This is a genomic window from Geobacter pickeringii (assembly GCF_000817955.1).
GTDB classification, from domain to species: domain Bacteria; phylum Desulfobacterota; class Desulfuromonadia; order Geobacterales; family Geobacteraceae; genus Geobacter; species Geobacter pickeringii.
Genome location: NZ_CP009788.1, coordinates 3365627 through 3421654, shown reverse-complemented (window position 1 = coordinate 3421654; position 56028 = coordinate 3365627). Strand labels below are relative to the sequence as shown.

At 64.0% G+C, this 56028-nt stretch carries 56 protein-coding genes and 1 tRNA gene (2 of these 57 only partly in view); 29 read left to right on the top strand and 28 right to left on the bottom strand.

Features of this window, described 5'->3' with window-relative positions:
• On the top strand, positions 1-84 hold the final stretch of the coding sequence (locus GPICK_RS15565) for a transglycosylase domain-containing protein (protein ID WP_039744758.1). 873 nt of this gene lie to the left of the window's left edge; 84 of the gene's 957 nt are visible here — the last part of the coding sequence; the start codon falls outside the window, past its left edge; it ends in the stop codon at positions 82-84.
• A gap of 63 nt (positions 85-147) precedes the next feature.
• Here GPICK_RS15565 and GPICK_RS15560 read toward each other — a convergent pair whose 3' ends face one another.
• Complete coding sequence (locus GPICK_RS15560; RefSeq protein ID WP_039744756.1) at positions 148-1152, bottom strand: hypothetical protein; 1005 nt, start codon at positions 1150-1152, stop codon at positions 148-150.
• 188 nt (positions 1153-1340) lie between these two features.
• Here GPICK_RS15560 and GPICK_RS15555 point away from each other — a divergent pair, with 188 nt between their 5' ends.
• The 10 genes from GPICK_RS15555 to GPICK_RS15510 all read left to right on the top strand — a co-directional run bounded on the left by GPICK_RS15555 (position 1341) and on the right by GPICK_RS15510 (position 11336).
• Entirely contained in the window at positions 1341-2990 is a 1650-nt protein-coding gene (locus GPICK_RS15555) for an ATPase, T2SS/T4P/T4SS family (RefSeq protein ID WP_039744754.1), read from the top strand.
• A 13-nt stretch (positions 2991-3003) separates the two neighbouring features.
• Positions 3004-4074 carry a type IV pilus twitching motility protein PilT gene (locus tag GPICK_RS15550; protein ID WP_039744753.1) on the top strand — a complete coding sequence of 357 codons (1071 nt, stop codon included), beginning with the start codon at positions 3004-3006 and terminating at the stop codon, positions 4072-4074.
• Positions 4075-4174: 100 nt separating this feature from the next.
• A tRNA-Pro gene (locus tag GPICK_RS15545) sits at positions 4175-4251 on the top strand.
• A 176-nt stretch (positions 4252-4427) separates the two neighbouring features.
• Positions 4428-5861 (top strand): UbiD family decarboxylase, encoded by a 1434-nt coding sequence (locus tag GPICK_RS15540; protein ID WP_144400109.1) that lies wholly within the window; start codon positions 4428-4430, stop codon positions 5859-5861.
• A complete protein-coding gene (locus tag GPICK_RS15535) occupies positions 5858-6388 on the top strand; it encodes a hypothetical protein (RefSeq protein WP_039744750.1) in 531 nt (176 codons plus the stop codon). The genes GPICK_RS15540 and GPICK_RS15535 overlap by 4 nt, the downstream gene beginning before the upstream one ends.
• On the top strand, positions 6378-7274 hold the full coding sequence (locus GPICK_RS15530; protein ID WP_039744748.1) for a 4-hydroxybenzoate octaprenyltransferase: 897 nt from the start codon (positions 6378-6380) through the stop codon (positions 7272-7274). Before GPICK_RS15535 ends, GPICK_RS15530 begins: the two co-directional genes overlap by 11 nt.
• Positions 7271-7879, top strand: a complete 609-nt coding sequence (locus tag GPICK_RS15525; RefSeq protein ID WP_039744746.1) for a UbiX family flavin prenyltransferase — start codon at positions 7271-7273, stop codon at positions 7877-7879. The genes GPICK_RS15530 and GPICK_RS15525 overlap by 4 nt, the downstream gene beginning before the upstream one ends.
• Positions 7876-8958: an aminofutalosine synthase MqnE gene (mqnE, locus tag GPICK_RS15520; RefSeq protein WP_039744744.1), complete on the top strand. Its 1083-nt coding sequence runs from the start codon at positions 7876-7878 to the stop codon at positions 8956-8958. Before GPICK_RS15525 ends, mqnE begins: the two co-directional genes overlap by 4 nt.
• Positions 8958-10022 (top strand): cyclic dehypoxanthinyl futalosine synthase, encoded by a 1065-nt coding sequence (gene mqnC, locus GPICK_RS15515; protein ID WP_039744743.1) that lies wholly within the window; start codon positions 8958-8960, stop codon positions 10020-10022. The genes mqnE and mqnC overlap by 1 nt, the downstream gene beginning before the upstream one ends.
• Positions 10023-10190: 168 nt before the next feature.
• Entirely contained in the window at positions 10191-11336 is a 1146-nt protein-coding gene (locus tag GPICK_RS15510) for a ribonuclease D (RefSeq protein WP_039744741.1), read from the top strand.
• A gap of 15 nt (positions 11337-11351) precedes the next feature.
• On the opposite strand, the gene GPICK_RS15505 is transcribed toward GPICK_RS15510, so the two are convergent.
• From GPICK_RS15505 to prmA, 3 genes are read right to left on the bottom strand one after another with little or no spacing between them, the layout of a single operon-like run.
• The gene (locus GPICK_RS15505) at positions 11352-12158 is read right to left on the bottom strand and encodes a hypothetical protein (RefSeq protein ID WP_039744738.1); all 807 of its coding nucleotides are present in this window, start codon (positions 12156-12158) and stop codon (positions 11352-11354) included.
• Between the two features lie 44 nt (positions 12159-12202).
• Positions 12203-12964, bottom strand: coding sequence for a 16S rRNA (uracil(1498)-N(3))-methyltransferase (locus GPICK_RS15500; protein ID WP_039744736.1), 762 nt, complete (start codon positions 12962-12964; stop codon positions 12203-12205).
• A gap of 1 nt (position 12965) precedes the next feature.
• Positions 12966-13886 (bottom strand): 50S ribosomal protein L11 methyltransferase, encoded by a 921-nt coding sequence (gene prmA, locus GPICK_RS15495; protein WP_039744734.1) that lies wholly within the window; start codon positions 13884-13886, stop codon positions 12966-12968.
• A 135-nt stretch (positions 13887-14021) separates the two neighbouring features.
• On the opposite strand from prmA, the gene GPICK_RS15490 reads away from it, so the two are divergent.
• From GPICK_RS15490 to GPICK_RS15460, 7 genes are all read left to right on the top strand, one after another.
• Complete coding sequence (locus GPICK_RS15490) at positions 14022-15203, top strand: M20 family metallopeptidase (RefSeq protein WP_236685590.1); 1182 nt, start codon at positions 14022-14024, stop codon at positions 15201-15203.
• Positions 15204-15294: 91 nt separating this feature from the next.
• Positions 15295-16092 (top strand): pyruvate, water dikinase regulatory protein, encoded by a 798-nt coding sequence (locus tag GPICK_RS15485; protein WP_039744730.1) that lies wholly within the window; start codon positions 15295-15297, stop codon positions 16090-16092.
• 59 nt (positions 16093-16151) lie between these two features.
• Positions 16152-16826, top strand: coding sequence for a response regulator (locus tag GPICK_RS15480; RefSeq protein WP_039744728.1), 675 nt, complete (start codon positions 16152-16154; stop codon positions 16824-16826).
• Positions 16827-16829: 3 nt separating this feature from the next.
• Complete coding sequence (locus tag GPICK_RS15475) at positions 16830-18242, top strand: ATP-binding protein (protein ID WP_039744726.1); 1413 nt, start codon at positions 16830-16832, stop codon at positions 18240-18242.
• Positions 18243-18247: 5 nt separating this feature from the next.
• Entirely contained in the window at positions 18248-18970 is a 723-nt protein-coding gene (gene mqnB, locus GPICK_RS15470) for a futalosine hydrolase (RefSeq protein WP_039744725.1), read from the top strand.
• Positions 18967-19824: a 1,4-dihydroxy-6-naphthoate synthase gene (locus GPICK_RS15465; protein WP_039744723.1), complete on the top strand. Its 858-nt coding sequence runs from the start codon at positions 18967-18969 to the stop codon at positions 19822-19824. Before mqnB ends, GPICK_RS15465 begins: the two co-directional genes overlap by 4 nt.
• A 102-nt stretch (positions 19825-19926) precedes the next feature.
• Positions 19927-20376 carry a septal ring lytic transglycosylase RlpA family protein gene (locus GPICK_RS15460; protein WP_039744722.1) on the top strand — a complete coding sequence of 150 codons (450 nt, stop codon included), beginning with the start codon at positions 19927-19929 and terminating at the stop codon, positions 20374-20376.
• Between the two features lie 78 nt (positions 20377-20454).
• Here the strand turns inward: GPICK_RS15460 and GPICK_RS15455 are convergent, their stop codons facing one another.
• The 16 genes from GPICK_RS15455 to GPICK_RS15380 all read right to left on the bottom strand — a co-directional run bounded on the left by GPICK_RS15455 (position 20455) and on the right by GPICK_RS15380 (position 35776).
• Positions 20455-22992, bottom strand: coding sequence for an MMPL family transporter (locus tag GPICK_RS15455; protein WP_039744720.1), 2538 nt, complete (start codon positions 22990-22992; stop codon positions 20455-20457).
• Between the two features lie 6 nt (positions 22993-22998).
• Complete coding sequence (locus tag GPICK_RS15450) at positions 22999-23694, bottom strand: outer membrane lipoprotein LolB (protein WP_039744719.1); 696 nt, start codon at positions 23692-23694, stop codon at positions 22999-23001.
• Positions 23695-23700: 6 nt separating this feature from the next.
• Complete coding sequence (locus GPICK_RS15445; RefSeq protein ID WP_039744717.1) at positions 23701-24324, bottom strand: LolA family protein; 624 nt, start codon at positions 24322-24324, stop codon at positions 23701-23703.
• Positions 24321-24725, bottom strand: coding sequence for a 3-hydroxyacyl-ACP dehydratase FabZ family protein (locus GPICK_RS15440; protein WP_236685589.1), 405 nt, complete (start codon positions 24723-24725; stop codon positions 24321-24323). The genes GPICK_RS15445 and GPICK_RS15440 overlap by 4 nt, the downstream gene beginning before the upstream one ends.
• Positions 24703-25740 carry a beta-ketoacyl synthase N-terminal-like domain-containing protein gene (locus tag GPICK_RS15435; RefSeq protein WP_039744716.1) on the bottom strand — a complete coding sequence of 346 codons (1038 nt, stop codon included), beginning with the start codon at positions 25738-25740 and terminating at the stop codon, positions 24703-24705. The genes GPICK_RS15440 and GPICK_RS15435 overlap by 23 nt, the downstream gene beginning before the upstream one ends.
• On the bottom strand, positions 25737-26942 hold the full coding sequence (locus GPICK_RS15430) for a beta-ketoacyl-[acyl-carrier-protein] synthase family protein (RefSeq protein WP_039744713.1): 1206 nt from the start codon (positions 26940-26942) through the stop codon (positions 25737-25739). Before GPICK_RS15430 ends, GPICK_RS15435 begins: the two co-directional genes overlap by 4 nt.
• A gap of 92 nt (positions 26943-27034) precedes the next feature.
• Positions 27035-27775, bottom strand: coding sequence for a 3-oxoacyl-ACP reductase family protein (locus GPICK_RS15425; RefSeq protein WP_039744711.1), 741 nt, complete (start codon positions 27773-27775; stop codon positions 27035-27037).
• 14 nt (positions 27776-27789) lie between these two features.
• Positions 27790-29178 carry a lipid biosynthesis B12-binding/radical SAM protein gene (locus GPICK_RS15420; protein ID WP_039744709.1) on the bottom strand — a complete coding sequence of 463 codons (1389 nt, stop codon included), beginning with the start codon at positions 29176-29178 and terminating at the stop codon, positions 27790-27792.
• A 1-nt stretch (position 29179) separates the two neighbouring features.
• The gene (locus GPICK_RS15415; RefSeq protein WP_039744706.1) at positions 29180-29599 is read right to left on the bottom strand and encodes an acyl-CoA thioesterase; all 420 of its coding nucleotides are present in this window, start codon (positions 29597-29599) and stop codon (positions 29180-29182) included.
• Between the two features lies 1 nt (position 29600).
• Complete coding sequence (locus GPICK_RS15410) at positions 29601-30443, bottom strand: ACP S-malonyltransferase (protein WP_039744705.1); 843 nt, start codon at positions 30441-30443, stop codon at positions 29601-29603.
• A complete protein-coding gene (locus GPICK_RS15405; RefSeq protein WP_039744702.1) occupies positions 30440-31738 on the bottom strand; it encodes a B12-binding domain-containing radical SAM protein in 1299 nt (432 codons plus the stop codon). The genes GPICK_RS15410 and GPICK_RS15405 overlap by 4 nt, the downstream gene beginning before the upstream one ends.
• Positions 31735-31992 (bottom strand): phosphopantetheine-binding protein, encoded by a 258-nt coding sequence (locus tag GPICK_RS15400; protein ID WP_039744700.1) that lies wholly within the window; start codon positions 31990-31992, stop codon positions 31735-31737. Before GPICK_RS15400 ends, GPICK_RS15405 begins: the two co-directional genes overlap by 4 nt.
• A gap of 6 nt (positions 31993-31998) precedes the next feature.
• Positions 31999-32898, bottom strand: a complete 900-nt coding sequence (locus tag GPICK_RS15395; RefSeq protein WP_039744699.1) for a lysophospholipid acyltransferase family protein — start codon at positions 32896-32898, stop codon at positions 31999-32001.
• Positions 32899-32907: 9 nt separating this feature from the next.
• Entirely contained in the window at positions 32908-34287 is a 1380-nt protein-coding gene (locus GPICK_RS15390; RefSeq protein WP_039744697.1) for a radical SAM protein, read from the bottom strand.
• An 11-nt stretch (positions 34288-34298) separates the two neighbouring features.
• Positions 34299-34961, bottom strand: a complete 663-nt coding sequence (locus tag GPICK_RS15385; RefSeq protein ID WP_039744694.1) for a glycosyltransferase family 2 protein — start codon at positions 34959-34961, stop codon at positions 34299-34301.
• Positions 34946-35776, bottom strand: a complete 831-nt coding sequence (locus GPICK_RS15380) for a polysaccharide deacetylase family protein (protein WP_039744692.1) — start codon at positions 35774-35776, stop codon at positions 34946-34948. The genes GPICK_RS15385 and GPICK_RS15380 overlap by 16 nt, the downstream gene beginning before the upstream one ends.
• A gap of 188 nt (positions 35777-35964) precedes the next feature.
• Here GPICK_RS15380 and GPICK_RS15375 point away from each other — a divergent pair, with 188 nt between their 5' ends.
• The gene (locus GPICK_RS15375) at positions 35965-37425 is read left to right on the top strand and encodes a B12-binding domain-containing radical SAM protein (RefSeq protein ID WP_039744690.1); all 1461 of its coding nucleotides are present in this window, start codon (positions 35965-35967) and stop codon (positions 37423-37425) included.
• The gene (locus tag GPICK_RS15370) at positions 37425-38711 is read left to right on the top strand and encodes a B12-binding domain-containing radical SAM protein (RefSeq protein WP_039744687.1); all 1287 of its coding nucleotides are present in this window, start codon (positions 37425-37427) and stop codon (positions 38709-38711) included. Before GPICK_RS15375 ends, GPICK_RS15370 begins: the two co-directional genes overlap by 1 nt.
• 78 nt (positions 38712-38789) lie before the next feature.
• Here GPICK_RS15370 and glmS read toward each other — a convergent pair whose 3' ends face one another.
• On the bottom strand, positions 38790-40619 hold the full coding sequence (gene glmS, locus GPICK_RS15365) for a glutamine--fructose-6-phosphate transaminase (isomerizing) (protein ID WP_039744686.1): 1830 nt from the start codon (positions 40617-40619) through the stop codon (positions 38790-38792).
• A 69-nt stretch (positions 40620-40688) separates the two neighbouring features.
• Entirely contained in the window at positions 40689-42119 is a 1431-nt protein-coding gene (glmU, locus tag GPICK_RS15360) for a bifunctional UDP-N-acetylglucosamine diphosphorylase/glucosamine-1-phosphate N-acetyltransferase GlmU (RefSeq protein WP_039744684.1), read from the bottom strand.
• 157 nt (positions 42120-42276) lie between these two features.
• On the opposite strand from glmU, the gene GPICK_RS15355 reads away from it, so the two are divergent.
• From GPICK_RS15355 to GPICK_RS15345, 3 genes are all read left to right on the top strand, one after another.
• Positions 42277-42837, top strand: coding sequence for an MXAN_5187 C-terminal domain-containing protein (locus GPICK_RS15355; protein ID WP_039744683.1), 561 nt, complete (start codon positions 42277-42279; stop codon positions 42835-42837).
• Positions 42838-42864: 27 nt separating this feature from the next.
• Positions 42865-44736 carry a B12-binding domain-containing radical SAM protein gene (locus GPICK_RS15350; RefSeq protein WP_039744680.1) on the top strand — a complete coding sequence of 624 codons (1872 nt, stop codon included), beginning with the start codon at positions 42865-42867 and terminating at the stop codon, positions 44734-44736.
• Positions 44737-45047: 311 nt separating this feature from the next.
• Positions 45048-46925 (top strand): cytochrome c3 family protein, encoded by a 1878-nt coding sequence (locus GPICK_RS15345; RefSeq protein WP_039744678.1) that lies wholly within the window; start codon positions 45048-45050, stop codon positions 46923-46925.
• A gap of 19 nt (positions 46926-46944) precedes the next feature.
• Here the strand turns inward: GPICK_RS15345 and GPICK_RS15340 are convergent.
• The 6 genes from GPICK_RS15340 to hemL all read right to left on the bottom strand — a co-directional run bounded on the left by GPICK_RS15340 (position 46945) and on the right by hemL (position 51757).
• A protein-coding gene (locus GPICK_RS15340; RefSeq protein WP_144400011.1) for an IS3 family transposase occupies positions 46945-48104 on the bottom strand; the annotation gives its coding sequence in 2 pieces (ribosomal slippage) (positions 46945-47843 and positions 47843-48104; 1161 coding nt in all).
• Positions 48105-48748: 644 nt separating this feature from the next.
• A complete protein-coding gene (atpE, locus tag GPICK_RS15330) occupies positions 48749-49024 on the bottom strand; it encodes an ATP synthase F0 subunit C (protein ID WP_039744675.1) in 276 nt (91 codons plus the stop codon).
• A 54-nt stretch (positions 49025-49078) separates the two neighbouring features.
• Entirely contained in the window at positions 49079-49768 is a 690-nt protein-coding gene (locus GPICK_RS15325; protein ID WP_039744673.1) for a F0F1 ATP synthase subunit A, read from the bottom strand.
• Positions 49769-49772: 4 nt separating this feature from the next.
• Positions 49773-50156: an ATP synthase subunit I gene (locus GPICK_RS15320; protein WP_039744670.1), complete on the bottom strand. Its 384-nt coding sequence runs from the start codon at positions 50154-50156 to the stop codon at positions 49773-49775.
• Positions 50131-50376: an AtpZ/AtpI family protein gene (locus GPICK_RS17140; protein ID WP_084201455.1), complete on the bottom strand. Its 246-nt coding sequence runs from the start codon at positions 50374-50376 to the stop codon at positions 50131-50133. Before GPICK_RS17140 ends, GPICK_RS15320 begins: the two co-directional genes overlap by 26 nt.
• Before the next feature lie 97 nt (positions 50377-50473).
• Positions 50474-51757 (bottom strand): glutamate-1-semialdehyde 2,1-aminomutase, encoded by a 1284-nt coding sequence (hemL, locus tag GPICK_RS15315; RefSeq protein WP_039744669.1) that lies wholly within the window; start codon positions 51755-51757, stop codon positions 50474-50476.
• Positions 51758-52097: 340 nt separating this feature from the next.
• On the opposite strand from hemL, the gene GPICK_RS15310 reads away from it, so the two are divergent.
• The 6 genes in view from GPICK_RS15310 to nuoF are tightly spaced (at most 39 nt apart) and all read left to right on the top strand, a layout consistent with a single transcriptional unit that may run on beyond the window.
• Positions 52098-52427 carry an NADH-quinone oxidoreductase subunit A gene (locus GPICK_RS15310; protein ID WP_269078665.1) on the top strand — a complete coding sequence of 110 codons (330 nt, stop codon included), beginning with the start codon at positions 52098-52100 and terminating at the stop codon, positions 52425-52427.
• Entirely contained in the window at positions 52418-52933 is a 516-nt protein-coding gene (locus tag GPICK_RS15305) for an NADH-quinone oxidoreductase subunit B (protein WP_039744665.1), read from the top strand. The genes GPICK_RS15310 and GPICK_RS15305 overlap by 10 nt, the downstream gene beginning before the upstream one ends.
• 35 nt (positions 52934-52968) lie before the next feature.
• Positions 52969-53454 (top strand): NADH-quinone oxidoreductase subunit C, encoded by a 486-nt coding sequence (locus tag GPICK_RS15300; RefSeq protein WP_039745860.1) that lies wholly within the window; start codon positions 52969-52971, stop codon positions 53452-53454.
• Between the two features lie 39 nt (positions 53455-53493).
• Positions 53494-54666: an NADH dehydrogenase (quinone) subunit D gene (gene nuoD / locus GPICK_RS15295; RefSeq protein WP_039744664.1), complete on the top strand. Its 1173-nt coding sequence runs from the start codon at positions 53494-53496 to the stop codon at positions 54664-54666.
• 29 nt (positions 54667-54695) lie between these two features.
• Positions 54696-55202, top strand: coding sequence for an NADH-quinone oxidoreductase subunit NuoE (gene nuoE / locus GPICK_RS15290; RefSeq protein WP_039745859.1), 507 nt, complete (start codon positions 54696-54698; stop codon positions 55200-55202).
• Between the two features lie 36 nt (positions 55203-55238).
• Positions 55239-56028: the 5' portion of an NADH-quinone oxidoreductase subunit NuoF gene (nuoF, locus tag GPICK_RS15285; protein WP_039744662.1), read on the top strand. The gene runs 992 nt beyond the window's last position; the window shows 790 of its 1782 coding nt (coding positions 1-790); its start codon is at positions 55239-55241; the stop codon falls past the right edge of the window.

Genomic DNA, 56028 nt, shown 5'->3' with positions numbered 1-56028 from the left:
GCTCCGGAAGGAGCGCCTGGCGGAGACGGGCAGGGAGGCACCGCCTCGGTGGGTGGCGGCACTCAGGAGATGGAGAAGAAATGATGAGAGGGCGGGACCTGTTCCCGCCCTCTCGCGTTTGCGGCGTGCTCCGATCAGGCGGGGCCGTCAGATCCTGAAGGGTTCGATCTCGGGGTCGGCAAAATCGTTGGAGACGCTGAGGTGCCGTTCAGCGCCGTCCACCACCACCTTGACGGCACACGGCTGGCCCGGTTCGGCCTTGGTATACCGGAGGAGGATCTTTGCTGCGGCGTCAAGCAGCTCATCGGTGACGGTGCCCATGAGAACCCCGAGGGGGCTCCCGCCGTCGAGCCAGCGGAAGGCCGCCTCCCCGGCCTGCAGGCTGTGGGAAAGGAGCTCGTTCTCCGCTTCGTTCCGGCCGATGAGGGCCTTGGTCCGGGGGCCGACGCGGAAATGGCGGCCGACCTTGAGGAGGCGGAAGTCGCGCAGGTTGAGCTGGTCCGAGTGGGCGAACACATCCTTGACCTTGGAGACAAAGGAAACTTCGGTCAGGAGGCACCCCCCCGCCGGGCAAGGGTAGTTCTTCACGTCGAGTTCGTCGGCAAGCTGCATCTGCTCCTTGCGAGAGCGCCCCTGAATGGCGAGGAGCTGCTCGCGGTCGACCCATCCCTCGCGCTCCGGCAGGGTCGGTTCGAAATGCTTGGCCGAGAGGGGGCGAAGGAGAAGTCCTTCCAGCCCGCTTTCCCGCTCGATCACCCGGAGGGTGTCGCGGCGCTGGCTCATGGGACGCTGACCGAGAACCTCCCCCGTGATGACGAAGTCGGCACCGCTTGCGGCCAGGTACTCCTTGGCCTTTCTGAGCAGGAATATCCGGCAGTCGACGCAGGGATTCATCGCCTTGCCGTAGCCGTGCCTCGGGTTGCGGACCACTTCGAGATAGTCCACCCCCTTGTTCATGATCTTGATTGGAATGCCGAATTCCTCGGCGACGCGGACCGCTTCGGACTTGCAGCCGGCGCTCTTGGCCGTGCAGGTACAGAATGGCGAGGTGAAATTGAGGGCCTCAACCTCGATCCCCTGCTCAAGCATGACCTTGACCGCAAGGGTGGAGTCGAGACCTCCCGAGAGGAGGGCGAGTGCTTTTCGTTTCATGGTCGCTCCTGGGGCGCCATCGCGGACGACGGAAGGCAAAAGACGGGACGGTCTTCGCGACAGGGCCGGATTTTTGCATCAGGCTAGCACAGCGCCAGCGGGAATGTAAAGGGTGGCGCAGGGGTAACTGGCGAAAAAGAGCTCAAGAACGGACCGATCCGGCCGATGGTACAAAAGGGAGGAACGCAATGGAAAGCATCGTCAAGGAAGGGTCCCTCGGCTCCATTCTCTTCAAGTGCCAGATCATCAGCGAAGACGACATCCGGGCGGCCCTGGAGGAGCAGGTCCAGACGGGAAGCCGCTTCGGCGAGGCGCTCGTCAGGCTCGGCATCGTGACCCAGGAGGATATCGACTGGGCGCTCTCCAACCAACTCAATATTCCGTACGTACGCCTCAAGCCGACCATGGTCGACAGGGGGGCCGTGGCGTTCGTCCCGGCGGCCCTGGCCCGCCAGTACAACCTGATGCCGCTCATCTGCGCCGGTGGCGAGCTCAGCATCGCCATTGCCGACCCCCTCAACAATGCCGCCATCGCCGCGGTCGAGAAGGCCACCGGCTGCACGGTCTCCATCTCGGTGGGGCTCATCCGCGAGATTCGCGAGATGCAAGAGCTGTTCTACGGCCCCTCCGAGGTGGCGGAGAGTCTCGGCTTTACCTCGGCAAATTTCCCCTCCGCTGCCCTTGAGGCGATCAACCGCGACCTCGGCGGGGCGAAACTCGTCGATTACCTCCTCCTCTTCATTGTCCAGCAGAAGCTGTCGTCTCTGTCCCTCCAGCCCGTTGGCGACGCCGTGATCATTGCCGCCCGGCGTGGCGGCCAGACGCGGGAAGTGGGGAGGCTCGCCCCCACCCACTACCCCGAGGTGATCCTGCGGGTGCGCAAACTCGCCCGGATTGTCGGCGCCGGTGAGTTTGCCGTCCGGGGCGAGCTCAGCTTTGCGTGGAAAGGAAAGACCATCGCCTTCCAGGTGGCGCTCCTGCGGGGGGAGGGGGGAGACCACCTCACCCTCCGGATGCACATCGCGACCCAGTTCCCGGCCACGGTGGCCGATCTCGGGCTTTCCGCGGAAAAGATGGCGACCTTCGAGACGCTGGCCGCCGCGGAACGGGGGATGGTCCTCGTCGGTGTCCGGGAGCCGGACCTGCGCAGTCGGATGATCGATCTCTATCTTCAGGAGCACGAAACGGCAGCGAAGACTGTTATCGTGCTCGGCGGGGGGGCGGGGCAGGGCGAAAAGCGGTTCCCGCGCGTGCCGCTCTCCCCCGATACGGACCTTGGGGAGGTGGTAACGGCGGTACTTGAACACGATCCCGATATCATCGTCCTGGAAGACGCCACCGACGAACGCTCCTTTTCCGCTCTGTGCAAGGCGGCGATCCGTGGCAAGCTTGTGGTGGCCGGTATGGCGTTCGGCGATACCGCTCCCCTGCTGAAGCAGCTCCTGTACTTCCGTGACCGGCACTACCTCGCGCCGGGCCAGCTGCGGGGAGTGATCGTCGCCAAGGGGATCCGTACCCTCTGCCCCGACTGCCGGAGAAGCGAACCGTGTACCCCCGAGGAGGCACGGATGCTCCGCCTTGGCGAGGGGGGGAGCTGCTGCCGGGCGGCAGGGTGTCCGGCGTGCGACCAGACGGGCCACGGCGAAAAACGGTACCTCGTGGATCTGCTGACAATCGACGAGGGTGCCCGCGGACACCTTGAGGGGGCCGCCACGGCGGACGAATTCCTCGACTACGCAAAGACCCGCGGATGGCGGGGGCTGGCGGAAGAGGGGCGGGAGCTCCTCACTGCCGGCGACCTCTCCCCAGAGGAGTTCGCGGCATCCATTCTCACCTGACGGAGACGTATCCATGGCACGCATAGACGCACTCTTCAAAATGCTCAAGGAGCAGGGAGCATCGGACCTGCACCTCTCCTCCGGGGCCCCCCCGATCTTCCGACTCCACGGGGAGATGGCCCGCCAGAACTTCAAGCCCCTCACCCACGAGGAGCTGACGTCGATCCTCTACGAGATCCTGGACGAGAAGCAGAAGGAGACCTTCGAGACGAGGCACGACCTGGACTTCGCCTACGCCATCCCGGGGCTTGCCCGTTTCCGGGGCAACTACCTGATGACCCACCGGGGGGTCGCCGCGGTCTTCCGGATCATCCCGAGCAAGATCCTGTCGGCCGACGATCTGGGGCTTCCGGATGGGGTCCGGAAGATGACCCAGTTCAAGAAGGGGCTGGTGCTGGTCACCGGGCCCACGGGGTCGGGGAAGTCGACGACCCTGGCCGCGATGATCGATCTCATCAATGCCACCCGCAAGGAGCATATCCTCACGCTGGAGGACCCCCTGGAGTTCATCCACGAGAACAAGATGTCGCTCCTCAACCAGCGTCAGATCGGGGAGCACTCCGACAGTTTCACCAACGCCCTGCGGGCGGCATTGCGGGAAGACCCCGACGTGATCCTCGTCGGTGAGATGCGGGATCTGGAAACCATCAGCCTCGCCATGAGCGCCGCCGAAACCGGACACCTCGTTTTCGGGACCCTGCACACCAACTCGGCGGCCAAGACCATTGACCGGATCATCGACGTCTTCCCCAAAGACGCCCAGGAGCAGACCCGCACCATGCTCTCCGAGTCCCTCAAGGGGGTCGTCTGTCAGCAGCTTCTCCGGACTGCCGACGGCAAGGGGCGTTGTGCGGCGCTGGAGATCATGCTCGGTACGCCGGCCATCGGCAACCTGATCCGGGAGGGTAAGACCTTCCAGATACCTTCCATCATCCAGACCGCCAAGAAGGACGGGATGCAGTTGATGGACCAGCACCTGCTCGACCTCCTCAAGATGAAGAAGATCGCGCCGGAGGAGGCGTACCGCTGTGCCCAGGACAAGAAGCAGTTCGAACAGTATCTGCCGGAAAAACCGGCGCAATAGCCGCTGTAGCGGCGGTGCCGCGCCGCCGGCTCTTTCGCGGCGGGTCGAAAAATAGCTTGCGCGGTCGGGACCTCCGTGGTATATACGAAGTTCTCTGTGTCGGGGCGTAGCGCAGCCTGGTAGCGCACCTGCTTCGGGAGCAGGGGGTCGGAGGTTCAAATCCTCTCGCCCCGACCAGCTTTAGACGCTGTACGTGAGGAGGCCACCCAGACGGGTGGCCTTTTTTTTGTTCGTTCTGCGACGCTTCCGGTGCTGGTTCGGGTGGTGGCCGTGCCGAGAAAATGGTTGTCACCGTCAGGGCGAAATGCTAGGTATCAGAGAGTTGCGGCTGAATGGGGAATGGGGGCGGCACCATGTTTCGCAGCCTGCACGAGTTTCTCGAAGAGCTCGAACGCCTGGGCGAACTGCACCGGGTGGGGAGCGAGGTCGATCCGCGGCTTGAGATCGCTGCCGTCACTGACCGGGTGTGCAAATCGGCCGACGGCGGAAAGGCGCTTCTCTTCGAAAAGGTGCGGGGTGGCGAGATTCCGGTGGCCACCAATCTCTTCGGTTCGCCCCGGCGGATGGCGGCGGCCTTGGGACTCTCGGCCCTCGAAGAGCTGACGGCGCGGATGGAGGAGCTTCTCGGGCCGGCTGCGGGAGATGGGGATTCCGATCCTCTGGCGGCATCTCATGTCGCCGATGCGCTGCGGCGGTATCTACCGGTGCCGGTGACCGCGGCCCCCTGCCAGGAAATTGTCGAAACGGCTCCCGAACTCTCCCGTTATCCCTTTCTCACTTCCTGGCCCGGCGACGGTCATCCCCACGGTGACGGTCGCTTCATCACCCTGCCGCTGGTTATCACCCGCGATCCGGACACCGGCTGCGCCAACTGCGGCATGTACCGGGTCTGGATCGCCGGGGAGCGCAATGCCGGCATCCGCTGGTATGTTGGGACGGGGGGGAATCGCCACGAACGGAAATACCGTGAGCGTGGCGAACCGATGCCGGTGGCGGTAGCCGTCGGAGGGGATCCGGCCCTTGCCCTGGCCGCCATGCTCCCCTTGCCGGATGGGGTTGACGAGATGCAGTTCGCCGGCTGGCTTCGCGGGGCGCCGCTGGAGATGGTCCGGTGCCGGACGAGCGAGCTGCTGGTGCCGGCCGGTGCCGAGCTTGTCATCGAGGGGTGCGTAGAGCCGGGGGAGACGATCCTGGATGGCGCCTTCGGCAATCACACCGGATTCTACGTCCCCGCCGCCCCCGTGCCGCATCTTCGGGTTTCGTGCGTGACCCGGCGTAGGGCGTGCGTTTACCCGGCCACGGTGGTGGGGCCTCCTCCCATGGAGGACTGCCACCTGGCGCAGGCGGCGGCCCAGCTTCTTCTTCCGCTCTTCCGCCGTCGCTGGTCCGATATCGTCGACATCTCCTTTCCCGCGGAGTGGATCTTCCACGGCGGCGCCATCGTCTCGATCAGAGGGGGGGCGGCGGCCCGGGCCAAAGAACTGATGGAAGAGCTGTGGGCGTCGGAGCTGATGGGGGGGGCGCGGCTCATCGTCGTGGTGGATGAGGATGCGGATGTCCGGGACCTGTCGCACGTCGCCTGGCGAATCGCGAATCTCCCCGACTGGCGGCGCGATCTGGTGATCTCCGGGCGGGAGCGGGGGACGCCACTTTTCCCCTGGCTCGGGAGCCGGCTCGGAATCGACGCCACCCGCAGTGGCGGCGGGGGAACAAGGCCGCCGGAGCTGGCAATGGACGCGGAGATACGTCGAATGGTAGATCAACGCTGGGGGGAATACGGTTTTTGAACTCACGCCGCATTTTCTGCTATTGGGGGCTCCTGCTGGGGGTGATGCTCCTGTCCGGATGTTACCACCTGCGCCTGGAGGCGACCCCGCTCGATGCGCCACGGTTCGAGGTTTCGCGGCCACCGGCCGACGTCTATGCCACTGTGAAATACCTCCTGGCCCGGGACCGGTACGAGTTCGAGCAGGACGACGCGAAGGAGCGGGTCCTCCTGACCGGTTTCCGTCACTTCTCCACCCGCGCGGGGGGGCTCACCCTGCCGGCGGGGGGACGGCTCTACTTCCAGCGGCTGAAGATCACGGTGCGGGAGGTCGAAGGGGGGAGCGAGGTGACGGTGGAGTCGGCGGATCTGGAGATCCGTTCGAGCTACGCCTACGACGAGGGAGGGAAGGTCAATTACTTCAAGAAGCGCTACCCCTACGAGCACTATCCCGGCATGTTCGACCTCGATGTCGTCAACAGGGAGCTGAACAGCGTGGGAAGGGATCTGGAAACCGCGCTGCGCACGGGAGTGAGAAATGGTCAGTGATGAGCGGATGGAGACAGGAATGGTGAAGAAGGTAGCCGTCTTTCTGGAGATGATCAAATTCTCCCATACGGTTTTTGCGCTGCCGTTCGCGTTCACCGGCGCGATCCTGGCCGCCCGGGGGCTTCCGACGGCGGCCCAGGCGTTCTGGATCCTGATGGCGATGGTGGGGGCCCGGACCGCTGCCATGGGGCTGAACCGCTTCATCGATGCGGAGATCGACGCCCGCAACCCCCGCACCGCCGGCCGCGCCATTCCGGCGGGACTCATCGGCAAGGGGACCGTTGCCGTTTTCATCGCCGCCTCGATCGCTCTGATGCTCTACGCTGCCCACCGCCTGAACCCCCTCTGCCTCTCTCTGGCGCCGGTGGCGCTCTTCTTTCTCGTGCTCTACTCCTACTGCAAGCGGTTCACCGCGCTTGCCCACGTGGTCCTCGGCATCTGCCTCGCCGCCGCCCCCCTCGGGGCGTGGATTGCCATCCGGGGAAGCGTCGGGGTGCCGGCCGTGCTTGTCGGCCTTGCGGTCCTCTTCTGGGTCGCCGGGTTCGACATCCTCTACGCCCTCCAGGACCTGGAGTTCGACCGGGCGAGCGGCCTCCATTCCATTCCGGTGCGGCTCGGCGTGAACGGTTCCCTCTGGACCGCCCGCCTCTTCCACGGGGTGATGGTCCTGCTCCTGGCGGCTCTCGCCCCCGTTGCCGGTCTCGGGGGATGGTTCGTGGCCGGCTTTGCGCTGTGCGTCGCGATGCTCTTCTACGAGCACTGGCTGCTGCGCAGTGGCGATCTCTCCCGACTCGACGCTGCGTTCTTCAACATGAACGGCTACATCAGCATCACCCTCTTCGTTGCCACCCTCGTCGACGTGCTGGCGGGGAGGGGGGGCGCATGAGCGGGAGGCACGTGGTTCTTGCCCTGACGGGGGCATCGGGCGCGGCCTACGGCCTGCGGCTCGGCGGGGAACTGCTGCGAGGGGGACACCGGGTCACCTTTCTGGTGAGCCGGCCGGGATTCGCCGTCTTGCGCGAGGAGTGCGGCCTCTCCTGGGAGGGGGATCCCCCCGCCGTTGCCGAGCACCTGGCCGCCTATTACGGGGAGACCGCCGGGACGCTGCACTATTATGCCGATGACGATCTGCTGGCCCCCATTGCCAGCGGGTCCCGCGCCCCCGACGCCATGGTGGTCTCTCCCTGTTCCATGGGGAGCCTTGCCCGGATCGCCGCCGGCCTTTCCGGCACCCTCATCGAGCGGTGTGCCGACGTGGCGCTCAAGGAGGGGCGGCCCCTCGTCCTCGTCCCCCGGGAGACGCCGCTTTCGCCGATCCACCTGGAGAACATGCTGAAGCTCGCCCGGCTCGGGGTCCGCATCGTCCCGGCCATGCCCGCCTTCTACCAGAAACCCGCGACGGTGGATGATCTCGTGGCGTTCGTGGCCGGCAAGGTCCTCGATACCCTCGGCATCCCCCACACGCTCTTCACACGCTGGGGTGAACCATGATAACGCTTGCTGCCATCACCGAGAAGGTCATGTCGGGTGAACGGATCACCGACGACGAGGCCCTCTTCCTCTTCGACTCCCACGACCTCATCGCCTTGGGGGAACTGGCCTCCGCCGTCAACCGCCGCCGCAACGGCGACCGGGTCTTTTTCAACGTCAACCGGCACATCAACCACACGAACATCTGTGTGAACCGCTGCGCCTTCTGCGCCTTTTCCCGCACCGCCGACGAGCCGGGAGCGTACCTCTACGATCTGGAGGAGGTCCGCAACCGGGCGATGGAGGCCCGTGCCCAGGGGGCCACGGAGATCCACATCGTTGGCGGCCTCCACCCGGACCTGCCGTTCGAATTCTACCTCGAACTGCTCCGGACCGTGAAGTCGGTCTCCCCCGATCTCCACGTGAAGGCCTTCACCGCCGTGGAGATCGACTACCTCGCCCGCATCGCGGGACTCTCCCTTGCCGAGACCCTGCGGGAGCTGAAGGGGGCCGGACTCGGCTCCCTCCCCGGCGGCGGGGCGGAGATCCTCGGGGATGCGGTGCGGCGCAGGCTCTGCCCCGAGAAGATCTCCGGCGAGCGGTGGCTCGCCGTCATGGAGGAGGTCCATCGGGCGGGGCTCAAGTCCAACGCCACCATGCTTTTCGGCCACATCGAGAGCTACGCCGACCGCGTCGACCACATGCGACAACTCCGGGAGCTTCAGGACCGGACCGGCGGGTTCCAGGTCTTCATCCCCCTTGCCTTCCAGAAGGAGAATAATCCCCTCGGCCATCTGAAGCGACCCGGCTCCGGGGGGGTCGACGCCCTGAAGACCCTGGCCGTGGCCCGCATCTACCTCGACAACTTCGCCAACATCAAGGCCTACTGGGTCATGCTGGGGGTGAAGATCGCCCAGGCGGCCCTCGCCTTCGGGGTGAACGACCTAGACGGCACCGTGGTGGAGGAGAAGATCGGCCACGACGCCGGCGCCGCCACCCCCCAGACCATGGGGCGCGACGAGATTGCCGCCCTCATCCGCACGGCCGGCCGGGTGCCGGTGGAGCGGGATACCCTCTACAACGAACTGCGGACCTACTGATGACGACGCATGCACTGAAAAAGAGCGAGCGGGGCGAGCCCCTCACTCGTGGAGAAGCGCTGGAGCTTCTGACCAACGGCGATCTCCTGGCCCTCGGGCGGGTTGCCGACGGCATCCGCCGCCGGATGCATCCGGAGGAGCTGGTTACCTTCGTGGTGGACCGCAACGTGAACTACACCAACGTCTGCGACTCCAAATGCAGATTCTGCGCGTTCTACCGCGACCTCGATGCCCCGGACGCCTATTTCCTCGACGAGGAGACGATCTACGCCAAGATCGCCGAACTGGTGGAGCGGGGGGGGACCCAACTCCTGATGCAGGGGGGGCTCCACCCCCAGCTCGGCATCGAGTGGTTCGAGGCGCTCTTTCGCGGGATCAGGGGGCGGTTCCCCCGGGTGCAGAACCACTCCCTCTCGCCGGCGGAGATCACCCAGATCGCCGCGATCTCGAAGCTCGCCATCCCCGAGGCGATCCGGCGCCTGCGGGAGGCGGGGCTCGATTCGATCCCCGGCGGCGGGGCCGAGATCCTCGTTGACAGCGTGCGGCAGGCGATATCCCCCAAGAAGATCGGCTGGGAAGGGTGGGCCGCGGTGATGCGGGAGGCGGCGCGGCAGGGGATGCCGACCACCGCCACCATGATGTTCGGCAGCACGGAGCGCCCCGAGGATATCGTCGAGCACCTCTTCCGGGTCCGGGAGCTCCAGGCCGCCGGCGGCTCCTTCACCGCCTTCATCCCCTGGACCTACCAGCCGGGGAACACCGAGCTCGGCGGCCGGAGCGCCACCGGCGTCGAGTACCTGAAGGTGCTGGCCCTTTCCCGGATCGTCCTCGACAACATCCCCAACATCCAGGCGAGCTGGGTGACCCAGGGGGCTGCCATGGCCCAGGTGGCGCTCTTCTTCGGTGCCAACGACCTGGGGGGGACCATGCTGGAGGAGAACGTGGTCGCCGCCGCCGGCTGCACCTTCCGGATGAGCCTCGAAGAGATGGTGGAACTGATCCGCGACGCCGGCTTCCGGGCGGCCCAGCGGACTACCCTCTATGAGATAATCCGGGAGTTCTAGCGGCTCGCGTCCGCTTGAACGTCATCTTCGCCTCGGCCTCAATCGCGCCATCCCCGACGTTGCGTTGCTACGCCTGCGGTGCCGCTCAATTGGCCACGGCAAGCCTGGCGCAGATCCGAACACGATGAACCATCTGCAGATATTCACACCCTACGACTGGAGAGTTCCTTGCCTGACACCCCTGTTTCACCCGATATCATCACCTCCGCCGAGGGGGTAGGCCGCCTCGCCGAACGTCTCGGGGGAGAGCCCATCGTCGCCTGCGACCTGGAGGCCGACTCCATGCACCACTACCAGGAGAAGGTCTGCCTCCTCCAGTTCGCGGTGCCGGGGTATGCCGCCATCGTCGACCCCCTCGCCACCCCCGACCTGGCACCGCTGGCCCCCCTCTTCGCCGATGGCTCACGGCGCAAGGTCTTCCACGGCGCCGATTACGATATCCGGTCACTGCACCGCGATTTCGGCATCGAGGTGAACAACCTCTTCGATACCATGATCGCGTGCCAGTATCTGGGGGAACGGGAATTCGGGCTGGCGGCGGCGCTGCGCAAGCGCTTCGGGGTGGAGCTCGACAAGCAGTACCAGCGGGCCGACTGGAGCCGCCGTCCCCTCAGCGCGGGGATGATCGAGTACGCCGTGAAGGATACGACGCTCCTCATCGACCTCTATCGCCAGCTTGAGGGTGAGTTGCGGGAGCGGGGACGGCTGCCGTGGGTGGAGGAGGAATGTGTGCTTCTCACCGGGGTGCGGATGACGCAGCGCGGCGACGATCCGCTGTTTCTTCGTTTCAAAGGGGCATCGCGGCTGGACCGCCGGACCCTGGCGGTGCTGGAGGAGGTCCTTCGCTTCCGTGACCGGCGTGCCCGGCAGGCCGACGTCCCGCCGTTCAAGATCCTCGGCACCGACACGGTGCGGGAGCTGGCCGAGAAGCGCCCCCGGTCGGCAGCGGAGCTCGTGGGGATCACGGGGATTACGGAGAAGGTGGCGGCGCGCCACGGCGAAGGGATTCTGCGGTCGGTGGAGAAGGGGATGACGGTTCCGGAGCGGAACCTGCCGGTCTTTCCCCGGGAGGAGCGCCGGCGGTTGAGCGGCCCCGAGGAGCAGCGGCTGAAGGCGCTGAAAGGGTGGCGCGAGGAGGAGGCGGCCCGGCTCGGGATCGACATGGGGTACCTGGCCAACAACGCCCTGCTGGAGCAGCTGGCCGTCGCCGCCCCCCGCTCGGTCGGGGAGCTTGCCGCCAGCGGCTCTCTGCGGGAGTGGCAGATGCGGGAATTCGGGCCGGGGATCCTGGCGGCCCTCGCTCCCCGCCGGTAACCATTTTCCCCGAAGTTACTTCTGTTCGTCCGGCTCCCCGAAGAGGGATTCGAACTCGTCTCCGGAAAACGTATCAAGCTCGACCTTTGGTCCCGCAGCGGGAGCAGGCTCGGGCTTTTTTTCGTCCTCTTCCCAGCCGAAGCTCTCCAGCTCCAGCGAGGCTGCAGGCTTCTCCGCCGGGGGGGAGGCCGATGCCGGTTCGATGGCGAAGCCGCTGAACGTGTCGGTCGGCGTGTCCCACGGGTTCTCCAGCTCGACGCCGGCCGAGGCGTCGGCCACCGCTGCCGCGAGCGTCGGGTCGGGGGAATCGGTTTCCAGCAGGCTCGCAAAGCCGTCGTCCACACCGTTCTCAGCCTCAAATGCAGCGGGCGTTGCCGCCGATACTTCTCCGGTCGGTTCGTCGAACGAAAAGTCCGCGAAGGAGGGTTCGGCGGGGGCGGCTGCCGGTGGGGCAGCAGGGGCGGTCGGTTCCAGGTCGAAGGAGAAGGGCTCTTCCGCCGGCGCCGGCTTGGGGCTTTCGGCGAAGCCGAGATCGAGATCGGGGAAGATGTCGTCCCCCGGCTTTGGTGTCGCGGGGGGGGAGGGGGGGAGTTCCCCGGTGAGGGACTCGTCCGCCGACGTTGCGTCGAGCGGCGGGTGTGCCATTGCCGCCGCAGCCACCGCCACGGCCGCACCGGCAGCCACGGCGCCGCCGGCTTCGGAAAGGGGAGCGACGATGGCGCGGATGCCGTGGTTCAGCTTGAAACCGGCCAGGTCGTGATTGCATTTCTTGCAGGTGTCGAGAAATTCGAAGCTGTTATATCCGCACTTGGGACATTTCATCGGCTGTTGCTCCTTGGGCGGGTCTGCGCCACTGCGCGGTCCCGCTATGTCGTTGGTCCTGCCCCCCCGAGGTCGCCGAAGAGATACTGAAGGATTGCCACGAGGGCGATCCCCGCGGTCTCGGTCCGCAGTATCCGCTGGCCGAGGGTCACGGGAATGAATCCCTTTTCCCGGGCCAGCTCCGCCTCTTCGGGGGTGATTCCCCCTTCGGGGCCGACGATGACGGCGATGCTCGCCGGGAGCGGGCGGGCGGAGAGGGTCTCCCGCAGACCGGTGATCTGCTCTCCCTCCCAGAGGAGGAGCCTGAGGTCGTGGTCCGCCTCTGCGGCCACCCCCTTCATGCCGTCGGCGGCGTAACGCACGGTGGGAACGAGGGGGCGCCCCGCCTGGCGGGAGGCCTCTTCGGCGACCCGCTGCCAGCGGCGAAGCTTTTCCGCCTCGCGCTCCCTCGCGACGCGGGAGACAGAGCGGACCGCCGGGAAGGGAACCACCTCGGAGACACCGAGCTCAGTACATTTCTGCAAGATGAGTTCCATCTTGTCACCCTTCGGCAGCCCCTGATAAAGGGTGATGCGCGGGGCGGCGGCCGGCGGCGCCGTGGCGCGCCGTTGCATGATCGCCACCAGAAGGCTCTCCCTGCCAATCTCCCGGATGACGCCGGAGCACTCGATGCCGCACCCGTCGGCCAACTGCACGGAAGTGTCAATTTTCAGGCGCAGCACCTTTGCCATGTGACGAAAAAGGTCGCCACGCACCTCGACGGCTTCACCCGAGAGGTCGGCTCCGGGCAGAATGAAGCGGCGCACGCTATGCACCCCTCCGGTAGACCAGGCAACTCCACTCGCCGCCGTGGCGTGCCGACTGGAAGGAGAGGCCGGTGGGGACGAAGCCGTTGATGACGTACTCCTCCCGTTCGCAGAGAATGCCCGACAGGACGAGGAAGCCGCCGGGGGCCACCGTGGTCGCCAGTTCCGCCGCCATGCGGACCAAGTCTTCGGCGAGGATGTTGGCAAGGGTCACCGTAAAGCTCCCCGGAATCGCCTCCAGGGGGGTGGTGACGAGCTCGACGGCATCGGCAACGCCGTTCATGGCGCAGTTCTCCGCCGCCACGACCACGGCGTCCGGGTCGATGTCGGTCCCCACCACGCGGCGGGCGCCGAGCTTTGCGGCGGCAATGGCCAGGATTCCCGAGCCGGTGCCCACGTCGAGAACCTCCAGGGGGGCGGCGCCGAGGGAGGCGGCAATCTCCTCCAGCGCCTCCAGGCAGAGCCTGGTGGTCGGGTGGGTGCCGGTGCCGAAGGCCATGCCGGGGTCCAGTTCGATCACCAGATCCCCCGGAGCGGAGTCGAACGGTTCCCAGGTCGGCTTGATCACGAGGTGTGACCCGATGCGCGTCGGCGCGAAGTGCTGGCGCCAGCCGGTGGCCCAGTCTTCTTCGCCGATCATGGCGACGCGGGGGGGGGGGATGCTGCCGGCCCCGAAGGCGGGGGCGTTCTCGTGGAGGAATTGCGCCAGCTCGGCGATCTGGGCGTCGAGTTCCTCGCCGGGGGTGAAGTAGGCCCGGACGGTCTTGACCGACGACTCCTCCACCGTATCGAGGGAAAAGGTGTCGAGTTCCAGGTTGTCGATGCTGACGCCGTTTCCCGTCACTTCGACGAGGTAGTCGGCGACGAGGTCGACCATGTCGGCGGGGATTTCGCACGAGACCTCTGCCCAGGTTCTGTTCATGGATGCTCCTTCCGGGTGATTCGTCACGTTGGCGCCCCGTGGGCGCAAAAGGTGAGCTAACGTACCAGAACTAAAAGGGTAAGACAATAAAAACCTTGACAAAACCCCCCAGTCGCGGTCTAATTTTCATTAGAAATGATTCGGAGTGATGACATGGATGCCGAGGTTCTCAAGCGCGAGATCGTGAGCTTCGTAGAGCGGCGCAAGGATGATTTCTGCGCCATCGCCGAGGAACTTTTCCGCAACCCCGAAACGGGGCTCAACGAAGTCCGCAGTTCGGCACTCCTTGCCGATTTCCTCGAAGGGGAAGGGTATCGGGTGTCGCGGGGCGTCGCCGGCCTCCCCACCGCCTTCCGGGCCGAGTGGGGAGAAGGGGGGCCGGTCGTTGCCATCCTTGCCGAGATGGACGCCCTTCCCGTCATGGGGCACGCCTGCGGCCACAATGTCATCGCCGCCGCGGCAGTTGGCGCTGCTGCCGCCCTCTGCCGGACGCTTCCCCCCGCCGTCGGCCGAATCGTGGTCCTCGGCACTCCGGCGGAAGAGATCGGGGTCGGCAAGGTGGAGATGATCCGCCACGGCCTTTTCGACGATGTGTCGTTCGCCCTGATGGTCCACCCGTCGTCGCGCCGCTACGTGATCAAGCAGTACCTCGGCCTCGCCAAGGTCCGATTCACCTTTTTCGGCAAGCCGGCCCACGCGGCGGCCTATCCTGAGGAGGGGATCAACGCCCTCGACGCCGTGCTCCAGACCTTCAACGCCATCAATTCCCTGCGCCAGCAGCTCCGGCAGGACGTACGGGTCCACGGGATCATCACCGAGGGAGGAGTCGCCCCCAACATTATTCCGGAGCGGGCGGCGGCCTATTTCTACGTGCGGGCCGACGACCTGGCGGAGCTGGAGCGGGTGAGAGGGCGGGTCATCGCCTGCGCCGAAGGGGCGGCAACGGCCACCGGCTGCCGGCTCCAGGTGGAAGCCGATCCCCGGGTTCTCGCTCCCCTCAGGGTCAACCGGGCCTTTTCGTTACTCTACTCCGCCCAGTTGGCGTATCTGGGGCTTCAGGAGTCGGCCGTACCTGCCGATAAGAACAGGGGGTCGTCGGACATTGGCAACGTCTCACAGATCGTGCCGACGATCCATCCCCATGTCCCGATCGGCGACGGGATACAGATTCACAGCGAGGCCTTTGCCAAGGCCACCGTTTCCGAGCGGGGGCGGGCCGCCGTTGCGGAGGGGGCTGCCGCCCTGGCGCTGACCACGGTCGAGCTGCTTCTGCGGCCCGAGATCCGGGAGAAAATCAGAGCGGAGTTCGGTGGATAATCAACTTTTTTTGCCTGACCGAAAAAACATGGTATACATAGCTTAATGAAAATGATTCCATTGTTGGTCGGTTGAGGCGGGACAGGGGACCATGAGGCACATCTATCTCTTTTCCGATGCGACCGGTGAGACCGTGGAGCGGGTGGTCCGCGCGGCCCTCTCCCAGTTCCGGGACGTGGAGGTCCGTTTCCACCGGATGAGCCGGATCAGGACCCGGGACGATGTGCGCCACTCCCTCGAAGAAGTGCTGAAGGAGCGGGGCATCGTGGTCTACACCCTGGTCGACACCGAGCTGGCCCACCTCCTGCGCGATGAGGCGGAGGCCCTTGGCCTCGAATCGATCGACCTGATCAGCCCGCTGCTCTACAAGCTCTCCGATTTCTTCGGGGTTCCCCCCCAGAAGGAGCCGGGGCTGCTCTACCAGTTGAACGCCGAGTATCACAAGCGGGTCGAAGCGGTGGACTTCACGGTCAAGCACGACGACGGCCAGGACCCCCGGGGGCTCGCCAAGGCCGATTTCGTCCTCGTCGGGGTGTCGCGTTCCTCCAAGACCCCCCTCTCCATGTACCTCGCCCACAAGGGGTACAAGGTGGCGAACGTTCCGCTGGTGAAGGGGATCGATCCGCCTCCGGAGCTGTTCAAGGTGAATCCGGACCGGGTGGTGGGGCTCATCATCGACTCCCACCGACTCGTGGAGATCCGGTCGGCGCGGCTCCGCAACCTGGGTCAGAGCTCCCGCGGCAGCTACGCCGCCATCGAGAAGGTGGAGGAGGAGCTCGATGCCTGCCGCCGGCTCTACCGCCGCAATCCCCAGTGGCTCGTCATCGACGTGACGAGGAGGTCGGTGGAGGAGTCGGCGGCGGAGATTCTGCAGAAGCTGAACGACTGAGTTTCACGGGATGGATTGCTGTTACGCGTTGTAAAATCTGAGAAAGAGAGGGATGAACAATGAAAATTCTCGTGGTTGAGGATGAAAAGAAGGTTTCCAGCTTCATCAAGCGCGGCCTCGAGGAGGAAAAGTACGAGGTCGACGCCGCCTTCAACGGTGAGGAGGGGCTCAAGATGGCCCTCGACAAGGGGTATGACCTGGTCATCCTCGACGTCATGCTCCCGAAGAAGGACGGTCTCAGCGTCGTGCGGGAGATGCGCGAGAAGCATTCCGCCACGCCGGTGCTGATGCTGACCGCCAAGGACTCCGTGGACGATATCGTGGCGGGGCTCGACTCCGGCTCGGATGACTACCTCACCAAGCCCTTTGCCTTCGCCGAGCTCCTGGCACGGGTCCGGGCCCTTGCCCGCCGGAGCGAGCAGGACCGCGGCGCCGAGATCCATTTCGCCGACCTGCGGCTCGACCCGGTGACCCACAAGGTCTGGCGCAAGGACAAGGAGATCGACCTGACGGCGAAGGAGTACGCGCTGCTTGAATACTTCATGCGCAACCCGAACCAGGTCCTCACCCGGACCATGATCGCCGAGCATGTCTGGGACTACACCTTCGACAGCTTCACCAACATCATCGACGTCTACGTCAACTACCTGCGGAAAAAGATAGACCGTGACACCGACAAGAAGCTCATCCACACGGTGCGGGGGGTTGGCTACATCCTCAAAGAGGAGGAGTAGTTCTTGCTTTTCCGTTCGATCCGCTCGTCACTGACCCTCTGGTATGCGGTCACGCTGGCGGTCATCCTCGTTCTGTTCAGTTCGTTCATCTATCTGGTCCTGATGACCCAGCTGAACAAGGGGGTTGACCGCGAGCTGCTGACCATTGCCGAGGCGGTCGCCAGCCCGACGTTGGAGCCGTTCCGGCGTTCGGGGCCGTCGGTCTTCGACCAGGTGCTCGAAGATTTCATCGGGGCGAAGCTGGGGGGGAAGTACGTGCAGGTCCTCGATCCTGCCGGGCGGGTCGGCGCCTATTCGAAAAACCTCGAAGAGTTGAGGATATCCCTCAGCAAAAAGGCGCTCCAGCGTTCCATCGAAGGAAAGGTGACCTACGAAACGAAGGTCAACCTCGACATCTATCCGGTCCGGACCATCACCTATCCGATCCTCGCGGATGGGAAGCTGATTCAGATCGTGCAGGTCGGCGCCTCGTTGAAGGCGGCGGCGGAGACCCTCGACAAGGTCCTCCTCGTCTTTGCGGTCTCCATCCCCCTGTCGCTTCTCCTCTGGAGCCTGGGGGGGTGGTTCCTGGCGGGGCGGGCCCTCAAGCCGGTGGATCTCATCACCCGTAGCGCCCAGAAGATTACCGCCGAAAATCTGGGGCACCGGCTCGAGGTGGACAATCCGCAGGATGAGATCGGCCGGCTGGCGGAGACCTTCAACGATACCCTCGAACGGCTGGAGTACGCCTTCACCCGGGTCAGGCAGTTTTCTGCCGACGTTTCCCATGAACTGCGGACCCCGCTGACCATCCTGCGGGGGGAGACGGAGGTAGGGCTGCGCTGGGCCAAGGAGCCGGAGGAGTTCCGGGAGCTCTTCCAGAGCAATCTGGAGGAGATCAACCGGATGTCGAAGATCATTGAGTGCCTCCTCGACCTTTCCCGGGCCGAAGAGGGAGGGGTGAAGCTGGAGCTTGCCGAGGTGGACCTGGGGGATCTCCTGGAGGCACTGGTCCAGCAGGCGCGGCTCATCGACCCCGACAAGGGGCTCAGGATCGCCGCGACGGTGGAGACGGCGGTCACCGTCCGTGGCGACTGGCTCAAGCTGCGGCAGGTATTCATGAACCTTCTCGACAATGCGGTGAAATATACCCCCGGCGGCGGCGAGATCTCGGTGGTGCTCGATACCAACAGCGGCATGGCGCGGGTCGCCGTGATCGACAGCGGGGCCGGTATCCCCGTCGACCATCTCCCCCATATCTTCGAACGGTTCTACCGGGTCGACAAGGCGCGCAACCGGGCCGACGGCGGCGTCGGCCTCGGTCTTTCCCTCGCCCGGATGTTTGTCGAGGCCCACGGGGGGCGGATCGAGGTGGTGAGCGAAGCCGGCAAGGGGAGTGTCTTCACCGTGTATCTGCCGTTTGCGGTCGGAGGCTAAGGGGGATGGGGCCGGTCGTCATCTGTGCCGCCACCTTCCCCGAACTTGCCCTCCTGATACGGAGCATCGGCGCCCGGAAGCGGGGGGGGAGAGCGGGGCGGGAAACCTATGCCGGCAGCATCGGGAAGCAGAAGGTGGTCCTCGCCGTGACCGGCATCGGCAAGGTGAACACCGCCTCGGCCCTCACCGTCCTCCTCGAGACGTCGGCTCCCCGCCTCGTCATCAACGTCGGCTGTGCCGGCGCCTTCACGGAGAGCGGTCTCAGGGTGGGGGACCTTGCCGTCGCCTCCGCCGAGGTCTACGGCGACGAGGGGGTCCAGACCCCGGACGGCTGGGAACCCCTCGACCTGATCGGCATCCCCTCGTTCGAACGCAAAGGAGTGCGGTACTTCAACGAATTCCCCCTGGCGAAGCTTCCCGCCGAACAGGCGGTGCAGCTCGCCGGGGCCCTTGGAATCACGGCCCGGCGGGGACGGTTCCTCACCGTATCCACCTGCAGCGGCACGCTCCGGCGGGGGGACGAGCTGTTCCGGCGCTTCTCCCCCCTCTGCGAGAATATGGAGGGGGCTGCCGCTGCCCACGTCTCCCTCATCTACGGTGTCGACTGTCTCGAGGTCCGCGGCATCAGCAACATGGTGGAGGACCGCGACCTCTCCCGATGGAACATCCCGCTGGCGGTCGAAAAGGCCCAGCGCTTTATTCTCAAGTTTCTGGAAACCTATCCATGAAGAATGACGGCAGCGCGTTATCGTCCCCCCTCTCCCTCGGCTTTTCGCCGTGCCCCAACGACACCTACATCTTCCATGCCCTCGTTCATGGCCTCATCGACACGGCGGGGCTTGCCTTCCGGGAGCGGCTCGAGGACGTGGAGACCCTGAACCGCCTCGCCCTGGAGGGGGCGCTGGACGTGAGCAAGGTCTCCTATCATGCCCTGGGCCATCTGCGGGAGAACTACTTCCTCCTGCGGGCCGGCGGAGCCCTCGGCCGTGGGTGCGGTCCCCTGGTGGTGACGAAGGAGCGCACCTCCATGGCCGAACTCCGGGGCGCTCCGGTGGCGGTGCCGGGGCAATACACCACGGCGGCCCTCCTGCTGCGCCTCTTCGACCCCGCCATCGACACCCTGGTCTACCTGCCGTTCCACGAGATCATGGGGGCGGTGGCCCGGGGCGAGGTAGCCGCCGGGGTCATCATCCACGAGTCGCGCTTCACCTTCCCGGAGTACGGCCTGACCAAGCTCCTGGACCTGGGCGACTGGTGGGAGCGGGAGACCGGCTGCCCGATCCCTCTTGGCGGGATCGTGGCGAAACGCTCCCTTGGTCGGGAAACGGTTGCCGCAATAGACCGTGCCCTGGCGGCGAGCGTCGCCTACGCCCGCGCCAACCCCGGTGCGGCGGCCCCGTACATCCGCGCCCACGCCCAGGAGATAAGCGACGAGGTCTGTGCCGCCCACATCGGCCTCTATGTGAACGACCACTCCCTTGATCTCGGTGCCGAAGGGGAGGCCGCGGTTGCCACCCTCCTCGACCGTGCCACGGCGGCGGGGGTGATCCCTCCATCCGCGGCCCCGCTCTTTGTTTTGTAAAAATAACGCATAATCAGTGAGTTGCACGACTGGAGCCCCCTTTTGTCTTGACGCTGCCGCTCCCCTGTGCTATACGAGTTGCTCGCCCAGAAGGAGGTGCCAATGGTATCTGCACTCCGGAAAGGGCGCCTGGCCATCCTGATCGTACTCTGTCAGGCGTTCTTCCAGATCCAGACACTGTCCTTGCAAGCAGAGGAAATTGAAGCAAAGGCAACAACGGAAGCGGCCGCAATCACGGCCACAAAAGAGGAGGGGGTCGTCGGGACCGCCTCCTACTACGCGAAGCGCTACAACGGAAGAAGAATGACATCGGGGAAGCGGTACGATCCGAAGAAGCTCACCGCCGCTCACCCCACCCTCCCTCTCGGGACGAAGGTCAAGGTAGTAAACGTGGCCAACAACCGGGAGGTGACGGTCACCATAACCGATCGCTGCCGGAAGAGGGTGTCGCATTTCATCGACCTCTCCCGGGAAGCGGCCAGGAAACTCGGGTTCCTCGGCCGGGGGAAAACGGAAGTTCGGATTATCCCCCTCGACGAAGCCGTATCCTGAAACAACAATTTTTTGGGCGAAATGGAGAAAAGGGCCGGCATGGTTATGCCGGCCCTTTTCTCTTGTACGAGAGATGCCTCAGCGGATGTGCCTGCGGGTAAGGGCCATGGCGGCCGGCAGCGCCACGAGGGAAAAGAGAGCGGTGGCGCCGACGCCGTAGTTGGTGGCCCAGCCGATGGAAGCCATGGCGCCGTAGTCGGTGAAGGCGAGAGAGCCGAAGCCGGCGATGGTGGTGAGGGCCGAGAGGAGTACGGCCCGCCCCGCCTGGGTGAAGCGCGCCGGCCCCTCGGCGACGGGTGCCCCTGCGAGCCGGTGGTAGATATGGAGGCCATAGTCGCTCCCCATCCCGAGGATGGTGACGAGTACCATGGCGTTCATGAAATTGAGCCGCATCCCGGTCACCACCATGAGGCCGGTCATGACGGCCACGCCGGCGGTAACCGGAAGAATCGCGGCGGCGATGCCGGCGAGGGATTCGAAATGGACGAGGAGGAGGAAGAGGATGATGGCTCCCCCCACGGCGAATCCTTCGATGAAGCTCGTCCGGACCGAGTCGCCCAGCTGCCGGCTGATGAGGTCGGGGCTCGTGGCGCGGGCCGTCGGGTCCACCGCCCGCAGGTCCCGGAGGAATGTCTCCTGGGGAAACTCGCTCCCCCGGTAGTGGAGATAGAGGAGGAGGTGGACCGTGCCGTTGCGGGCGATGAGGTAGCGCTCCACCATTCCCCGCAGGGGCGAACTCCGCAGCCGCTCCACCGCCTCGGCCGCCGGTACCGGTCCCGCCCCGGGAAGCCGCGCCACCCCCGCGAGGGTGTCACTGAAGAGCGTCGGGTCGAATCCTTCCTGCACCAGGGCACCCCGCAGCGCCGTCGCCGGAGAGGTGTCGCCGAGGCGCTCCTTCAGGCGCTCCAGGCTTTCCGCCTGTCCGTTCCTGTCGTTTATCACCTGACCCAGCCAGGAAACCGCCGCCAGCTCGTGCCGTTGCCGGTACCGCTCGGCCAGCTCTCCAACCCGCCGTCCCCGTGTCATCACCTCCTCGACGCTCTTCCCCTCAACCGCCACCACCATCTGCTTCGGCGCCAGGCTCAGGTGCCGCTCGATCCGCTCCTGGGTCAGAAAGGCCTCGGAATGACGCGGCTGGAGGTTCTTGAGCTCTCCCTCGAAGTCGAGGAAGAACGACGCGGCGAAGAAGGCGGCTGTCAGGGCGACGGCGGCCAGCGAGACGGCCCGGGGATGGCGGCCGGTGCTCCGCCAGATCCAGCTGAGCCCGAAGGAGGGGAGCGGCGCGGCCGGCCGGGGGAAGCGCTTCTCGGCGAAGTGGAGAAGTGGCGGCAGAAAGAAGAAGGTGGCGTACATCGAGAAGAGAACGCCGAGTCCCACCAGCAGCCCCAGCTCCGACAACGCCCGCACCTCGGCGATCCCCAGCGCAAGGAACGGGAAGGCAGTGGTGGCGGCCGCGGTGAAGACCCCGTGCCCCGTGTCGACCACCGCCAGCCGCAGCGCCTCCTCAATCCCGCGGCCACCCAGGCGTTCGGAGGCGAAGCGGTCATAGAGATGGATCGAGTAGTCGGTCCCCAGCCCGATGATGAGGGCGGTGAAGGCGAAGGAGATGATGTGGATGGAGGGGAGGATGAGCCCCGCCGTCCCCAGAGCCAGCAGGGTCCCGAAGACGATGATGACCGGGATGAGTAGCGTGGGGAGGAGCCGCCGGTAGGTGAGGTAGAAGAGGCCGAGGACCACGAAGAGCGATGAGGTGATGCAGGCGATGATGTTGTGTTTCATCACTGCTTCGTCGATCACCGCCGAGAGGTGGGCGCCGGCACAGGAGACGGAGACCCTGGGATCGATGCCGGCGCGGGCGGCGTTGATCCCCGCCACCAGCTTGCGGGCGAAGCCCATCTCCTTCACTGGCCGGGCCGGCTCGGCGATCATGACGAGGAGCCGACCGTCCCGAGAGAGAAAATATGGAGATTCGGGGTCGAGATCGAGGGAGCGGCTCCCCTCCTGGAGGCGGGGGAGGATCAGTTCCCGGAGGTAAAGAGGGTCGGCGGCCACCAGATCCCGTACCCCCATCCCGGCGCCGGAGGCGAGCTCAGCCGTTGCCCGCCTGAGGGCCCGGTCCATGGCCTGGGGGGTGAGACGCGCGGCAAAGGCGTCTGCCTGGCCGGGGTCGAGAAAGAGCTGTGGCCGGTCGACGGCGTAGGCGACGAATGCGGCAAAGGGGGCCGTCTCCGCCGGATCGACGACGCGGTAGGAAACCTTGCGAAAGGCGGGGGCACCGTCCACCTGTAGTTCCCGCAGCCGGCCGGCGAGGCGGTCCGCGGCGGCGGGGAGCCGCTCCCGTTCCCCCTCCAGGATGAAGTAGGCCTCGCCGGCGCTGCCGGTCCAGTCGAGGGTGTCGAGGAAGAGGCGCAGGGCCCCGTTATCGGTGGGGAAGAGCTTGAATATGTCCGACTCGAAGCGGACCGTCAGGACCGACGCGAGGGAGAGGATGAGGACGAGGAGCGAGCCCGCGATGGTGGCGCCGGGATGGCGCCAGGTGAGCCGGAATATCCATTCCAGGTGCCCCCTGATGGCGGCCTGGATGGCTGCGATGAGGCGTGCCGCCGTCGTGGTCATGGTGTGCTATACCCCCTTCAGGCTGGCGAGAGGGAGGAGGGTCAGCCCCTCCAGGTTCGGGGTGAGGGCGCTCTCTTCCACGGGGCGGTTCACCTCCGGTTCGTCGAAGGTGATTGTGACGCGGGTGCCGGCCCCGTCGCCGAACTCGATGACCGTCGGGAAGGGGACGCCGTCCACGGAACGGTAGTCGCGGTAGACCACTTCACCGTCTTCGGAGCTCTTCCGCTCCAGGAGGCCGTCAGCGTTGTAGGTGGCGACGATCCGGCGGCCCGCCGCATCGGTCCGCTCGATGCTGCCGGTCGTGCCGGGGCGCAGGAGCGGATCCCCTTCCACCACCCACTGCATCATGCGCCACCCCTGGAGCCCCCCCTTGGCGGGGAGGTCAGCAAAGCTCCCCACGTAGGCGGTCCCCTTGGAGGGAATGAGGAGGGTGACCTGATCGTCGCCGGCGAAAAATTCCAGGGCGGTGGTGCCGAAGGGGGTGAGCATCACGAGGTGGAAGCGGTCGGGGCGCCGGTAGATCAGGTAGCCGGTGCCGCCGGTGCTCCCTTCGGGGCTCTTGACCGAGACGGCAACCGCCGTCGTGAGGGTTTCTACGGCGACGCCGGGGATGAACGGCGTCTGCGGCCGCGGCGCGGTGGCACAGCCGGAGAGGGCGAGGGTGACCATAAGCACCCCCAGCAGTGTGGCGATAAAACGCATCGGTGATTACTCCAGGCGAAAGTCTTTGTCGGCGAGCCCCACGTTTTTCCGGAGGCGGTTGAAGGTGATGACGGTGCGGTCCCGGTTCCGCTCCTCGATGGAGAGCCGCCGCAGGCGCCCGTCGCTGCCGAGGAGGAGTTGCAGCTCTTTCACGCCGCCCGTGGTGGCGGGGAGGATCGTCAGGGTGACCGTATCCCCCCGCTGTTCGGCTTGGACGGTGACCCCTTCGGGGATCTTCGTCACCGGCCGGTCCAGGAGGTTCATCCAGCGGAGCAGCCCCTCTTCCGGGGGGAGGGCGATCTTCTGGCGGATCCCGTCAGCCGGGAGGAACATCGTGAGGGAGGTGTCCTTCAGGAGAACACGACTGGCGTGGGGGGGGTAGAGCTCCAGATAGAAGAGGTCAGGTTTTCGAAACCGGACCGTGCCGTTCGTCACGAGCTTGCGCTTCATGAGGGCAATCTGCTTCTCCTGGGTGATTTCGGCAGTGAAGTCGGTGACGCCGGCAAACCCCTTGCGGAGAAGCTCAAGCCCCTCCACCGGCGTGATCCGCCCGGCGGTGGCGGCGCCGGGGAGGAGCAGGACGAGGGTCGCCAGCGTGGCGGCGATGAGGGTGTAGAGAGTCCGGTTCATGGCAGTGGTCCCACCTTAAGGGTCAGGGTAATGGTTGCCACGGTCCCGCCGTCGCCGGTGACCTCTCCCTCCACGAGGTGGAGCGGGCCGAACGACTTGGCGATCCGGGCGGTGACGGTGAGGCTCTCCCCGTTGGCGATGATGCCGTGGAACTCGGCCCGGTCGATGGCCGCCAGGATTCCGCCGGCGTCACCCTCCCGGGCGGCGGCGATCCCTCCCAATTGGGCCACCGACTCCACCAGGAGGATCGGCGGATACCCCTCCGGGCAGCCGGTGACCTGAAGGCGGGCCGTGGCGCTGACGCCGGACTCCACCGTCAGGAGACGGTCGAGAAAGAGAAACGGCGGGCGGTGAGGGAGATATGCGGCCGGGTCGAGGCTATCCAGGGGAGCCTCCGGCAATGTCGATGGCGAAGAAGGGGCCTTCCGGAGACGCGGCCAGGTGAAGTCCCGCCGCCCCCTCCGGCATGAGAGAGATGAGGGTGACGAGGGCGAGCCCCCCCATGGCGAGGGAGCGTCCCACCAGCGGACCGATCTCGATCCGGTCGCCGGCGAGCCCCTCCCGGAGCCAGGGGAGCTCCGCTCCGGTGCCGGAGAGGGAGACGATGTCGGGGGTGCCGGTGCCGACGAGACGGGCTTTTCCCTCTGTCGCGGCGTCGGGGGGGACGAAGCCGAGGGTCCGGATGCCGGTCACGGTCCCCCGGACGGCGGCGCCGCGCCGCAGGGCGTCCCGCCGCCGTTCCAGGACGAGGATGCCGCTCCCCTCGCCGAAGCCCCGGGCATGGCGCCGCAGCTGTCCCATGGCGTGAAATCCCTGCACCATCGGGGCGTTCAGTTCGTCAACTCCGCCGGTGAGCATGACGTCGGCGCGCCCTTCCTCCAGGAAGCGGCATGCCATCTGGAATGCGGCCTCCGCCGAGCAGAACCGCTGCACCTGGGTGACGTTGGGTCCCTTGAGGCCATGCTCGATGGAGGCGTTGCTCGCCGGGGCGTTGGGGACGGTGTTGGGGAAGAGCATCGGGACGAGCCCCTCCACCCCCTTGGAGAAGTAGCCGCTCAGCAGCTCCACCGAGTTGGCGATGCCGCCGAAACCGCACCCCAAGGCGATGCCGATGCGAGAGGGGTCGGTCCCTGCGAGGTCGATGCCGGCATCCTTCAGCGCCATGCCGGCGGCCACCGTGGCGAGGAGGCTGCAGCGGTCGAACTTGCGGGCCTTGAGGGGGGGCATGAAGTCGGCGGCCCGGAAGGCCTCGGCCTTTCCCCACCGGTGCCCGGCCTCGCCGAGGATCTCCTCGGGGAGCGGCGTGAGGCGGCTGGTGCCGCTGGCGACGGCGGCGCGGAGCGGTTCGGTGCCGACGCCGGCGGCGGAGATGGCGGCGAGGCCGGTGACCGCGATGTCGAGGTTCTGTCCGCTCATCTGCTCACCACCACGCAGGTAATGTTGCCGCCGAAGGCGAAGGAGTTGGAGAGGGCGACGGCCGCCGTGCTCGGCCGGGGGCCGTCGTGGCAGTAGTCGAGATCGCACTCGGGGTCGGCGCCGCGGAAGTTGAGGGTCCGGGGGATGGTGCCGGCGCCGAGGGCGATGGCGGTGGCCGCGATCTCGATGGCGCCGGCGGCGCCGAGGCAGTGGCCGGTCATCGCCTTGGTGGAGACAAGCGGAACCTGCCGGACCCGTTCGCCGAAGACCTGCCTCATCGCCTTGCTTTCCACCACGTCGTTCAGGGGGGTGCCGGTGCCGTGGGCGTTCACCCAGCCGACCTCCTCCGGCGAGACGCCGGCGGCGGCCAGGGCGGCGCCCATCACCCGGGCAGCCTCGCTCCCCGACGGTTCCGGCGCGGTCATGTGGTACGCCTCCCCCGCCAGGGCATAGCCACGGATGAAGCCGAAGATCCGCGCCCCCCGGCTTCTCGCTTCATCCTCGCGCTCCAGTACCAGGAAGGCCGCCCCTTCGCCGAGGGAGATCCCCTGGCGGCCGAGGCTGAAGGGGGAGCAGGGGGCGGGATCGACCACCCGCAGGGAGTTGAAGCCGGTGAAGGTGAGGAGGGAGAGGGTGTCGGTGCCGCCGCAGAGGCATGCCGTGAGCTGCCCGGTGGCGACAAGGTCGGCCCCCCAGCCGATGGCGGTGGCCGATGACGAGCAGGCGGTGGTGATGCTTCCCTGGTAGCCGTGGAGGCCGAAGTGGGAGGCGAGGACCGTGGCGGCCCGGTCGGGGAGGAGCCCCCGCAGTTGTGCCGGGTGTCCCGGTTTCCCCTCGACCCGTTCGCGGAGCCACTGTTCGCCGTGGATCATCCCCGCCGCGCCGGCGCCGACGCAGACCCCGATGTCGAACGGGTCGCGGTGCCGGCGGATGCCGCTGGCCTCCAGGGCCTCTCTTGCCGCAATGAGGGCGAACTGGTCGGCCCGGGAGAGGTGAGCGGCGGTCTGGCGGTCGAAATGGCCGGCGGGGTCGAAATCGCGCACCTGGGCGCCGATCCGCGCCGGAAACGGGGAGACGTCGAAGAGGTCCACCGGGCCGATGGCACTGCGTCCCTCGAGGAGCGACGCGGTGAAGGAGGGGACGTCGCTGCCGGCGGCGCAGAAAATGCCGATGCCGGTTATGGCGATGCGGGGTCTGGTCATGGGATCTGAAGGTTGCTTTTGAATGCTCTTATTTTACCCGCAAAGGCGCCGCCAAGGCAAAGAAAACTTGGCGGAGAGCCGGCGGTGGGGGGTTACACGATCCCGCCGTCGACGATGAGGCACTGCCCCGTGATGTAGGAGGCCCGGTCCGACGCGAGGAAGGCGACCGCCTCCGCCACCTCCTCGGGCCGGCCGATCCGGCCGGCGGCGGTCCCCTTGACGATGCTCTCCACGATCTCCTGCTTCATCCCGGCGATCATCTCGGTCTCGATGAGCCCCGGCGCCACAGCGTTCACCCTGATTCCCATGGGGCCCACCTCCCGGGAGAGGGCTTTGGTGAAGCTGATGGCCGCCCCCTTGCTGGCGGCGTAGTTGGTCTGCCCCGGGGTGCCGGCGTAGGCCGACACCGACGAGAGGTTGACGATGGCCCCCGCGCGCCGGGCGAGCATCTTGCGCACCCCCCACTTGCAGCAGTGGAAGAGGGGGGAGACGTTGGTCCGGATAACCGCGTCCCAGTCCTCCTCGCTCATCATCGGGAGGTAGACGTCGCGGATGATCCCGGCGTTGTTCACCAGGATGTCGAGGTGCCCCGTCTCCCGGGCCGCCGCATCGATGACGGTCTGGGCCCCCGCGGCGGTGGCGACGTCGGCCTTTACCGCCACGACGGAGCCGGAAAGCCCTGCCGCCTCTCCCTCCAGGGTGCGGGCCGCCTCGTCGTTGGCCACGTAGGCGGCGAAGACCCGCCCCCCTTCCCGGGCGAAGTGGAGGGAGACGGCGCGGCCGATGCCGCGGGTGCCGCCGGTGACGACGACGATCTTGTCCTTGAATTCCATGAATTGACCTCTCTCTATCGCGAACTGAACGGATTCACCCTGCTTCTGCCCAGCCGCTTCATCAGCTTCCAGAGCGGCCCCCGTACCGGAAAGTGGCGCATCGCCTCCAGCATGGCGTCGCTCATATTGATCTCAAGCCCCGGCGCCACCCAGTTGCGCCGCTGCATCGCCTCGGCGGTGACGAGGTCGCGGAGCTCCTCCCGGATCTGCGGGGACAGGTAGAAGACCGGCTCCAGGAGCGCCGCGTTGCCGGGAACCATTCCTTCCACCACGGCCCGGTCGTGGAGCGGCGTGCCGGGGAAGATCCGGATGCCGGTCATGGCGATGACGGCCGTCGGCGCCACCTCGTCCATGAGGGCGAAGCTCTCCCGGACCGTCTCCCGGCTCTCGCCGGGACCGCCGAAGAGGATGTAGTGGGCGAAGTCGACCCCGAGCTCGCGGCAGACGCGGGACGCCTCCCGGATGTCGGCCACGGTGAACGACTTGCCGAGGTTCGCGAGCATGGCGGGAGAGCCGGAGTCGGTGCCGTACTCGACGGCGTCGCAGCCGGCCGCCACCATCTGCTCCATGAGCCGCGGGGTGACAAAGCCGGGGTTGACGAAGGCGGACCAGTTGAGCGTCACCCCCGCGGCGGTCATGGCGGCGCAGAGCTCAGAGGCGAAGTCGGGGGGATAGTTGAAGATGTCGTCCACGAAGTAGACGTAGTCGATGCCGTGGAGCGCCTCCAGCTCCTTCAGCTCGGCGACGATTTCGCCGACGGGGCGAAGCCGCACCCGGCGCCCTTCCAGAAGGGGGTAGGTGCAGTAGACGCAGGCAAAGGGGCACCCCCGCTTGGTCTGGAGGTTGGCCATCCCCCCTTCCCGGCGGTAGCGCTCTACGGCGAAAAGGCTCCGGTCGGGGGTGCCGATCCGCTCCACCGGCAGGGGGTGAGCGAAGCCTGCGCTGCCGCGGGTGACGACCCCCGGCAGGCCGGCGGCGTCTTCTCCCCGCTCCAGGCGCCGGATCAACTCCGGCAGGATCTCTTCCCCCTCTCCCACCACGCCGAAGTCGCCGTCCAGGTGTTCGAGGAGTTCCGCCGGCATGAGGGAGAACCCCGACCCGCCGATGATGGTCGGCACCTTCCCCCGGCAGAGCGCCACCACTCCCCTGACACCGGCGAGGTAGGAGCGGGAGCCGGGCCAGGTGACGTTGTCGACGTTGCGGACCGAGATGACCACGGCGTGGGGGGCGAAGTCGGCGAGAAGGGCGGTCACTGCCGCTTCCGGGTCGGCGGAGAAGCAGAGGTCGAGGGCGCGGAGTTCGTGGCCGTCGGCGGCCAGGGGGGGAGCCAGGTAGGCGAGCCCGATGGGGAAGACCGGGTAGGGGCTCCGCTCGCGGTTGGCGGAGATGAGGAGGATCTTCATCTTACCCCTCCTGAGAGGCGAGGAGCCGTTCCAGCCGCTCGGCCACCGGGGCGGGAAGCCGGTACTGGAGGAGGCCGTCGCGGTCGGTGAGGGCGTGGACGGTGCGGCCGGCGGCGCAGAGGGAGCCGTCGGCGGCGACGATCCGGCAGGAGAACTCCAGGGTGGCGGTCTCGCACCGGCGGGCGGTGGTCTGGATGCGGAGTTCTTCGTGGTAGCGGGCCGGACGGCGGTATTTCAGTTCCAGTTCCACCACCGGCGCCAGGTAGCCGAGGTCGGCGAGCTGGGCGGCGTCGAGGCCGAAGCGGTGGGCCAGGTCGTTGCGTCCCACCTCCATCCAGGCGACGTAGTGGCCGTGCCAGGCGACGCCGTAGGTGTCAACCTCGTTGAAACGGACGGTTACGGAGGTTTCGTGTGCGCCCATGCTACCTCCCCGTCTCGCTCTCGATCCAGCGGTTGTACTTCTTGAGGGAATCCCCCACCCCCACCTCGTGGAAACGGGAGCAGCCCCCTCGCCGCAGGGCGCGGTAGGTCCGCTCCCAGTTGACCGGCAGGGTCAGTTCCCGGGTCATGAAGGAGGCGAGGTCGGCGGCGGTGAGAAACTCCTGCTCGATGTGATCCATGAGTGGAATCGCCGGCTCCCGGTAGCGGTAGTCGGCGAAGACCGCCGTGAGGTCGTCCGCAATCTCGCCCATGAGGGGGGAGTGGAGCGGGGCATCGCAGGGGAAGATCTTCACCGAGAAGGCTCCGTGGGCAAGGGCCTCGGCGCAGGCCTCCTCCATCCTCCCCCGCTCCCCCGAGAGGAGGAAGTGGCGCGAGGTGTTGTGGTTGGCGAGGAATATCCCGTTGTTCTCCGCGATGGCGAGGAGGGGCTCCAGGGTGAGGCCGACGATGCAGCCGAGGGCATACTGGTTCGTCGCTCCCATGGCCGCCATGGCCCGGCCGGAGCGGGCGGTGAGCTCCAGGACCTCTCCCGCCGGCAGGGCGCCGGCGGCGGCAAGGGCCGGGTAGATTCCCATGCTGTGCTCGGCCACGCGCTGGGGCGTCACCCCGTCCTCACGGAGCTGCCGGGTGCGGTAGAGGCTCATGGCGACGCCGTAGATCTGGAGCGCCACCTGGTCGGTGGCGGGGGGGCCGAGCCAGGAAAAGGAGGGGAGATCGAAGGCGGCCCGCTCCCGGGCGAGGTCGGCAATCTCCCGGAAGAGGGGGTCGTCGGGAAGGGTTGCGGGGGGGGCCAGAGGCTGACCGGGGAAGATGAAACAGATCATGCGCCCCCCGTCCGGAACCGCGCGGTCCGTCTGATGGCGCTGCGAAAGCCGACGTTCATGGGGCCGAAGACCTGCACCGAGCGGTGGCGCTTGACGAGCCGCCGCCACATGGAGCCGAAGGAGTAGAAGGAGCGGTTCAGCCAGTCGTGACCCGCCTGGAGCTCGGCGGCGGTCATCCCCCGGGGCTCGAAGGTGACGTGCCCCATGTCGTAGTCGCGCCAGTCGTTGGAGGTGATCCGCCCCTCCGCCTCCAGCCGCCGGCGGACCGCCGTGCCGGGGTAGGGGGTGAGGATCGGGAAGATGGCCGCCTCGATCCGGGCCTCTTCGCAGAAGCGGAGGATCCGGCCGAAGGAGTCGGGGGTGGCGCCGTCGTAGCCGAGGACGAAGGAGCCGAGGATGCCGATGCCGTGGTCCCGGAACTTCCGGGCGGAGTCGAGGTATTCGGCGGCCCGGTTCGTCACCTTCCCCATGGCGGCCAGAGCCTCCTGGTCCAGGGACTCGAAGCCGACGAACATCCCGACGCACCCCGCCTCGCCCGCGGCCCGCATCAGCTCCTCGTCCCCGGCAAAGTCGATGGGGGCGTGGGAGAGCCACTTGAACCCCATCCCCTTCATCCCCCGGAAGAGGGGGAGGGCGTAGCGGCGGTCGGCCACCAGGTTGTCGTCGACGAAGAAGGCGAAGGAGTTTGCCTTGCGCAGCTGCTCCAGCTCGGCCAGGACCGCCTCCACCGGCCGCCCCCGGTATTTCCTGCCGTAGAAGGCGGTGACGGAGCAGAACTCGCAGTCGAAGGGGCAACCGCGGGTGGTCTGGAGGGTGTTGGTGAGGAGGTACCCCTTGCCGGAGAAGATCTCGCGCCGGGCCACGGGGATGGCGTCCATGGGGAGGAGGCCGGTGGAGCGATAGAGCCGTTCCAGCCGCCCGGCGGCGAAGTCGGCCAGGAGCCGGGGCCAGACGAGCTCCCCCTCACCCACCACTACGGCGTCCACGTGGCGCAGCGCCTCGTCCGGCAGGTTGCTGGCGTGGAACCCCCCCATCACCACGCACTTTCCCCGGGCGCGGAAGCCGGCGGCGATCTCGTAGGTGCGGGGGGCCTGGGGGGTCATGGCGGTGACGGCGACGAGGTCGCACGCCGCGTCGAAGTCGACCGTCTCCCGGCTCTCGTCGCAGAGGGCCACCTCCCACTCGGGGGGGGTGACGGCGGCCAGGGATGCCAGCGCCAGGGAGGGGAATTTGAAGCCGAGCTCTCCCCAGAGGCGTCCCGTGGGCCACCCGGGGGAGACGAAAAGAATCCTCATTTACGGTTGGCCGCGATGTAGTCGGTCATGCTCCGGACCGACGCGAAGACCGTGGTGCCGGTGGCGGCATCGGGGACCACCACGCCGAAATCCTTCTCCATGGCGACCACGAGCTGGAGGGCGTCGATGGAGTCGAGGCCGAGCCCCTCGCCGAAGAGGGGGGCGTCGGTGTCGATATCTGCGGGCGCCATCCCGTCGATGCGGAGGGCGTCGATAATCATCTGCTTGACCTGGGTGATCAGTTCATCGGACATGGGGTGCTATTCCTTTTCCTGTGATGTGGTGGCTCCGTTCCAGTAGGCGAAGAAATTGTACCACTGGTCCGGGTACCGCCGGATGTATTTTTCGAAGACGCGGAGGACCCGCTCCATTCCTGCCCGGATCGCCGCCCCGTGGCGGCCGTGCTCCCCTGTGAAATAGACCGGCTCCTCCATGAGGGTGGCGTAGCGGCTCCCCTCCAGGGGGACGAAGACCGGCAGGACCGGCGCGCCGGAGGCGAGGGCCAGATAGGCCGCCCCCACCGGGATGGGGGTCGGGCGGCCGAAGAAATCGAGGGTGATGGTGTGGGACGAGCCGTCCCGGTCGCCGAGGAGCGCCACCACCTCGTTGCGGCGCAGGGCGTTCACCGCCTCCACGATGGCGAGCGGCGAGGTGTCGTCCCGGTCGACGTAGATGAAGCCGATCCCCCGCTCCTGCCGCGCCTTCTCCCGCAGGGCGTTCACCTTCTCGTCGGGCTCCCGGAAGGTCATGACGTTGATCCGGTATCCCCGGTCGGCCAGCCCCAACCCCCCGAGCTCCCAGTTGCCCAGGTGGGGGGAGATGATGATCGCCCCGTTCCCGTCGGCCAGGACCCGGTCGAGGATGCCGTGTCCCTCCTGGCGGCCGATGAGGGAGAAGAGCCGCTCCCCCGACAGGCGCATCATGAGCATGATGTCGCACCAGTTGCGGGCGAACTTGTAATAGCCCGAGAGGACCAGCCCCTCCACGCTGCGGCGGCCGGTCACCGTCCGGAGGTTTTCCCGGAGGCCGCGCCGCTGCGCCGGGGAGATGCAGTAGACGATCCCTGCCGTCACCAGCGCCACCGGCGGGTGGAGAGCGCGGGGTACAAGCCGGGTAAAGAGGTTGATAAGGAGCAGGTTGATGCTGTTATAGAAGGTCACGCGGTCCCATTATCCCTTGCCGCACCCCCGGTTCCGCTTTCCGCGCCCGGACTCGAACTCCCGCTCCCAGGCGGGATCGGCGAACTCGGCGTAGCGCCGGGAGTAGTCGTCCATCCGGTCCGCAAGGCCGGTGAAGATGGCATCGGCCCCGTCGTGGGTCGGGTAGGCCCCTTCGCTCTCGAAGAGCTCGCGCCCCGCCTCGGGGTGGTCGATGAGCATGCAGGGGCGCAGGAGGTTGTCGTGGCCCCCCTGCACCTCGCGGATCCGGCGGAAGAGGGGGGAGGCGAGGGCCTCCCGGATCGTGGTGCGGCGGATGTTGTCCACGGCGAAGTGGCAGAAGACGCACGGCTCAATGTCGCCGTTGGCGTTGATGTGGAAGTACTTCCGCCCCCCGGCGATGCAGCCGCTGATGATGGGGCCGTCGTTCCAGAAGTCGACGAAGAGCATCGGCTTGGTGCCCCGGAAGTCGACGATCCGCCGCCGCAGGTAGTCGCGCTGCTCCGGGGTCGCCATCAGTTCCAGGTCCGGCTCGCGCCCCACCGGCACGTAGGTGAAGAGCCAGAGGGCGAAGACCCCCTTGGCGAGGAGCATGTCGATGTACTCGTCGCTGGTGATGATGTCGGTGTTCCGGCTCGTCTGGGTGAAGGAGCCGCAGAAGGAGAGCCCTGCCTCCCGCAGCAGATCCATGGCCCGCATCACCTTCTTGAAGTGCCCCGGCCCGCGCCGCTCGTCGGTCTCCTTTTCGTACCCCTCCAGGGAGAAGGCGGGCATCACGTTTCCCACCTCGATCAGCTTCTGCACCATCGCCTCGTCGATGAGCCCGCCGTGGGTGAAGACGAGGAACGCCATGTCCGAGTGCTTCTTGAAGATCTCGAAGATGTCGTCCTTGAAGAACGGCTCGCCGCCGGAGATGACGGCGAAGTAGACCCCCATCTCCTTCATCTGGGTGAGGACCGAGTCGATCTCCGCGTTGGTCAGCTCCAGCGCCTTGGAGTAGTCACCGGCGTAGCAGCCGTAGCAGGAGAGGTTGCACTTCATGGTGGTGCTGATGACCACCGTGGAGGGGGGGTAGTACCCCTCGCGCTCGGCCCACGCCTTCCGTTTGTTGGTGCCGGAGAGGAGGTGGTTCACCGTCAGGTTGGTGATCCACTTGTCCCGCTGGTTGGGGTGAAGCTCCCGGAGGATGCGGCGGGGGAACTCGATGGAGGGGTGGTTCTCCCGGATGAGCTGGCGGATCCAGCGGATCCGCTCCCGGTAGTAATCCTTCTTCGGGATCAGCTCCATCAGGTGGGTCATCCGCGCCAGGTTCTCGTTGGAGGCGCTGGTGGCCAGGGAGAGGAGAACGGAGACGATCTTCTCGGTGGTGTAGTTTTTGAGACCTTGCAGCATGGGAAATAACCTCACATGTACCGGAGGAACGTCATGCAGATGTTCCAGGTGTCCCGCACCGGGCGGAAGTGGCTCGTGGCCCGCCCATCGGCCACCCGTGCGGCCACGGGAAACGAGTCGATGGTGAAGCCGGCGCGCCAGGCCTTGAGCAGGATCTCCATCTCCAACTGGTAGCCGCTCGATGTCAGTTCGACCCCCCGGATGAGCCGCGCCGAGTACCAGCGGAACCCCGACTGGCTGTCGGTGATGGTGAAGCCGGTCCGCTTGCGCATGCACCAGACGCCGAAGCGGTTCCAGACCGACCGCAACCCTGCCATCTCCCGAAACTGGGCGTCACGGGCGGCGATGAGAATGTCGGTGCCCCGTTCCCGGGCGACGGCCACGAGCCGGGGGATCGCCGTCGGATCATGCTGGCCGTCGGCGTCGAGGGTCACCACCCCCGCAAAGCCGTGCCGAAGCGCCCAGGCGAAGCCGGTGCGGAGCGCCGCTCCCTTGCCGCGGTTCGTGGCGTGGCTCTCCAGGTTCACCGGCAATCCCGCCACGGAGGCCGCGGTTCCGTCGGTGGAGCCGTCATTCACCACGAGGCACGGAACCCCGAGGGCGAGAACCTCCCGGACCACGGCGGGAAGGGTTCTCTCGGCATTGTAGGCGGGTATGATTATGCAGTATCCCAAACGTCAACCACGTGAGCAAGTGTCGTGAATTCAAATTGTCGCACGAGGGTGCGGAGCCTTCCTTCCGCGCTGCACCGCGGCCCGTAGGCGACGAAGGAGCGCAGCGGCGGCAGCGGCAGCCGCGGTCCCTCCGGGTCCACCTCCCGGGGGTGCAGGAAGAGGACCGCCGGCATGCCGCGGCGATTCAGCCGCCGGATGGTGGCGGTTATGATCCTCTCCGGGAAGAAGCGGAACCCCCACCCGCCGCCGGTCGGAAGGTTCCCGAAGGGGGTCGGCGTCACCAGGGGGGGGATCTCCACGAGCCGCCCCGCCGGCGTGTCGATGGCGTGGGGCCCCCGGGGCCCCTGCCGGTCCCCCACGAAGGGGAGGGGGGAGAGGCTTGCATCGTAGCGATACCCCTCCTGCCGCAGGATCGGGAAGGCCCACGGGGTCCGCTTGCGGCAGAGGGACCACTGGGGGGCCCGGAACCCCGTCGGGCGCCGGCCGGCCTGCCGTTCCAGCAGATCGCCGGTCCGCCGGATCTCATCCCGGAACTCCGCCGGCGAGAGGTCGGTCACCAGCCGGTGGGACCACCCGTGGGAGGCGATCTCGTGACCGGCGGCGGCAATGGCGGGGACAAGGGCCGGATGCTGCTCCGCCACGCAGCCGAGCACGAAAAAGGTGGCCTTGACCCCGCCGTCGGTCAGCAGGCCGAGGATCCGCTCCACGGCGGCACCGACCCGCTCCTCCGCCGGGGGGGGAGCCGGTGCTCCGGAGAGGCCGCAGACGTGGAACCATTCCTCCACATCGATGGTGAGAGCGTTGGGAACCGTCATGAAAGATGAAAGTGGAAAAGGGGGGTGATCCCCCTGTTTTTGTTAAGGTATCCAAAGTACACTATCCACTAACCCAAGTCAATACGGGGGGAATCGGCCGGCAGGGCGGGTCGGCGGAACAACCCCCTTGACCGGGGAGTGACTTTTCGGAAACAATGGCGAAACTCCCCCGCTCGCATGAGGTCCCGATGAACATTCTTCTTCTCCGCCCCCATCCCGGCAACGACCGGTTCGGCCTCGGCCCCTTCTTCCGGGTCGAGCCCCTGGGGCTCGAATACATCGGCGCGGCGCTCCGGAGCGCCGGTCACGCCGTCACCGCCGCCGATCTCCGGTTCCGCCCCTCCGCAGCCACCTGGATCCGGCGCGCCCGGCCGCAGCTCGTCTGCATCTCCTGTCTCCATGCCCTGGAGTACGAGCGGGTGGTGGAACTGGCCCGGGAGATCCGCCGGGCGAGCCCCGAGGCGTTCGTCCTCGCGGGGGGGCATGCGGCGGCGGCCTTTCCTGCCCCCCTCGAGGTCCCCGAGATCGACGCCCTCTGCCTCGACGACGGCGAGGAGATCGTCCCGCTCCTGGCCGCGGCCCTGGAGAAGGGGAGGCCCCTCGGCGACGTGCCGGGGCTCCGCCTGCGCACCGGAGACGGCTGGGTCAACACCCCGGCACTGGAGCGCCAGACCTGCCTCGATTTGGTGCCGCTGCCGGCGCGGGATCTGGTTGATCGCCACCGCAGTGGCTACCACTGCCTCCTCTTCAAGCCGGTCTGGCTCGTGGAGACCGCCCGGGGGTGCCCCCACCGCTGCTCCTTCTGCTCGGTCTGGCAGCTCTACGGCCGCTCCTGCCGCGAGCGGAGCATCGCCGCGGTGGTGGAGGACTTCGCCACGGCGGGGGATTCGATCTTCGTTGCCGACGACCTCTTCTGGCACAACCCGGCCCGGAGCCTGGAGCTGGCAGAGGCGCTGAAAAAGCGCGGCGTCTTCAAGCGCTGGATCCTGGTCCAGACCCGCACCGATCTCATCTGCCGCAGTGCCGATCTGATGGCGGCCTGGCGCCCCCTGGCGAAGGACTTCGACATCTTTCTCGGCCTGGAGGCGGCCACCGACAAGGGGCTCGCGGGTCTCACCAAGGACTCCGGCGTGGCCGAGAGCGTGGAGGGGGTGCGGCTTGCCCGGGAACTCCGCTACGGGATCAACGGCAACTTCCTCATCGACCCCGACTGGGATGAGGACGACTTCCGCGATCTCTGGGAGTTCGTGGCCCGCTACGGCCTGCAGCGGGCCGGTTTCACGGTGCTCACGCCGCTCCCCGGCACCGACTTCTTCCGGGAGATGGCCCCGCGCATCGCCCGCCAGCCCTGGTCCAACTTCGACATGCACCACCTCCTCTGGGAGCCGCGGGTGGGGGCCCGGCGCTTCTTCGAGCTCTACGCCGAGACCTGGCGCCGCTCCATCCTCAACACCTCCGGCGAGAAGAGCCTCGTCGACTGGATGAAGCAGGTCCGCCCCTCCCAGATCCCCTACATCGCCCGGGTCCTCTGGCGGACCCAGCGGATGATGAAGCCCGACGCCTACCTGCGGGAGTACGAGAAGAGCCGCCCCCGGACCACGGAGCCGCTGGTCGATTTCGGCACCGGGGCGCGGCACGGGGCAGCCTGATGTCCGCATCCCCCCGGCTGCTGCTGATCTATCCGGCCACCCACAAGCTCGGGTGGGCGCGCTATTTCCAGCTCCCCTCCCATTCGCTCCAGATGGTGGCCGCGGCCACGCCTGAATCCTGGGAAGTGATCTTGGCCGACGAGGTCCACGACGAGGTCCCCTTTAACGGTGCCTTCGACCTCGTGGGGATCACCGCCATGACCCACCAGGCGACCCGGGCCTACGAGATCGCTGACCGCTTCCGGGGGCGGGGAGTGCCGGTGGTCCTCGGTGGCATCCACCCCACGGTCCTCCCCGATGAGGCGCTGCAGCACGCCGACGCCGTGGTGGTGGGCGAGGCCGAGCCGGTCTGGGGGGAGCTCCTGGACGACCTCCTGGCGGGGCGGCTCCGACCGGTTTACCGGGCGCCGGTCCCCACGGGCGACCTCCTTACCGCCCCCTGGCCCCGGCGGGAGATCCTGGCCGGCCGGCGCTACCTCACCACCCAGACGGTGCAGGCGAGCCGGGGGTGCCCCTACGACTGCTCCTTCTGCACCGTGACCCCCTACTTCGGCCGCAGCTTCCGCTACCGCGACCCGGCGGATATCCTGGCCGAGATCCGCTCCTTCAACCGTAAACTCGTGGTCTTCCTCGACGACAACCTCTTGGGTGACCCGGCCAAGGCGCGGCCGATCCTGCGGGGGCTGGCGGAGATGAACGTCCGCTGGGGCTCCCAGACGAACCTCCGCTTCGCCGAGGACCCGGAACTCCTGAAGCTGGTGGCGGAGTCAGGGTGCATCGGCCTCTTTGTCGGGATTGAGTCGGTGACCGGCACCCACGCCAACATGGCCAAATCCGGCTCCAAGCACACCCCGGCGGATCTCATGAAACGGGTCCGCGACGCCGGGATCATCCTGGAGACCTCCATCATCTTCGGCTTCGACGACCACGACGAGAGCGTCTTCGAGACCACGGTCCGCTTCCTGGAGGAGTGCTCCCCCAGCGTTCCCACCTTCCACATCCTCACCCCGTACCCCGGCACGGCCCTCTTCCGCCAGTTCCAGGAGGAAGGGCGGCTCCTGACCACCGACTGGTCCCGCTACGACCACTCCAGCGTGGTTTTCCGGCCGCGGCTCATGTCTCCCGAACGGCTCCACCGCGGCTGGCTCGAAGCCCGGCGGGAAGCGTACAGCTGGCGCGCCGTCGCCACCCGCGTCCTGCGCAACCCGGGGCGCCGGTTCACCAATCTTGCCTACAACATCCTGCGCAAGGGGCCCAACGATCTGCTGGAGGAGGGGACGCCGTAACGCGGCCCGCCTCTCCGTCGCCTCCAATAAAAAAGCCCGCGGATGCGGGCGTTTTTATTTCGCCGAGATGAAAGGCGACTATTCGACGGTGACGCTTTTCGCCAGGTTCCTCGGCTGATCCACGTCGGTCCCCTTGAGGACCGCCACATGGTAGGCCAGGAGCTGGAGCGGCACGGAGAGGAGGATCGGCGCCAGCTCCTCGCCGTCGGTCGGCACTTCCAGGGTGACCTCGGCCTTTTTGGCGATCTCGTCGTCGCCGGCGGAGCAGATGGCGATGACGCGCCCCCCCCGGGCGATGACCTCCTCCATGTTGGAGAGGACCTTCTCGTAGGTGCTGTTTTTCGGGACGAGCACCACCACCGGCATCTCCTCGTCGATGAGGGCGATGGGGCCGTGCTTCATCTCGCCGGCGGGGTACCCCTCGGCGTGGATGTAGGAGATTTCCTTGAGCTTGAGGGCCCCTTCCAGGGCGATGGGGTAGTTCATGCCGCGGCCGAGGTAGAGGAAGTCCCGGGCGTTCACGTAGCGGCGGGCGATCTTCTCCACCTGCTCATTGGTTTCCAGGGCCTTTTCCAGCAGCCCAGGCACCTTGACCAGGGCGGCGATCATGGCCCGACCCGTCGCCTGGTCGATGGTGCCGACGGCCCGGCCGAGCCGGATGGTGAAGAGGTAGAGGGCCACCAGCTGGGTGACGAAGGCCTTGGTGGAGGCGACCCCGATCTCCGGGCCGGCATGGGTGTAGAGAACACCGTGGGCCTCCCGGGCGATGGAGGAGTCGACCACGTTGCAGATGGCGACGGTCTTGGCCCCCCGCGCCTTGGCCTCCCGGAGCGCCGCCAGGGTGTCGGCGGTCTCGCCCGACTGGGAGATGACCAGGAGCAGGGTCGTGTCGTCGATGACCGGGTTGCGGTAGCGGAACTCGGAGGCGATGTCCACCTCCACCGGGATGCGGCAGTGCTCCTCCATGAGGAACTTGCCCACCAGGGCCGAGTGCCACGAGGTGCCGCAGGCAACGATGCAGATCCGGCTGATTCCCCGCAGTTCGGCATCGGAGAGCTTCATCTCCTCCAGCCGCACGTCCCCCTGCTCCTCCAGGAGCCGGCCGGTGATGGTGTCCTGCACCGCCCGGGGCTGCTCGAAGATCTCCTTGAGCATGAAGTGCTTGTACCCCCCTTTTTCCGCCATGAGGGGGGACCAGTCGATGTGGCGCGCCTGTTTGTCGAGGGGGGCGCCGGCCACGGTGGAGAAGGTGGGGGTGCCGTTGCGGAAGACGACCATCTCGCCGTCCTCCATGAAGACCATCTTGCGGGTATGGGAGAGGATGGCCGGGATGTCGGAGGCGACGAAAAACTCCCCCTCGCCCAGCCCGATCACCATGGGGGACCCCTGTTTGGCGGCGATGAGCACGTCGGGTTCCCGCTCGCAGAGGATGCAGAGGGCGTAGGCACCCCGTACCTCGGCGAGAGCGCTCCGGACCGCCTGCTCGAAGTCGGCCCCGCCGGAGAGCTTTTCATCTATGAGGTGCGAAATCACCTCGGTGTCGGTGTCGCTCTTGAATTCCCGCCCCGTGGCCGCCAGCCGCTCCTTCAGCTCAAGGTAGTTCTCGATGATGCCGTTGTGGACGACGATGATGGAACCGGCCTGGTGAGGGTGGGCATTGCGCTCCGACGGGCGGCCGTGGGTTGCCCAGCGGGTATGGCCGATGCCGATGTGCCCCGCGAGGGGGGTGTCCCGGAGGAGCTTTTCGAGGTTGAAGAGCTTTCCCTCGCTCCGCCGCTTGTCGGCCATGTTGTCCTGGATGGTGCAGATGCCCGCCGAGTCGTACCCCCGGTACTCAAGACGCTTGAGGCCGTCGAGAATGATGGGGGTTGCCTCTTGGGCGCCGATGTAGCCTACGATACCGCACATATTGCCTCCAGTGAGTGGGATGGGTGGGGAGCGGGGGTGAAACGGCTTTCCCTCCTCGCTCCCGGCGCCTTACCCCTCACGCTTTTTAAGTTTCCACCCTTCCTTGTTCACCTGGGGGGCCCGGGCGATGGCGAGGGAGTCGGGGGGGACATCCTGGGTGACGGTGGTGCCGGCGGCGATGAGGGAGTTGCGCCCGATGGTCACCGGCGCCACGAACTGGACGTCGCTGCCGACGAAGACGTCGTCCCCGATGACGGTGCGGTGCTTGCGGACCCCGTCGTAGTTGCAGGTGATGGTGCCGCATCCCACGTTGACGTTCTTCCCGATGGCGGCATCTCCCAGATAGGTGAGGTGGGATGCCTTGGACCCCTCCCCCATGGTGATCTTCTTCGTCTCTACGAAGTTGCCGATCTTGACCTGGGGGCCGAGTTCGGTCCCCGGCCGCAGATGGGCCATGGGGCCGATGGCGGCGTGCTCGTGGATCACGGCGTCTTCCATCACCGTCCCGGCCTTGATCACCACGTCGTTTCCGATGCGGCAGTTGCGGATGACTGCCCCTGGCTCCACGACGCAGCCGTCGCCGAGGGTGCTCCCCTTGATGACCGCCCCCGTCTCGATGGTGCAGCCGGTGCCGAGGCGGGTCTCCCCCGCCAGGTGGACGCCGGGGTGTACCGTCGTGTCCCGCCCCGCCACGATCCCCCGGTCGATGTAGGTTGCCGACGGATCGACGATGGTGACGCCGTCGAGCATGAGAGCCTCGGCAATGCGCCGGCGGATGTGCCGGCCTGCCTCGGCAAGCTGGATCCGGTCGTTGACCCCCATTACCTCGGCGGGATCGGCAACCGCGTGGGCGCTGCAGCGCAACCCGTGTTCGGCGGCCCGGATGACGATGTCGGTGAGGTAGTATTCGCCCTGGGCATTGTCGTTGCCGAGCCGGGAGACCGCGTCGAAGAGAAACGATGCCTCGGCGCAGTAAATGCCGGCATTTACCTCGGTGTGGGAGCGTTCTTCGGCGGTGGCGTCCTTCTCTTCGACGATCCGGCTGACCCGGCCGTCGAAGCCGCGGATGATGCGGCCGTAACCGAAGGGGTTCTCCAGGTGGGTGGTGAGCACCGTGAGGGCCGCATTGGTTGCGGCATGGGTCTCCGTCATGGCGCGGAGGGTTTCGGGGCGGATGAGTGGGACGTCGCCGCAAAGGATCAGCACCGCTCCGGTGAAGCCGGCGAGAAGCTCTGCCGCGCATGCCACCGCATGGCCGGTGCCGAGTTGCTCTTCCTGGAGGGCGAAGACGATGTCGGACTCGCCGGCAAAATGCCCGCGGATGCTTTCCGCCTGGTGTCCGATTACCGTGACGATGCGCGCTGCCCCCGCCTGCCGGGCCGTTGCCACGGGCCAGGCCACCATCGGTGCCCCGGCCAGCGGGTGCATCACCTTAACCAGATCCGACTTCATTCTCGTCCCCTTGCCGGCGGCAAGGATGATGGCGGCGAGATCAGCCATGGAACGGTACCTCCTCATAATGTAACCGTATGGATTGAAAAGATTTACTCTAAACGATGGCAGAACGGCAAGTCAAGGGATTAGGAGGGGGTTCGACTCCCCCCTTTCGCCTTTACACCACCCCCGGTTCTGCGGTAGTCTTGGCGTGGGAGAGCCCATGGGAATTCCGGAGGACATCGTTCAGTTCGAGCAGGGACTCAACGAGCTGATCATCAAGTACGAGCAGTACTTCCTCGGCCTCGAGAAGCGTGAACCCGTGCGCCTTCTGGAGACGGTGGAACGGCTGGCGCGCAAGTACGCCACCGTCAAAATCGTCAACACCATGCTGAGCTTCAAATACAACTCCCTCGTCTCTCGCCTCAACAGTTACCGTCAGTACTGGAACCGGATTCTACGGCTCATGGAGGAGGGGAAGTACTCCCGCGACCGCTTCCGGATGGCGATGCATCAGCGTCCCGACGGAGGCGCCCGTCCTGCTGCCGCTGCGAAACCCCGCTCTCCGGCGGCCGGCGGCGAAACCGATGAGCTTTACCGTCAGTTCGTGGAGGCGCGCCGGGCGTGCGGCCTCTCGACCGACACCATCAGCCGGGAGATGGTCTTCGCCGCCATCGAGAGGCAGCGTCCGGCCATCGCGGCCCGTTACGGCGATGCCCCGGTAGAGTTTCGGATCGTCATCGAGGCCGGCACCCCTAAGATCAAGGCGCGCCTTCGCAAGTAGCTGCAGGCCGAATCGGAGTAGATCCACGTGAAGGTTGTTCTCGCCGCCATCCATGCCGCGCCGTCACCCCAGGCGGTCCCCCTTGCCAACGCTTTTCTGAAGGCGTATCTCGGCACCGACGACGAGCTGGCCGCAGCCGTTGCCGTCGAGTTGTGCGATTTTTTCGCCGGCGATGCTGCCGAGAAGGTGGCGCGCGACATCGCCAGCCACTTACCCGATGTCGTCGGCTTCTCGATCTATCTCTGGAACCGCGATGCGGCGCTCCGGGCTGCCTCGCTCCTCCGCGAAGCCCGGCCGGATCTGGTGCTCTTCGCCGGCGGCCCCGAAGCGACCGCTGATCCCGAGAGGCTCCTCGGGGGATCGCCCTTCGACTTTCTCATCCTCGGTGAGGGGGAGATCCCCTTTCTGGAGACCATGGCACAGCTGTACGGCGGCGCGATGCCGAGGGGCGTTGCCGGGACGGCGTTTCGCACTGATGATGCAGTCGTTCTCACCCCACCACGGCAGATACCCCTCCTTGACACAATTCCATCACCGTTTCTTGCCGGTGCCCTCGATGTCCGGCGTTACTCCGGCCTTCTCTGGCAGTTTTCGCGCGGGTGCGACTTCGGCTGTGAATACTGTTTCGACTATAAGGGGGAGCGGGGGGTACGACGTTTTTCGATGGAGCGGATCGACAGGGAACTAGACTTCATCGTTCAGAGCGGCATACCGCAGGTCTTTGTCCTTGATTCGACCTTCAACGTCGACCGAAAGACGGCGAAGACCGTCCTGCGGATGATCCGTGCCCGCGCCCCCCACATCCACTTCCATTTCGAGGTCCGGAGCGAGTTCATCGACCGCGAGATGGCACGGCTGTTTGCCTCCATAACCTGTTCGCTGCAGATCGGCCTCCAGAGCGCCGACTCCGCCGTACTCAGGAAGGTCCGGCGGAGCTTTGACCCGCAGGACTTTGCGGAGCGCGTGGCACTGCTCAACGAAAGCGGCGCCATCTTCGGCTTCGACCTTATCTACGGGCTGCCCGGCGATTCGTTCGAAGGGTTCAAGAGATCCCTCGATTTCGCTCTCTCGCTCTATCCCAACCATCTGGACATCTTCCCCCTCGCGGTGCTGCCGGGCACTCCCCTGGCGCAGCGGGCCGAGACGGCGGGGCTCCTCCACCAGGCGACCCCGCCATACACCCTCCTCGAATCGCCGACCTTTCCTCCTTCCGCCATGGCCGAGGCAGCGCGCCTTGCCACCGCAACGGATATCTTCTACAGTCGCGGCAAGGCGGTGGCGTGGTTCAATTCGATAACCGGCGCCCTTGGTCTCTCGCCGACCGCTCTGCTCGGAGGTTTCGGAAGGTGGCTGGCCGACTCCCCGTCAGGCAGACCTGGCGAGCAGGATGTGACGGACCGCGAAATCTGGTCCCTGCAACGCGCCTATCTGGGCTCTCTTTTCGCCAAGAGGGGAAAAAAGAAGCTTCTGTCGCTGGCGCTCGATCTCGTCGACTTCCATTACCACTTCGCCGCAGCGCTTCTCGCGCCCCCCCCTGAAATTCCCTCCGATCGCGCACTTTCCAGAGACGATCTGCTCTCCCGTCCCTGCCTGGTCAGTCCGGCGGCACGGCTGGTCCGCTTTTCCTATGAAATCCTCGATCTTCTGGAGGCCGGAGAGTTCGATCTTGGGGAATTTGCCGCATGCTTTTCTCCCGCCGGTTCCTGGGCAGCCATTTATCCCCGGGGGGGTGAAGTCTTTACCGAATCGCTGCTTGAACCCCACTTCCAGTTCCTTTCCTCCCTCGATGGTGTGACCTCTCCGCTGGAATGCGCCCGCCGTTTGCGAATTCCTGAATCTGAAGCCGCGTCGTTTCTGGAATTTGCCCTCGCAGAAGGGATCGTTGTCTTCATCCCGTAAAGAACCGCACCGACTCAGTCGTAGATTCCCGGATATGTATAGAAATTTCATACATTTCCTGTTGCTTTTTGTGGTTGCCGGTATTACTATCGCGGGGATTGACCCCCTTTCATTGAGTTTTGCTTATAATATAAAATCGTGTTTTGTGAATAACTGATTACGGCTTGTGTTGTAGTTGGTTGAAAATGCTTGGGTGTATTTGGTTTTTCTATTTAGTGTCGAGCTTGTTTTTATAGTGCCGCAAGTTTTAAGCTTGTAATTAAATACTGTGTTTTATTTCTTGGGGCAAATCTAAACGAGGAGGAGCATTCATGTTGTCGATGTTTTATCGGTTGTTCCCTGCACTCTTGCTGCTCGTGGCGCTCGCCGGGCCCGCTGCAGCCGAAAGCGGCATGGCCATTGATCCGGCCACGTGTCTCGGTTGTCACAGCAATAAGATTTCGGCCGCGGCCTTCGCCGCATCGGTCCATGGCAAGAACGCCTGTACCAGCTGCCACGTGGAGATCACCGATCTCACCAGGCATATGAAGGGCGAGACAAAGATCGCCAAAGTACGGTGCGAGCGCTGTCACAAGAAGGAGAATGCCGAGCACTATGCCAGCGTCCACGCCCAGAAGGATGTGATGTGTGCCGACTGTCACACGGATATTCATACCCACACTTACTGGAACAAGGACAAGCGGAAGGTTGTGGCCAAGTGTATCCAGTGCCACGACAAGGAGGCGGGTTATCGCAACTCCATCCACGGTAAAGCGGTCGCTTCTGGCAACATGGATTCTGCCGCGTGTAACGACTGTCACAATCTTCACGCCATCAAGCCCCTTGGCGATCCCAAGTCACGGGAGAACCGCGAATTCCATACCAAGGTCTGCATGAAGTGTCACGCTGACGAGAAGATGATGAAGCGCAACAATGTCTTCACCGTCGCCGTCAAGACCTACATGGAAAGTTACCATGGCAAAAACTATCGCCTCGGCTTCCCCGAGCGAGTTGCTGGCTGTGCCGACTGTCACACCGCCCACGCGGTGCTCCCGGCCAAGGACCCCAATTCAAGCGTGAATCCGCAGAACCTCACCGCAACCTGCGCCAAGTGCCATCCAAAGGCGACCCCGCTCTTCACCAAATATTATGCCCATGGCGAGCACAGCGATCGGGAGAAGTTCCCCATTCTTTACTACACCTTCATTGCCATGACGGGTCTCCTCATCGGCACCTTCGGGGTGTTCTGGATTCACACCCTGCTCTGGATGTTCCGTGGCTTTGTCGAAAATCGCGAGAAACAGCAGGCGCTGATCATGGGGCATGCTGAGCACCATGTTGTAGATGGGCACAAGGTATACCGTCGCTTCAAGAGGCGGCATATTTTCCTTCACCTTCTGGTCATCGTCAGCTTCCTACTGCTGTCGCTTTCAGGGCTTCCTCTGAAATTCAGCGACCAGCACTGGGCCAAGTTCATGATGGATAACATCTTCGGCAATTCCGGTAATGCCGGCCTCGTCCACCGCATTGGCGCCGGAATCACCTTCATCTACTTCTCGGGGTCGCTCATCCTGTCGTTCCACTTCCTCTTCGTCCGGAAAGATCTCCCTGGCAATGTGCTTCAGCGACTCTTCGGTCCCGATTCGCTCATGCCCAATTTCCGCGATATCAAGGATGTGGTCGGTATGGTACGCTGGTTCATCTTCCGGGGGCCGAAACCGACCTTCGAGCGGTGGACCTATTGGGAGAAATTCGACTTCATCGCGGTCTTCTGGGGTATGTTTGCCATTGGCGGGTCGGGGCTCATGCTCTGGTTCCCCGAGTTCTTCGGCAGCTTCCTCCCCGGCTGGATGTTCAACGTTGCGACGATCATCCATTCTGACGAGGCACTTCTCGCCACCGGGTTCATCTTCACCGTCCACTTCTTCAACACCCATGGACGTCCTGAGAAGTTCCCCATGGATTTCGTAATCTTCAATGGTCAGCTGCCGAAGCATGAATTCCTCGAGGAGCGCGGCGATCAGTGGAAGCGATACGAAGAACTCGGCATCACCGAGCAGTTTGCTGCCAAGAAGACAAGCGGCATTGCCTATGACTTCTTCGTAAAGTCATTCGGCTTCTTTGCGGTAATCACCGGTCTCACGCTCGTTGTTCTGATGCTCTACGCAGAGGTGGTCCCAGTTTGTAGGACAGGTTGGCGGCGGGAATAAGGTGGATTGCCGGTTGTAGTCATGCCGCCAGTGAGAGAATACGGCCGGCGTAGCCAGGCCGGGGTTTTTGCCAATATGCCTCATGCGGCGTCCGGTCGTCTAGTTTCGAGTGCGGGCGGCGCATGTTGTAGAAATTGATCCAGCGGCTCAAACCTTGACGAACCTCGCTGCCGGTCTCGAAGGCGTGCAGGTAGATGCACTCGTATTTCAGAGAACGCCATAGCCGCTCGATCATGACGTTGTCCCGCCAGCGCCCCTTGCCGTCCATCGAAATGCGGATCTCAGCGTCCTTGAGGACCTTGGTGAACGCATCGCTGGTGAACTGGCTCCCTTGGTCGGTGTTGAAGATCTCGGGTTTGCCGAAGCGAGCCAGGGCGTCTTCGAGCGCGGCAACGCAGAAATCGGCGTCCATGGTGTTGGAAAGCCGCCATGACAGGACCTTGCGACTGGCCCAATCCATGATCGCCGCCAGGTAGAGGAAACCTCGCCTCAGCGGAATATAGCTGATATCGGCGCACCAGACCTGGTTTGGCCGGTCGATGGTCACGCCACGCAGCAGGTAAGGATAGACCCTGTGCTGCGGATGCGGCTTCGACGTGTTCGGCTTCTGGTAGATAGCCGATAGTCCCATCAACTGCATCAGCCGACCGATGCGCTTGCGATTGACGGCATGACCCTCCCGGCGCAAGTGCCGGGTCATCTGTCGGGTGCCATACCACGGTGTTTCGAGATGCTGCTCGTCGATCAGGCGCATCAGTTCCAGGTTCTGTGGGCTTTCGCCCACTGGCTGGTAATAGTAGGCCGATCGTTTGATCGAGAGCAGTTCACACTGCCGGGCAATACTGAGTCGGTCATGGTCGGGTTCGACCAGGGCCTTCCTTCGGGTTGTACTCAGCGACAGCGACCGAAGGCTTTGGCCAAAAAATCCCGCTCCACGGTGAGTTGTCCGATCTTGGCGTGCAGGTCCTTGATCTGATCGTCATTCGCCTTATTGCTGTGCTCGGCGGCTCCGGAAAACACCGCTGCCATGTTCTCGATGGCCTGCCGTTTCCAGTTGGTGATCATATTGGGATGCACTTCATAGCGGGCGGCCAGATCGCTCAGGGTCTGCTCGCCCCGGATCGCTTCCAGGGCAACCTTGGCCTTGAACTCGGCGGAAAAACGACGACGGCTCTTCATGGGTGATCCTCCTTCAACAGGGTAAGGCTGTCCACCTTAACACACTGTCCGATTTTCGGGGACCACCTCTCGCCTTCCTGGCCGGTGGAGGGCACTAAGTGCCGGTCGATTAATTCAGTCTATTTGAGTTGTGACGTAATGGCGGGGTGCTGCAGTGCAGCACCCCGTTTTTTTTTGTAGTACGCCGGGCTTCATGGAGAGATGCTCTTGATTATCAAAGCGTTGTGGCGTTTATTGGGGCGATTTGATGGTGATTCTGGGGGCTATTGACGTCGGCCCTTGATCCGGGAAATTCGCTCAATTGCTTCGGGGCATATTAAAGGCGAAGGCGGCGCTGCGAAAGGGGCTGTGACCTGCGCCAGTTCAACAGGGGCAGGATGTGAGCGTTGCTGACCAGCTTGATAAAAAGGCGTTGTCAAGGGGAGGGGATAATGCTTGACCTCAAGAATGATAAATGGATATGGAGCCGCAACTTGAACTGATGCGATTGCGGTATCCTAGGGCTAATCAGCAGCTGTTTCATGCTGTTGAGGAAGGATGTGAAGTGCAAGAGCGGTAAGAGGGAAAAGGGTTAGCCGGAAGGAAATAGAAAAAGGGGTGTGCCGGCGGCACACCCCTCTTGCATGCATCGATTTGTACTCGAATTACTTCGCTACGGTCTCTGCAATCTTGATCGCAACGTCCTTGTAGGGGTTGGCGAACAGGATGATGAGGCAGACAACCAGAACGTAGATGGCGAGAGACTCGATCATGGCCAGACCGATCATCATGGTGGTCAGGATCTTGCCTGAAGCGCCGGGGTTACGGGAAACGCCTTCAACAGCGCTCTTGACGGCGAGACCTTGGCCGATACCGGTACCGAAGGCGCCGATCGCCATGCCGAAACCTGCTGCCAGCATACACATTGTGAAAAATTCCATTTGTACTTCCTCCTCTTGGTTTGTGTTTATCCTAAATAGTATAGGATTGGGATATTAATGAGCTTCCTCAAGGGAACCTTGTATGTAGATCATGGCAAGAAGCATGAAGACGAATGCCTGAATGAAGGAGACAAGAACCCCCATGAGCATCATCGGCAGCGGCACGAGAAACGGTGCCAGAGCGAAGAAAATCATGAGGACCAGTTCATGGCCGTTCATGTTCCCGAAAAGACGGAGTGAGAGCGACAGGGGACGGCTGAGGTGGCCAATGATTTCGATGAAGAACATAAGCGGGGCCAGCCACCAGATGGGGCCCATGAAATGCTTGAGGTAGTGAAAGCCGTGCTTCTTTATGCCGACAACATGGGTAGACAGAAACACGATAACAGCACACGCTGCCGTCGTGTTCAGGTTTGCGGTCGGAGGAAAGAAGCCGGGGACAAGACCAATAAGGTTCGAGACGAGGATAAAGAGAGCGAGGGTAGCGATAAGCGGGAAGTAGGGCCTTCCCTTTTCGCCCATGGTCTCCTCAACCATGTTCTCTATCCCTCCCACAACGACCTCCATGAAGTTTTGCATGCCGGTGGGGACGGCCTTCAGACTCTTGGTTGCGAGAAGTGAGAGAATGATCAGGAGAGCAAGAATCAGCCAGGTGTAGGCGATGGCATCGGCTCCCGCTTCGGAAATGTGAAGCGGTTCGAGAAGTTTTCTGAAGAACTGGAGAAACAGCAACGGGTGAACCATGATATTACTCTCCTTTAGTGGCGTACATGTAAAACGAAAGGACGACGATCACCGCAGCAATTATGGACAGGCCGACAAACAACCCCATAATGTCGATATGGGCACGGACTATCAGAAGATAAAGCGCAATGGCAATCAGCGTCAGCCTGAGCAGATATCGCACCTGGGCATAGCGAACCGGCTGGGTTGGCTGCTGATGGAGAATTCTTCGTAAAATGCTCATCAGCCAGTAGTAGTTCGCGAGGGCCAGGGTCCCGCCCGCGGCAACTCCTGCCGCAAAACGAGGCGACTGCAGCACATACCCGGTAACCGTAAGTAGCCCGAGGAGTGCCCAGCTTCCCTTCGTGACCGCGGCGAAGACATTATTCTCGTCTATCTTTGCCGCCATTGTCCCGTTTAATTTCTCTGCCCGCAATTACGTAAATGTTACGAAAGCCGGCAGCAATCCCGAAAAAGAGGAAAACAAAGAAAAACCAAGGATGCGTGCCAAGCCAGGAATCAAGCTGCCGTCCGATGATCACTCCGATGAAAATCGCAAGTGCCACCGAGATTCCCATACTCGAGACAAACCCCAACGTTCTTAAAAGACTACGTTTTTCTTCATCCATTGGGCTTGATCAGTTCGTGGGCACTAAAGTCCGAAAACTTAGGCTTCTTATCACAGGGGCTGTGTCGCTGTCAATCATCTTAATCGGCGAATCCCTCTCAGAGTGCCCTGAAGCATTTTTCTGCGGCAACGATGGTCTTCTGAATTTCCTCAGCGGTGTGGGCAATTGAGACGAATGCAGTTTCGAATTGGGACGGTGCCAGGTAAATTCCTTCGTTCAGCATGCCCCTAAAGAACTTAGAAAAGGCCGCAGTATCGCATGCCGATGCCGTCGTCCAGTCATGCACCTCCCCGCTGGTGAAAAAACTGCAGAACATGCTTCCTACGCGGGTTGAGTACACCGGATACGAAGCAGCACGGGCTGCGACCGCGATGCCCTCGGCAAGAACTCGGCTCTTCTCCTCAAGGCGGGAGTAGAATCCGTCCTGACGGAGAAGTTTCAGCGTTTCGATGCCGGCGGTCATCGCCAGTGGGTTGCCCGACAGGGTGCCTGCCTGATAGACGCCTCCCGAAGGGGAAAGGATCTGCATGATTTCTTTTTTGCCGCCGAAGGCGCCCACCGGGAGGCCTCCGCCGATAATCTTGCCGAGAGTAGTCATGTCCGGCGTAATGCCGTAAAGTTCCTGCGCGCCTCCGTACGCGACGCGGAAGCCAGTCATGACTTCGTCGAAAATGAGAATAATGCTTTCCTCGGTGCACAGTGTACGCAGCCCTTCGAGAAAACCTTCACAGGGGGGGACGGTTCCCATGTTGCCGGCAATCGGTTCAACAATAATGCAGGCGATTTCATTCTTGTTTTCCGCAACCAGAGATTTGACTGAATGCAAATCATTGTACTGAGCGGTCAGGGTGTGCTTGGCAAAGTCGCTGGGGACGCCGGGGGAGTCGGGCACCCCGAAGGTGGCCGCCCCAGAACCTGCTTTTACAAGAAGGGAATCGGCGTGACCGTGATAGCACCCGCTGAATTTGAGGATCTTGTCCCGCCCCGTGTATCCGCGCGCTAAGCGAATCGCGCTCATGGTCGCCTCGGTTCCCGAGCTGACCATACGTACCATTTCGATGGAGGGAACCGCGTCGACGACCATCTCGGCCAACGTAACTTCCAGTTCCGTCGGCGCGCCGAAACTGCTTCCGAGTGCAAGCGCAGACTTTACCGCGTCCACGATCTGTGGGTGGCAGTGGCCGAGGATCATGGGTCCCCATGAGCCGACGTAGTCGATGTAGTCATTGCCGTCAACATCGGTGATAGTGCTGCCTGTGGCTTTCTTAATGAAGATGGGGTCTGCGCCAACGGACCTGAAGGCTCTGACGGGGCTGTTTACTCCCCCGGGGATTGTTTCCTGCGCCCGAGAAAAGAGTTCCTTCGATCGTGTCGTGTTCATGGAAGCTCCTGTTCTTGAAAGTCTTGCAAAATTAGGAGTTTATAGCACGTGTCCTTTGGGGTGTCAAGAAGGATTTTGGCGGCGGGAGAGGGGGTGGGTGGAAAGGATTTGTGGCACTAATTCAGGACATTATGTGGCTGGAATTAGAATTTTTTTTTCTTGACAAAGCGCAGCAAATGACATACTTTCCCACCGAATTGTATACAGTATACGCATGCCCAAACAGAGCTTTTGCCAGGGGTGTGCGCGTTAAATGCAAACGTTTTTGTCGTCCGCTGGGAATATTAACTAACATCGAAGTGGAGGAAATGACATGATAGGCGCCTACCTTCCGATAGTCGTGCTGGTCGTGATCGCGCTGCTATTCGGTCTTGGCTCGTTGGTGGTCTCGTCGATTGTTGGGCAGAAAAAGCCGAATCCCATCAAGCTTGCTCCCTACGAGTGCGGTTGTGAGCCGGTGGGCTCCGCTAGGGAGCGTTTCTCGGTCAAGTTCTATATCATTGCCATGTTGTTCATCTTGTTTGATATAGAGGCGGTTTTCCTCTATCCCTGGTCGATCCTTTTTAAACGTCTCGGGATGTTCGGCCTTGCTGAAATGGGGGTGTTCATCGTCATTCTCTTTGTCGGATATATCTACGTATGGAAAAAAGGAGCCTTGGAATGGGAGTAGAGCAACCGCTGGGAGAAAATGTTCTTACGACATCCCTTGACAAGCTTGTCAACTGGGCACGCAAGTCCTCGATCTGGCCCATGACCTTCGGTCTTGCCTGCTGTGCCATTGAGATGATGGCCACCGGAGCGTCGAGTCATGACCTCGATCGTTTCGGCATCATATTCAGGGCATCTCCCCGGCAGTCTGACTGCATAATCATTGCGGGGACCGTCACCAAAAAGATGCTGCCGGTTATCAAGACGGTGTATGAGCAGATGCCTGAGCCGAAGTGGGTGGTGGCCATGGGGGCCTGTGCGTGCTCCGGTGGGGTCTTTGATACGTATAGTGTTGTTCAGGGCGTCGATGAGGCGTTGCCGGTGGATGTCTATATCCCCGGCTGCCCGCCGCGTCCTGAGGCGCTTCTCTATGGATTGCTGAAACTTCAGGAGAAGATTGCCAAAGAACGCAATTCGTTTGGTTCCGCACTGGGTCTTGGCGAGAGGCTGGAGCCAACGGCTGCATAAAAGTTACCACAATCAGGGGAATCGATATGAGTGCTATTGCTGAAAACAATCGCGCAGTGATCAAGCTGAAAGAGAAATTCCCTTCAGCCGTGCTGGATGTGAAAGAGTTCCGTGATGAGGTAACGGTCACCGTTGCCAAGGAGAACATTGTCGACATCTGTCGGTTCCTCAAGACCGAGCTTCGCTACAACCTTCTCACCGACGTGACAGCCGTTGACTATTTGGGCCGTGAGCCCCGTTTTATGGTTGTTTACAACCTGTATTCGATTCAGAACAAGGATCGTTTAAGGGTCAAAGCTGCTGTGAGTGAAGGAAGTCCGCAGATAGACTCCGTGGTCAGTGTCTGGAACACGGCCAACTGGCTGGAGCGGGAAACATTCGATCTTTTCGGCATCACGTTCGTGGGACATCCCGACCTTCGTCGCATCCTTATGACCGATGATTGGGAAGGGCACCCGCTGCGGAAAGACTATCCGCTCCAGGGACCGGGTCGAGAGCCGTACAAGGGCCGGTTGTCGTAAGGTTGGTAGACACTTTCATTGAACGAATAGAGGCGATCAATGGCAAACAAAGAAATCATGACAGTGAACATGGGGCCGCAACATCCGAGTACCCACGGCGTTCTCAGGCTCGTGATAGAGCTTGACGGCGAGGTTATCGAAAAGATTACCCCCCACATTGGGTACCTGCACCGCGGTGTGGAGAAGCTGTCGGAGCACCGGACATATCATCAGGCGATGACCCTGACGGACCGGCTCGACTACCTTGCACCCATGAGCAACAATCTCGGCTACGTGCTGGCCGTCGAGAAGCTGCTCGGTCTCGAGGTTCCCGAGCGTGCCCAGACGATCCGTGTGATCATGGCCGAGCTCACCCGTCTCAAGTCTCACCTCGTCTGGCTAGCCTGTCATGCCCTCGACATCGGAGCCATGACGGTCTTTCTGTACTGCTTCCGCGAGCGGGAGCAGATCATGAGCATGTATGAGAAGCTGTCCGGCGCACGGATGACCAGTAGTTATTTCCGTGTCGGTGGCTTGTCGCAGGATGTATATGATGGCTTCGAAGCGGATGTGCGCCGGGTAGTCGATGAATTCCCAGGGTACTTTGATGTCTACGAAGGCCTACTCACCAAAAACACCATCTGGCTACAGCGTACCATTGGCAACGGTGTCATCTCCGCGGAAGATGCCATCGACTATGGTATCACCGGACCGGCCCTCCGCGGTTCCGGAGTCGATTGGGACCTGCGCCGTGACAACCCTTACAGTGGCTATGAGAAGTATTCGTTCAAGGTCCCTGTTGGCGAGAAGTGCGACACCTTTGATCGCTACAAGGTTCGCCTTGTGGAAATGCGGGAAGCGATCAATATCATCCGCCAAGCGCTGGCTTCTCTGAAGCCTGGGCCGGTGCTCGCGGATTGTCCCAAGGTCTGCTATCCGCCGAAAGAAAACGTCTACAACACCATCGAAGGGCTCATCCATCACTTCAAAATCGCCAGTGAAGGGTTTTCGGCACCAGAAGGCGAGGTCTACCAATCAGTTGAGGCTCCCAAAGGGGAACTCGGCTATTACTTGGTGAGCGATGGAGGGACAAAGCCTTATCGCATGCGGATCAGACCTCCCTCATTTGTAAACCTTGGTGCTATCGAGAAGATGGCTAAGGGGTCCATGATAGCAGACCTCGTCGCCGTAATTGGTACCCTTGACATTGTTCTCGGCGAAATCGACCGGTAACCCATTCGCATTCAAAGGAGATGGAGTACATGAGTAACGCTCCAGCCGAAGAAATCCCGACTGAAGAAATCGATCTTGCAGCGGCAAATCATATTATCGACAAGTATCTGACGCTGCCAGGCAACCTCATGCCCGTTCTGCAGGGCATCCAGGATGAGTATGGGTATGTGCCCAAGCCTGCCATTGATCTGGTTGCTGAACGACTGAACGTCTATCCGAGTCAGATTTTTGGGGTGCTTACTTTCTACGCCCAATTCCATCTTAAACCCCGTGGTCGTTTCATAATCCGTGTCTGCGTCGGAACTGCCTGCCACGTTCAGGGGGCAGAGCGAATCGTGGAAACGTTCTTCGACAAGGTCGGGATTGGTCACGCGGAAACAACCCCTGATTTGCGTTACACCTTCGAGAAGGTGGCTTGCCTCGGTGCCTGCGGCATGGCGCCGCTTGCGATGGTTAACGATGATACGTTCGGTAAGATGACCGTTCAGAAGGTTGAGGAGATCATCGCCGAATACAACCAGCGGCCAATGAAGTAAACGGGATTCTAACTTTCCAGCAGAGGACACATCCATATGGGCGAACAAGCGGGAATTCAGATTCTGATCTGCCAGGGAACCGGCGGTATATCAGCCGGCGCGAAGAAGGTCGAGGCCGAATTCAAGAAAGTGCTTGAAGAAAAAGGGGTTTCGGCTGTCGTCGGCAAGCGGTGCGATGTCGTAAAGACAGGATGCCGTGGCCTCTGCGCCAACGATGTCTTGGTGGACATCGTCGATCCCGAACTCGGGCGAACGACCTATGACTTCGTAACTCCTGAAGAAGTCGCTCTGATTGTCGATGAGCATATCGTTAAGCGTACTCCTCTGGAGAAGCGCAAGGCGAAACCGTACTACAATACCTTTGTCGATTCGCAGATGCGGGTCGTCATGAGCGGCTGTGGGCAAATCGATCCGGAAAAGCTTGAAGCCTACCTCGCTGAGGACGGCTTTAAGGCCATTGAGAAGTGCGTGAAAACCATGAAGCCGGCCGACGTCATTGAGGAAGTAAAGAAGTCGGGACTGCGTGGAAGAGGAGGGGGAGGATTCCCCACGGGCATGAAATGGTCCTTCTGCGCCGGCTCACCTGGCACCCAAAAATATCTCATCTGTAACGCCGATGAGGGGGACCCCGGGGCGTTCATGGACCGCTCCATCCTTGAAGGCGATCCTTACTGCGTCGTTGAGGGAATGATGATCGCCGCGTATGCGATTGGATGCACCAAGGGATATGTTTATGTCCGAGCGGAGTATCCCCTTGCTATCGATCGTCTGCAAAAGGCCCTCGATGTCTGCCGAGAGACAGGTTATCTCGGCAAAAATATTCAGG

Bases quoted from the DNA above. Each gene is read 5' to 3' on its own strand.
- GPICK_RS15345 (WP_039744678.1), top strand. From the start codon at position 45,048: ATGTTGTCGATGTTTTATCGGTTGTTCCCTGCACTCTTGCTGCTCGTG.
- GPICK_RS15555 (WP_039744754.1), top strand. From the start codon at position 1,341: ATGGAAAGCATCGTCAAGGAAGGGTCCCTCGGCTCCATTCTCTTCAAG.
- glmU (WP_039744684.1), bottom strand. From the start codon at position 42,119: ATGGCTGATCTCGCCGCCATCATCCTTGCCGCCGGCAAGGGGACGAGA.
- mqnE (WP_039744744.1), top strand. From the start codon at position 7,876: ATGATAACGCTTGCTGCCATCACCGAGAAGGTCATGTCGGGTGAACGG.
- GPICK_RS15560 (WP_039744756.1), bottom strand. From the start codon at position 1,152: ATGAAACGAAAAGCACTCGCCCTCCTCTCGGGAGGTCTCGACTCCACC.
- GPICK_RS15390 (WP_039744697.1), bottom strand. From the start codon at position 34,287: ATGCTGCAAGGTCTCAAAAACTACACCACCGAGAAGATCGTCTCCGTT.
- GPICK_RS17140 (WP_084201455.1), bottom strand. From the start codon at position 50,376: ATGGATGAAGAAAAACGTAGTCTTTTAAGAACGTTGGGGTTTGTCTCG.
- GPICK_RS15460 (WP_039744722.1), top strand. From the start codon at position 19,927: ATGGTATCTGCACTCCGGAAAGGGCGCCTGGCCATCCTGATCGTACTC.
- GPICK_RS15480 (WP_039744728.1), top strand. From the start codon at position 16,152: ATGAAAATTCTCGTGGTTGAGGATGAAAAGAAGGTTTCCAGCTTCATC.
- GPICK_RS15410 (WP_039744705.1), bottom strand. From the start codon at position 30,443: ATGATCTGTTTCATCTTCCCCGGTCAGCCTCTGGCCCCCCCCGCAACC.
- GPICK_RS15355 (WP_039744683.1), top strand. From the start codon at position 42,277: ATGGGAATTCCGGAGGACATCGTTCAGTTCGAGCAGGGACTCAACGAG.
- GPICK_RS15525 (WP_039744746.1), top strand. From the start codon at position 7,271: ATGAGCGGGAGGCACGTGGTTCTTGCCCTGACGGGGGCATCGGGCGCG.
- nuoD (WP_039744664.1), top strand. From the start codon at position 53,494: ATGGCAAACAAAGAAATCATGACAGTGAACATGGGGCCGCAACATCCG.
- GPICK_RS15445 (WP_039744717.1), bottom strand. From the start codon at position 24,324: ATGAACCGGACTCTCTACACCCTCATCGCCGCCACGCTGGCGACCCTC.
- GPICK_RS15325 (WP_039744673.1), bottom strand. From the start codon at position 49,768: ATGGTTCACCCGTTGCTGTTTCTCCAGTTCTTCAGAAAACTTCTCGAA.
- nuoE (WP_039745859.1), top strand. From the start codon at position 54,696: ATGAGTAACGCTCCAGCCGAAGAAATCCCGACTGAAGAAATCGATCTT.
- GPICK_RS15550 (WP_039744753.1), top strand. From the start codon at position 3,004: ATGGCACGCATAGACGCACTCTTCAAAATGCTCAAGGAGCAGGGAGCA.
- GPICK_RS15305 (WP_039744665.1), top strand. From the start codon at position 52,418: ATGGGAGTAGAGCAACCGCTGGGAGAAAATGTTCTTACGACATCCCTT.
- GPICK_RS15455 (WP_039744720.1), bottom strand. From the start codon at position 22,992: ATGACCACGACGGCGGCACGCCTCATCGCAGCCATCCAGGCCGCCATC.
- prmA (WP_039744734.1), bottom strand. From the start codon at position 13,886: ATGAACAGAACCTGGGCAGAGGTCTCGTGCGAAATCCCCGCCGACATG.
- GPICK_RS15320 (WP_039744670.1), bottom strand. From the start codon at position 50,156: ATGGCGGCAAAGATAGACGAGAATAATGTCTTCGCCGCGGTCACGAAG.
- mqnC (WP_039744743.1), top strand. From the start codon at position 8,958: ATGACGACGCATGCACTGAAAAAGAGCGAGCGGGGCGAGCCCCTCACT.
- GPICK_RS15375 (WP_039744690.1), top strand. From the start codon at position 35,965: ATGAACATTCTTCTTCTCCGCCCCCATCCCGGCAACGACCGGTTCGGC.
- mqnB (WP_039744725.1), top strand. From the start codon at position 18,248: ATGGGGCCGGTCGTCATCTGTGCCGCCACCTTCCCCGAACTTGCCCTC.
- GPICK_RS15435 (WP_039744716.1), bottom strand. From the start codon at position 25,740: ATGAGCGGACAGAACCTCGACATCGCGGTCACCGGCCTCGCCGCCATC.
- atpE (WP_039744675.1), bottom strand. From the start codon at position 49,024: ATGGAATTTTTCACAATGTGTATGCTGGCAGCAGGTTTCGGCATGGCG.
- GPICK_RS15530 (WP_039744748.1), top strand. From the start codon at position 6,378: ATGGTCAGTGATGAGCGGATGGAGACAGGAATGGTGAAGAAGGTAGCC.
- GPICK_RS15485 (WP_039744730.1), top strand. From the start codon at position 15,295: ATGAGGCACATCTATCTCTTTTCCGATGCGACCGGTGAGACCGTGGAG.
- hemL (WP_039744669.1), bottom strand. From the start codon at position 51,757: ATGAACACGACACGATCGAAGGAACTCTTTTCTCGGGCGCAGGAAACA.
- GPICK_RS15405 (WP_039744702.1), bottom strand. From the start codon at position 31,738: ATGAGGATTCTTTTCGTCTCCCCCGGGTGGCCCACGGGACGCCTCTGG.
- GPICK_RS15380 (WP_039744692.1), bottom strand. From the start codon at position 35,776: ATGACGGTTCCCAACGCTCTCACCATCGATGTGGAGGAATGGTTCCAC.
- GPICK_RS15370 (WP_039744687.1), top strand. From the start codon at position 37,425: ATGTCCGCATCCCCCCGGCTGCTGCTGATCTATCCGGCCACCCACAAG.
- GPICK_RS15425 (WP_039744711.1), bottom strand. From the start codon at position 27,775: ATGGAATTCAAGGACAAGATCGTCGTCGTCACCGGCGGCACCCGCGGC.
- GPICK_RS15400 (WP_039744700.1), bottom strand. From the start codon at position 31,992: ATGTCCGATGAACTGATCACCCAGGTCAAGCAGATGATTATCGACGCC.
- GPICK_RS15505 (WP_039744738.1), bottom strand. From the start codon at position 12,158: ATGAAATGTCCCAAGTGCGGATATAACAGCTTCGAATTTCTCGACACC.
- GPICK_RS15430 (WP_039744713.1), bottom strand. From the start codon at position 26,942: ATGACCAGACCCCGCATCGCCATAACCGGCATCGGCATTTTCTGCGCC.
- GPICK_RS15490 (WP_236685590.1), top strand. From the start codon at position 14,022: ATGATTCGGAGTGATGACATGGATGCCGAGGTTCTCAAGCGCGAGATC.
- GPICK_RS15420 (WP_039744709.1), bottom strand. From the start codon at position 29,178: ATGAAGATCCTCCTCATCTCCGCCAACCGCGAGCGGAGCCCCTACCCG.
- GPICK_RS15450 (WP_039744719.1), bottom strand. From the start codon at position 23,694: ATGCGTTTTATCGCCACACTGCTGGGGGTGCTTATGGTCACCCTCGCC.
- glmS (WP_039744686.1), bottom strand. From the start codon at position 40,619: ATGTGCGGTATCGTAGGCTACATCGGCGCCCAAGAGGCAACCCCCATC.
- GPICK_RS15415 (WP_039744706.1), bottom strand. From the start codon at position 29,599: ATGGGCGCACACGAAACCTCCGTAACCGTCCGTTTCAACGAGGTTGAC.
- GPICK_RS15465 (WP_039744723.1), top strand. From the start codon at position 18,967: ATGAAGAATGACGGCAGCGCGTTATCGTCCCCCCTCTCCCTCGGCTTT.
- GPICK_RS15540 (WP_144400109.1), top strand. From the start codon at position 4,428: ATGTTTCGCAGCCTGCACGAGTTTCTCGAAGAGCTCGAACGCCTGGGC.